Source organism: Streptomyces sp. SID13666, from assembly GCF_010548325.1.
Lineage (GTDB): Bacteria > Actinomycetota > Actinomycetes > Streptomycetales > Streptomycetaceae > Actinacidiphila > Actinacidiphila fildesensis.
Window position 1 is genome coordinate 1 of sequence record NZ_JAAGLX010000025.1, and the last position, 55,375, is coordinate 55,375.

Sequence of the window (55,375 nt, forward strand, 5' to 3'; positions counted from 1 at the left end):
CGCGGTGCGGCTGCTGCCGGTGCGGGTGCCGCCGCCGAGCGGCCGGCCCGCCGGCCCCGCCCGGCGAGCGACCAGCCCGACGCCCCGTGGCAGCAGGCCCCGGCGGAGAAACCCGCACCGGTGGCACCGCCGACGGAGAAACCCGCGCCTGTCGGGAAACCGGCTCCGGCTACGGAGACCGCTCCGCCTGCCGAACCCGCACCGCCCGTTCAACCCGCCCCGGCCACCCCGCCGGAGACCCCCGACACCGAGGGAGGACCGACCCCGTGAACGACATCCTCGATGTCGCGCTGCGGCTCGTCGCCGTTCTCGTCGTCTTCCTCACGTTCCCGCTCCTCGTCGGCCAGGCCGAGCACAAGGTGATGGCCCATATGCAGGGCCGGCTCGGCCCGATGTACGCGGGCGGCTTCCACGGGTGGGCCCAGCTGGTCGCCGACGGGGTGAAGTTCGCGCAGAAGGAGGACATCGTCCCGGCCGAGGCCGACCGGCGGATCTTCCAGCTGGCGCCGGCCGTCGCGCTGCTTCCCTATCTCCTGGTGCTCATCGCCATTCCGGTCGGCCCGAACGGTTTCGTGGGACAGGCCATCGACGCGGGGCTGTTCTTCGTGCTCGCGGTGATGGGCGTCGGGGTCCTGGGGTCGCTGATGGCCGGCTGGGCGTCGGCCAACAAGTTCTCGCTGCTCGGCGGGTTGCGTACGGCCGCGCAGCTGATGGCCTACGAACTGCCGATGCTGCTGGCGGCGGCCTCCGTCGCGATGGCGGCGGGCACGCTCTCGCTCCCCGGGATCGTCGACGCGTACCAGTGGTGGTGGACGCCGTGGCAGATCGTCGGCGCCCTCGTCTTCTTCATCGCGGGCCTGGCCGAACTGCAGCGCCCGCCGTTCGACATGCCGGTCGCCGACTCGGAGATCATCTTCGGTGCGTACACCGAGTACACGGGTCTGCGCTTCGCGCTGTTCCTGCTCGCGGAGTACGCGGGCATCGTCGTGCTGTGCGGGCTGACCACCGTTCTCTTCCTCGGCGGTTGGCACGGTCCGTGGGCCGACAGCGTCGGCTGGGTGTGGACGCTGCTCAAGACCGCGGTGCTCGCCTTCGTCGTCATCTGGCTCCGGGTCACGTATCCGCGGCTGCGTGAGGACCAGCTGCAGAAGCTCGCCTGGACCGTCCTCATTCCGCTCGCCCTGGCGCAGATCGCGCTCACCGGCGTCGTCAAGGTGGTGATCTCGTAGTGGCCCACCCGTCTCCCACCCCCGCCCTTCCAACGACTCCCTCCGGGAGCTCCTCTCGATTTCCCGGCCACGGCTTGGCCAAAGGCCTTGCCGTCACCCTCAAGGCGATGACGCGCCGTTCCGTCACCGCGCAGTACCCCGACGTGCAGCCCGATCTGCCGCCGCGCAGCCGCGGCGTCATCGCGCTGTTCGAGGAGAACTGCACGGTCTGCATGCTGTGCGCGCGCGAGTGCCCCGACTGGTGCATCTACATCGACTCCCACAAGGAGACGACGCCCGCCACCGCGCCCGGCGGGCGGGAGCGCAGCCGCAATGTGCTCGACCGCTTCGCCATCGACTTCTCGCTCTGCATGTACTGCGGGATCTGCATCGAGGTGTGCCCCTTCGACGCGCTGTTCTGGACGCCGGAGTTCGAGTACGCCGAGACCGACATCCTCGAACTGACCCATGAGCGCGACAAGCTCCGCGACTGGATGTGGACGGTGCCGGCCCCGCCCGCGCTCGACCCCGGTGCCGAGGAGCCCAAGGAGATCGCCGCCGCCCGCAAGGCGGCGGACAAGCTCATCGCCGCGCAGCAGGCGGAACAGGCGGCGCAGGCCCAGTCGGCCGGACAGGCCGGACAGGCCGGACAGGCCGGGCAGGCCGGGCAGGCACCACCGGAGAGCGGCGCATGAGCCTCGCAGCCGCCGCCGCGGCCCCTTCCGGATTCCTGTCCCCGACCGGGGTCGAGATCGCCTTCGTCCTCGTCGGTATCGCCACCCTCGGCGCCGCCCTGATCTCCGTCACCACCAAGCAGCTGGTGCACGCCGCGCTGTGGCTGGTGGTCGCGCTCGGCGGGCTCGCCGTCGAGTACCTGCTGCTGACGGCGGAGTTCATCGCCTGGGTGCAGGTGCTGATCTACGTCGGTTCCGTCGTGGTCCTGATCCTGTTCGGGCTGATGCTCACCCGGGCGCCCATCGGCCGCTCCCCGGACGCGGACTCCGACAACCGCTGGGTCGCGGTCACGGTGGCGGCCGCCTCCGCGATCACCCTGGTCTGGGTGGTCGTCGACGCGTTCCGCACCACGTGGATCGAGCTGGACGGTCCGGTCCAGGGCTCCACCAAGGTCACCGGGCAGACCCTCTTCCAGCACTGGGTGCTGCCGTTCGAGGCGCTGTCGGTGCTGCTGCTCGCCGCCCTGGTCGGTGCCATCGTGCTGTCCCGCAAGAACCAGGACCAGGACAAGGAGAGCTGATGCACCTCGCCTATCCCGCCGTGCTCGCGGTCCTCCTCTTCTCCATCGGGCTCTACGGCGTCCTCGGCCGCCGCAACGCGATCCTCGTCCTGATGTCCGTCGAGCTGATGCTGAACGCGGTCAACCTCAACCTCGTCGCGTTCGACGTCTGGCTCCGCGACACCCTGCACGCCGGCCAGGCCCTGACGCTCTTCACCATCACCATCGCCGCCGCCGAGATCGGCATCGGCCTGGCGATCGTGCTGCTCGTCTACCGCAACCGCGGCAGCTCCGACGTCGACAGGCTCACCGACCTCGCCGAGAACGGCCTCGCCGGAACCGGTCCGGCCGGCGCGGGCAGCACGCCGGACGCGGCGGCAGACGAGAAGGCAGAGGCCACCGCGTGACCCTCACGACCCTTGCCGCGCTGGTCCCCATCCTCCCGTTCCTCGGCGCGGCCGCCGGACTGCTGCTGGGCAGGCGGGCCCCCGGATTCGTCCGGCCGCTCGCCGTACTGCCGACCGCGGCGGCCTTCGTGCTGGCCGCGGTCGTCGCCGTGCGGCAGGGCAGCGGCGCGCCCACCGACGCCGCGACCCGGCTCACCCCGACCGGCTCGGTCCCCATCGACCTCGCCCTGCACCTGGACGGCTTCGCCGTCCTGATCGCGGTGCTCGTCGGCCTCGTGGCGACCTGCGTCCAGCTCTACTCGACGGCGTACCTGCGCGACGATCCCCGTTACCCCTCCTACGCCGCCCTGGTCTCCCTCTTCACCGCCGCCATGTTCCTGGTCGTCTACTCCGGCGACCTGATGGTGCTGCTGGTCGGCTGGGAGATCATGGGCATCTGCTCGTACTTCCTGGTCGGCCACTACTGGGAGACCGAGGTCGCCCGCGCGGCGTCCATGAAGGCGTTCCTCGTCACCAAGCTCGGCGACGTCCCCTTCATCATCGGCGTCTTCGCGCTCGCCACCGACGCGGGCACCTTCCGCATCAACGGGATCCTCACCGCCGCCACCCACGGCCAGCTCCAGCACCCGACGATCGTCGCGCTGCTGCTGCTCGCCGGAGTCGCGGGCAAGTCCGCCCAATTCCCGCTGCACACCTGGCTGCCCGACGCGATGGCCGGCCCGACGCCGGTCTCCGCGCTGATCCACGCCGCGACCATGGTCGCGGCCGGCATCTACCTCGTCGCCCGGCTGCTGCCCGTCTTCACCGCCAGCGCGGCCGCGCTCGTGGTCCTCGCCGTGATGGCCGCCGTCACCATGATCGGCTCGGGTCTCGCGGCCCTCGCCCAGGACGACATCAAACGGGTACTGGCCTATTCGACGATCGGCCAGCTCGGTTACATGGCCGGCGCGCTCGCCGTGGGCGACCGCAGCGCCGCCGTCTTCCACCTCCTGTCCCACGGCGCCTTCAAGGCGCTGCTCTTCCTCGGCGCGGGCGTGGTCATCCACGCGGCCGGCACCAACTCGCTCTCCGCGATGTCCCGTATGGGCGACCTCGGCAAGCGCGCCCCGGACGCCATGTGGACGATGGGCATCGCCCTGGCGGCGCTCGCCGCCCTGCCTCCCTTCTCCGGTTTCTTCTCCAAGGAATCGGTGCTGCGCGCCGCCGAGCACGCCTCCGGCGGCCACACCGACGGCGTGCCGTCGGCGGTCGGCTGGACCGTGCTGGCCGCCGGGCTGATCACCGCCGTGCTCACCGCCGGCTATGCCACCCGGCTCTTCCTGCTCGCCTTCCGGGGCAGCGGGCCGCGCGCCGCCGACCACGGCCGTGAGCCCGCGATCATGAACGCCGTCCTGTGGGTGCTCGCCGTCCCCAGCGTCGCGTTCGGCATGATCGCCCTCGTCCCGTCGGTCTTCGACCTCCCGAAGTGGTTCGACGGCACCGAGCTCACCCCGACCCTCCTCACCTCCGTCCTCGGCATCGGCCTCGCCCTCGTCGGCGTCCTCGTCACCTATGGCGCCTGGACGGCCGGTGCCGCCCGCCGGTCCGCCGCCCCGCTCGGCGCGATCGGCGCCGACTCGGGCGCCGAGCCTGCCGAGGCGGAAGCGACCGCCATCGCCGCGCACACCGCCGTCTACGGCGACATCGCGTCGTCCGACGACCCGGCCGACCCGGGCCGGCTGCTCCTCGGCCGCCTGCACCGCCACGCGGCGAGCGGCTTCCACCTCGACGCCGTCTACACGGCGCTCTTCGTCCGACCGGTGCTCGCCGCCGCGAACCTCGTCCGCTTCCTCGACCGCGAGGTCGTCGAGACCTACGTACGGGGAGCGGGCGCGGCGCCGCGCCTGCTCGGCGCCGCCGTCCGGCGCGCCCAGACCGGAAATGTCCAGACCTATCTCAGCGCGCTGCTGGCCGGTGCCGTCGTACTCGCCGTCCTCGTCGCCGTCGGAGCGTGAGCCGTGAACGACACCGCCCTCCAGTACGTGCTCGCAGGCATCGTGGTCCTGCCCCTGCTCGGTGCCGTCGGAGCCCTGCTCCCCGCGCCGCCCGGCCTCCGGGGACGCAACCCGGACCAGGCCGTGCTCCGCCACGGCGTCACGGTCACCGGCGCCGTACTGATCCTCGCGATCGTCCTCGCGGCCGGCTTCGACCACGACCACCCGGCGACGATGCAGGCCAGCACCGACCTCAAGTGGATCCCCGCCCTCAACATCCACATCCATCTCGGCGTCGACGGCATCTCGCTCCCCCTCCTCGTCCTGACCGCGCTGCTGACCTTCCTCTGCGCGCTCTACAGCTACTTCAAAAGGCCCGCGGGCCCGTCCCCCAAGGCCTTCGTCGCCCTGCTCCTCGTCCTCGAAGCGGGCACCCTCAGCACCTTCGCCGTGCTGGACCTGATGCTCTTCTTCCTGGCCTTCGAGACCGTCCTCATCCCGATGTACTTCCTCATCGCCCGCTGGGGCGGCGCCGGACGCGAGGCCGCCTCGCTGCGCTTCATCCTCTACACCCTCCTCGGCTCCGTGATCATGCTGCTCGGCCTGCTGCTCATCGGGGTGAAAGCGGGCACATTCGACATGGTGGCACTCGCCACTGACAACGGGTCGTCGCTCGGTCACTCCACGCAGTTGCTCGCCGTCCTCGCCATCGGCATCGGCTTCGCGATCAAGGCCCCGATGTGGCCGCTGCACAGCTGGCTCCCGGACGCCCACACCGCCGCGCCCACCGTCGGCTCCGTGCTGCTGGCCGGCGTCATGCTCAAGATGGGCACCTACGGATTCGTCCGTATCGCGCTGCCCGTCGCCCCGGACGGCATGCACACCTTCGCGCCCTACCTGGCCGCGTTCGCCGTCGTCGGCATCGTCTACGGGTCCCTCGCCTGCCTCGCACTGGCCCGCAAGGGAGCCGGTGGCGACCTGAAGCGCCTCATCGCCTACTCCTCCGTCGGCCACATGGGCTTCGTGCTGCTCGGCATCGCGACCCTCACCCCGACCGGTGTGAACGGGGCGCTCTTCGCGAACGTCGCCCACGGCCTCATCACCGGCCTGCTCTTCTTCCTGGTCGGCGCCATCAAGGACCGCTACGGAACGAGCGACCTCGACCGCCTCACCGGGGAGAACGGCGCGGCCCTGTACGGCAGGGCCCCCCGCCTCGGCGGCCTGCTCGCCTTCGCCGCCGTCGCCTCCCTCGGACTGCCGGGGCTGGCCGGCTTCTGGGGCGAGATGCTCGCCATGTTCGGCGCCTTCAAACCCGCCGACGGGCTCAGCCGCCCCACCTACCTGGTGTTCACGGCGGTCGCCGCGTTCGGCACCCTGCTCACCGCCGCGTACCTGCTGGCCGTCGTGCGCCGCGTCTGCATGGGGGACAAGGGCACCGCGGAGTCCGGGCAGCCGGTGCTGTCCGACGTCCACGGCTACGAGTTCGCCGCCTGGACCCCGCTCGCCGCCCTCACCGTCCTCGCCGGCCTGTGGCCCGCGGCCCTCCTCGGCCTCACCGACCCGGCCGTGCGCTCGCTCCTCGGAGGCAGCTGATGAGCATCCCCGTCACCGGCTCCCACGCCTCCTCCCACGCGACCGGAACGCTCGCGGCGGACGCCGTCGGCTCCCTCGTGCAGTCCGTGGACTGGATCGCCATCGCCCCGGCGGCGATCCCCGCGGCCGTCGCGCTCGTCGTCCTGGTGGCCGACCTCTTCCTCCCCAAGGAGAAGAAGGCCCTGCTGGGCTGGGTCACCATCGCCGGCCTCGCCCTGGCGGGGCTGGCCCTGGGCCCGCTCCGGGCCGGCCACCGCAAGACGTTCTGCCTCACCACCGACGCCGGCGAATGCTCCTACGCGGCCGACCACTTCACCGTCGTCATCCAGCTCCTCGTCATCGGCGGCGCGCTGCTGACGGCGCTGCTGTCGATGCACGACATGGAGAAGTACCCGGCCGGCGAGTACTGGTTCCTGCTGCTGTCCTCGGCCGCCGGAGCCGCGCTGCTGCCCGCCTCCCGGGACCTGGCGACCCTGGTCGTCGCCCTGGAGGTCACGACGCTGCCCGCCTTCGCGCTCGTCGGCATCAAACGCGGCGACCGGCTCTCGTCCGAGGCCGCGCTCAAGTTCTTCCTCTCCTCCGTGGCGGCGACCGCCGTCACGCTGCTCGGCGTCAGCTTCGTGTACGCCGCCACCGGCACCCTCCACGTGGCGTCGATCGCGGACGGTCTGGGCGACGTACAGCCGCAGCTGGCGACGCTCGCCAAGGTCGGCGCGGTCCTCACCCTCGTGGGCTTCGCCTTCAAGCTCGCCGCCGCGCCCTTCCACTTCTGGGTACCCGACACCTACGTGGGCGCGCCGCTGCCGATCGCCGCGTACCTCTCGGTCGTCGGAAAGGCCGCGGGCTTCTCCGGCCTCATCCTCATCACCGTGATCGCGTTCGAGCCGTACGCCGACGTCTGGGGCCCGGTCGTCGCCGTACTGGCCGCCCTGACGATGACGGTCGGCAACGTCGCCGCGCTGCGCCAGCGCGCCGGGTTCGCGCACAGCGCGGTCCGGCTGCTGGCCTGGTCCTCCATCGGCCAGGCGGGCTATCTGCTGGTGCCGATCGCGGCCGCCGCGTACTCCGACGACCCGCAGCACCAGATCGGCACCACCGTGGCGTACGCCCTGATGTACGCGGCCGTGAACCTCGGTGCCTTCGCGGTGGCCGCCCTCGTCGCCCGAAGGGCCCCCGCCAACCGCCTGACCGACTACCGGGGGCTCTACGCGAGCCGCCCGCTGACGGCTCTCGCGCTGGCGTTCTTCCTGCTATGCCTGGCCGGGCTGCCGCCGGGCGTCATCGGACTCTTCGCCAAGGTCGCGGTCTTCTCGTCGATCGTCGGTACGGGACCTGCCTGGCTGGCCGTCGTCATGGCCGTCAACGTGGTCATCGCGCTCGTCTACTACCTGCGCTGGACCGCGCTCCTGTTCGCGAAGCCGGCGGCCGGGCCGGCGCCGGACCCGGGCGCGGCGGAAGGCACCGGAACGGTCTCCGGAGCGGTTGCCGGTGCGGTCGCCGTGGCGGTGCCCGCCACCCGGACGCCCGCCCCGCTCACCGCCGCCATCGCCCTCACCGCGGTCGCCGGCATCGTGCTCTCCGGCGTCCCCCAGCTGGTCCTCCGCTACGCCTCGGGGGCGCTGCTCTGACCCCGCCCGGGGCGTGTGCACAAGGGAACTAGCGGCCTTCCGGTGGCGTTGACCAGTACAGGAGGTTCTCCTAAGAGGGGAGAAGGTTCCCCCGCCGCACACCTTGGAGGGCGCACCGTGCACCGCCGGCACAATGGGCTGAAGACCGCCGTACTCCTCGGCGGTCTGTCCGCACTCATCCTCGTCATCGGCAGCTTCTTCGGCCGGACGGGGCTCATCGTCGCGCTCGTCATCGCGATCGGCACCAACGCCTACGCGTACTGGAACAGCGACAAGCTGGCTCTACGCGCGATGCGTGCCCGCCCCGTCAGCGAGTTCGAGGCCCCCGCGCTCTACCGCATGGTCCGCGAACTCTCCACGGAGGCGCGCCAGCCCATGCCGCGGCTGTACATCTCACCCACCGAAGCGCCCAACGCCTTCGCCACCGGGCGCAATCCGCGCAACGCGGCGGTCTGCTGCACCGACGGCATCCTGCAGATCCTCGACGAACGCGAGCTGCGCGGCGTGATCGGCCACGAGCTGAGCCATGTCTACAACCGCGACATCCTCATCTCGTCGGTCGCCGGCGCGCTCGCCTCCGTCGTCATGTTCCTCGTCAACTTCGCCTGGCTGATCCCCGTCGGCCGGTCCAACGACGACGAGGGCCCCGGCATCCTCGGCATGCTGCTGCTGATGATCCTCGGCCCGCTGGCCGCCTCCGTCATCCAGCTCGCCGTCAGCCGCTCCCGCGAGTACGAGGCCGACGCCTCCGGCGCCCGCCTCACCGGCGACCCCCTCGCCCTCGCCAGCGCGCTGCGCAAGCTGGACGCGGGCACCAAGCAGCTGCCGCTGCCGCCTGAGCCGCGCCTCGAGACCGCCAGCCATATGATGATCGCGAACCCGTTCCGGCCCGGCACCACGTCGAAACTGTTCTCCACCCACCCCCCGATGGCCGAGCGCATCGCGCGCCTCGAACAGATGGCAGGACACCGCCCATGAAGACGATCCTGAACATCATCTGGCTCGTGCTCTGCGGTATCTGGATGGCGATGGCCTATGCCGTCGCCGGCCTGGTCTGCTGCATCCTCATCATCACGATCCCGTGGGGCGTGGCCTCCTTCCGGATCGCCAACTACGCCCTGTGGCCCTTCGGCCGCACCACCGTCGAACGGCACGACGCCGGTGCGGGCTCCCTCATCGGCAACATCATCTGGATCGTCTTCGCCGGCTGGTGGCTGGCGCTGGGCCACATCGTGACCGGGATCGCCCTGTGCCTGACGATCATCGGCATCCCGTTCGGCATCGCGAACTTCAAGATGATCCCGCTCTCGCTGGTCCCGCTCGGCCGGGAGATCGTCCCCACCGACCGGCCGTTCGCCACACGCTGAGCGATCGCCCCGGCCTCCTCGGTTTTCTCAGCCGTCCTGGCCGGCGGTGTCGACGAGCTTCTCGAAGAAGAACTCGTGCTTGAGGAACGAGGTGTCGTACTCGTGCCCGGGATACGGCGGGATCAGCTGCGCCGCCTGGAACAGCCGCCAGCCGTCGCACAGCGCGGCCACCCCCGTCCCGTACGGCGGTTCGTCGCTGTCCCCGGTCGTCGGCGACGTCGCGCCGGTCCCGTCGTAGGCGGACCACCCCACGACCTGGGAGTCCAGCGCCGACGTGGCCAGGTACAGCACCAGTACCCGCTGCCGCAGCGTGCTGGTGGCGCCCATGGTGGGGTCGAAGGTGGGGTCGAAGGTGGTGCTCATGCCTCGCTCCTCAAGTGCGCGGGGACGACGCGCTGCGGCCGGTTGGCGACCCGCGTCATCCAGTGGTCCAGGTCGTACGTGCTGTCGCCGGTCAGCGCCCGCCACAGCTTGATCCGGTTGTGGAACTCCAGCCGGGCGGCGGCCGCTTCGTACCAGGGGAAGCGCGTGCCCAGCTCGGCGGCGACCGCCGGGTCGGCGAGATCGCCGGTGTCCCACAGCCGCAGCTGCCGCACCGTCGGGTTGAACCGGATCTTGAACATGTAGCGCGCGGCGTCGCTGTCGTTGCGCCGTCCGCCGTGCCAGATGCCGTGGTGCAGGAACACCACGGTCCCGGCCGGGCACACCAGCCGCGTCTGCCCGCGGAGGTTCTGGTAGCGGCCGGTGTCGCTCTCGTTGGTGCGCCGCAGATGGCTGCCGGGCACGCTCAGCGTGCCGCCCATCTCCAGCGTCACCGGATGCGGGTAGTACATGAGCTGTACGTCGAACGCGTCCGGCCGTACGTCGATGATCGCGTCGGCGTGCAGCGGCTGCGCCTGCCCGTCCCGGGGCCGGCGGATGTGCACCGCGTGATGGTCGACGGTCGGCCCGGGGCCCACGAGGCTGCGCAACGCGTCGGCCACCACCGGGAGTTCGACGAGGTCGCGGGCGAAGGACCCGCGCTCGTACGCCTCCTCCAGCGGCGTCCCGTACGGCACCTCCGGTATTCCGGCCGCCAGGACGCCCATCGCCCGCTCGTTCATCTCCTCGGGTACGACCGCGTCCATGCGCAGCGAGCCGTGCGCCACGAAGTGCGCCATCTGGACGGAGCTCAACAGGCCCCTGTTCTCAGTGCTGGCTTCCGTGCTGGTTTCCATGCTGGCTTCCGTGCTGGTTTCCATGCGCCAACGGTAGGAAGGAAACCCCTGGCAGCGCGTGGGTCACACTCACCACTACTGGTACGTTTTCACCATGGATGCCGTCGCTCTCCACCTCGACGAGCCACCTCGGGTGGTGAACCTCGGAGTCGGTGTCCACGGCCCCGCCGGCCACACCGATGTCTTCCGGCTCCCCGACCTGTGGCAGCTGCACCTCTACCGCTACACGGCCGATCTCACCGTCGACGGCACCCCGCACGCCATCCGGCCCGGCCGCGTCAGCCTCGTCCCGCCCGGCGCGACCGTCAGATACCGCTACCGCGGCCGCTCCGAGCACCTCTACGCCCATCTGCGCATCCCGGAGGCGGGCGAGCCCCGCAGCGTCCCCGTCATCCAGGACGCGGGCGCACAACTGCCCATGCTCTCCGCCCTGATGCTGCAGGCCGTGGCCGCCCAGCCCGGCAGCCCCGCCAGGACGGCGGCCGAGATCTGGGCCGTCCTGTGGCGCGTCGCCCACCTCACGGCCCCCGCCGCGTCCGACGGCCCGCACCCCGCCGTGGCCGCCGCCATCGCGCACATCGAGTCGCACCTCGCCGACCCGCTGACGGTCCCCGGCGTCGCCCGCGCGGCCGGCGTCTCGCACAACCACCTCACCCGGCTGTTCCGCGCCGCGACCGGCGACACGGTCGTCACCTACATCCGGCGCCGCCGCCTGGAACGCGCCCGGCATCTGCTCGTGGAGTCGACGCTCTCCATCCCCGCCGTCGCCACCTCGGTCGGCATCGCGGACCTCCAGGCCTTCAACAAGGCCTGCCGCCGAGAACTCGGCGCCTCCCCCCGCGCCGTCCGGCAGGGCCCACCGGTGAACCGCGGCTCCGGAACGCGGTGAGGGCGGCAACCGGGGTTGTCCCGGCGGCCGCCCTCATCCACTTCACCACTCCACCGCTTCCCCCAACGGGTCAGCGGTAGTTCACGTACTGCAGAGCGAAGTCGAAGTCCTTGCCCTTCAGCAGCGCCTGAACGGCCTGCAGATCGTCCCGGCTCTTCGAGCTGACCCGCAGCTCGTCGCCCTGGACCTGCGCCTTGATGCCCTTCGGGCCCTCATCGCGGATGATCTTCGCGACCTTCTTGGCGTTGTCCTGCGAAATCCCCTCCTCGATCGAGGCGAAGATCTTGTACTCCTTGCCGGAGAGCTGCGGCTCGCCGGCGTCCAGCGACTTGAGCGAGATACCCCGCTTGACCAGCTTGGTCTCGAAAACGTCGAGGATCGCCTTGACGCGCTCCTCCGAGTTCGCCTGCATCAGAATCTTCTCGCCCGACCAGTCGATCGAGGCCCCGACGTTCTTGAAGTCGTAGCGCTGCGAGATTTCCTTCGCGGCCTGGTTGAGGGCGTTGTCGACCTCCTGCCGCTCGACCTTCGAGACGATGTCGAAACTGGAGTCGGCCATCTTGAGTTGGCTCCTTGGCTGTGATCCGTCAGTACCGCGACCCGTCCCCGGGCCGCCCTCCCAGCCTAGCCACCGCACCCGCCCCGAACACTGATCCATCAGGTGGCGAACCACCCCCGCGCATCAGGTATCGTTTACGTCGTTGCCACAGACCACCCTCAAAAGTGACCTGCGGCGGCTTCCCTGGCGGTGTGCCCGAGTGGCCAAAGGGAGCAGACTGTAAATCTGCCGGCTCAGCCTACCCAGGTTCGAACCCTGGCGCCGCCACGGTAAAGAAGGGTCCCCCGGACCGCGGAAACGCAGACCGGGGGACCCTTCTTCGTTGGGGTGGGTGAGGGTCGCCCGGGGTCAGTTGCCGGAGATGTCTTTTACCGCGACCGGGACCGGGGTGGGGCCCGAGATGACTTCCAGGGTGAGGCCGGCCGTGGACGGAGTGTCCAGGAGTTCGGCGAGGACGGCGGCCACGTCGTCGCGGGGGATGGGGCCGCGGCCGGTCTTGGCGGCCAGCTGGAGACGGCCGGTGCCGGCGTCGTCGGTGAGGGCGCCGGGGCGCAGGATCGTCCAGTCGAGGTCCTTGCGGGCGCTCAGGTCGACGTCGGCCGCTGTTTTGGCGCGCAGGTACTCGGCGAAGACGGGGTCGGTGCCGGGGGCCGGTTCGGCTCCCGCGCCCATCGACGAGACGATGATGTAGCGGCGGGCGCCGGCCCGCTCGGCCGCGTCGGCGAAGAGCACGGCCGCGGCGTGGTCGACGGAGTGCTTGCGCTCCGGGCCGCTGCCCGGCCCCGCGCCCGCCGCGAAGACGGCCGCGTCCGCACCGCGCAGGGCCGCCGCGACCTCGTCGACGGTGGCCGACTCCAGATCGCAGACGATCGGCTCGGCGCCGGCCGCCCGCAGGTCGTCGGCCTGCTCGGGTTTGCGGATGATGCCCGCCACGTCGTCTCCGCGGGCGGCGAGCAGTCGCTCCAGCCGCAACGCGATCTTTCCATGTCCACCTGCGATCACAATGCGCATGATTGCGACGCTACGCCCGCCGGGCGTCCCGCGCGCGTGCACGGCGTGAACGGATCACCATCGGGTGACGCCCGGAAGCGTCTGCCGCGCTCGCGACGGCGGCCTGCCCCGTGGGGCTGGCGCATCGTCAGAAGGCCTCAGGCGAGGCCGCCGTCGCTCCGTGACTGGCGGGGCAGGTCGAGGGCGGCGGTGGTCGCCGAGTCGCAGTACTCGCGGACGGCGCTGGTGCGGGAGACCACCCGGCCGCGGTGGATGACGATGCGGCTGTACGCGAGGGAGAGCACGCCCTCGATCCGTTCCCCGCGTACGGCGAGCAGTTCGGCGGGGAAGCCCGCCTCCACCCGGACCTCGGGCAGCCCCAGGACCGCCCGTGCCTGGCCGCTGACCGCGTCGTAGGCGTCCGCCGCGCCGCATTCGCCGTAGGAGGTGAGGAGGAAGGCGGCCTCCAGGGGGTCGCCGCGTCCGACGGGGTTGGCCAGGTCGCGCAGCGAGCCGCTGCCCGCCGCGACCCGTACGCCGGCCGCGCGCAGTTCGCGTACCGGGGCGAGCAGCCCCGCGGCGCCGCGCCGGGAGGACTCCAGCGCGCCGCAGCCGCCCTGCGGCAGGGCCACCACGGAGACGCCGGCCGCGGAGAGCTGGCCCGCGGCGCGGGCGGCGGCGGCCTGCGGGAGGCGGGCGAGGCCGTTGCAGGGGCCGATGACGACGCCGGGGCGCAGTCCGCCGGCCATGGCGGCGAGCCGGGCCAGCCGGGCCGGATCGTCACCCTGCGTGTGCAGGTCCACGGGGAGGCCGAATTCGGCCGCGACGGCGAGGACGGCCTCTGCATAGCCGCTCGGGTCCGGGTCGAGGTCGGGGCAGCCGCCGACGACGCCGGCGCCCATCTTGAGTGCGTCGCGCAGCGCGGAGAGCCCGTCGGCGCCGGCCACGCCGGTGAGGAGGCGGGGGACGGCGACGGCGTGCAGATCGACGAGCCCGCGCAGCGCGCGGCGGGCCTGGAGCACGGCGGCGAGGGTGCCGAGTCCCTGGATGTCGCCGATCCGGACGTGGGTGCGGATCGCCGTTGCGCCATGGCCGAGTTGGAGGAGCGCGGCCTCGGTGACGCGCCGCTGCACGTCCTCGGGTTCGTACGAGGGTGGCCCCGAGGCGACGCTCGCGTCGGCGGTGAGGGCGCCGTCGAGGTGGGCGTGCGGTTCGGCGGGTGCGGGCAGCAGGAGGTAGCCGCGCAGGTCGATGCGGGTTCCGTCGGCGTCGCTGTGGTCGGGGGCGGCGGTGAGACTGCCGGCGGTGCCGACGGCTTCGATACGGGTGCCGCTCAGCCGCACGTCGACCGTGCGGCCGTCGGTGAGATGCGCACCACACAGCAGCAGCGTGGTGGTCTCGGCGGCGGTGCCGCGCTGGTTCTCGGTCATCGCGCTCCTCCGGTACTGCGGCTCTCGGGTGGGAGGCAAGATCACGCAGGGACGGGGCGAGCCTATGGGGCAGCTCACGCAGGGTCCGGGAGGAGGCCAATAGTCGTACTGGCGTGGTCGATCGAGGCTGTCTCGCGGGGTCCTCGGGGGAGCCTCGTGGCGCGCTCGGAAGGGGTCGGAAGGTGCTCCGGACGGGCTCCTGAAGAGCGACGGAAGAGCCCGAAGTGTGTCGTGAGATATGGATTTCACCTTCGGCTGCGGACCGTGTAATGTCTTCCTCGCTCGCCCCAATAGCTCAGTCGGTAGAGCGTCTCCATGGTAAGGAGAAGGTCTGCGGTTCGATTCCGCATTGGGGCTCTGATGGATCGGCCATCCACCGCTTGGTGGGGGTCAGTTCATCGCAGCGGTGTAGCTCAGTTGGTAGAGCAAGCGGCTCATAATCGCTGTGTCACCGGTTCAAGTCCGGTCACCGCTACCCTGCGTAGTCGTAGTCGATTGTGGGTTTAGTCCTTCAATCGGCTACTCTCGTTGTGTTCATATACCCATCCGTTCGTCAAGGAGCACTCACGTGGCCGCCACCGACGTCCGCCCGAAGATCACGCTGGCCTGCGTGGAGTGCAAGGAGCGGAACTACATCACCAAGAAGAACCGGCGTAACGACCCGGACCGTCTTGAGATGAAGAAGCACTGCCCGCGCTGTAACGCGCACACCGCGCACCGCGAAACGCGCTAACAACAGGCCGTAACACACCACGAGGCCGTCCCCATTCTTGGGGGCGGCCTCGTGGCGTTGATCCGCCCGCCCGCAGGCGGCATGATCACCTCGAGCGTCAGCACCCTGATGTCAGCACGCCCCGAACGTCAGCACCCCGAACGTCAGTGTCGTCACCATGGCCGCCATGATGATGACCGCCACCCCGATCAGCATCCCGTAGCCGGAGGTACCGATGGCACTGGACCAGTCCTTCGTCGGGCGGAGCTATCCGCCCACCGCCCCCTATGAGGTGGGCCGGGAGAAGATTCGCGAGTTCGCCGAAGCGGTGGGCGACCTCAATCCCGCGTACACCGACCCCGACGCCGCCAGGGCCCTCGGGCACCCGGATGTGATCGCGCCGCCGACGTTCGCGTTCTCGATCACGTTCAAGGCGGCCGGCCTGGTCGTGCAGGACCCCGAGTTGGGGCTGGACTACAGCCGGGTGGTCCACGGCGACCAGCGGTTCGTCCACTCGCGCCCGGTGCGTGCCGGGGACCGGCTCACGGTCGTCTCGCACATCGATTCGATCAAGTCCCTCGCGGGGAACGACGTCCTGTCGGTCCGTGGTGAGGTGCACGACGAGAACGGTGAGCATGTCGTGACGGCGTACACGATGCTCGTGGCCCGCGCGCAGGAAGGGGTGTGATCCGGATGACAGCGAAGATCTCCTACGACGAGGTCGAGGTCGGCACCGAGCTCCCGGCGCAGACGTTTCCTGTGAGCCGCGCCACGCTCGTGCGGTACGCGGGTGCGTCCGGTGACTTCAACCCGATCCACTGGAACGAGCGGTTCGCGAAGGAGGTCGGACTGCCGGACGTCATCGCGCACGGCATGTTCACGATGGCCGCCGCGATCCGTGTGGTCACCGACTGGGTCGGCGACCCGGGTGCGGTCGCCGAGTACGGCGTCCGGTTCACCAAGCCCGTCGTTGTCCCGGACGACGACAAGGGCGCGGTGATCGAGGTCTCGGCCAAGGTCGCGGTCAAGCTGGACGACGAGGCCCGCACGGTCCGCGTTGACCTGGTGGCCACCGCCGCCGGCCAGAAGGTGCTGGGCCTGTCCCGCGCCGTCGTCCGACTGGCCTGAACACGCGCCGGAACGGGAGGGCTTCCTCGGAAAGGAAGTCCTCCCGTTTCCCGCTTGACGAAGTTAGTTAGTGGTCACTACCTTAGAGACATGGCGAAGACGAGCATGCGGATGAGCGCGGAGGACCGGCGCGAGAGTGTCACTCGCGCCGCGATGACCGAGTTCGCCAAGGGCGGTTATTTCGGAACGTCCACGGAAGCGATCGCCCGCCGGGTCGGGGTCTCGCAGCCGTATCTGTTCCGGCTGTTCCCCACCAAGGTGGATCTGTTCAAAGCCGCCGCGAACCGCTGCTTCGACCGCACCATCGCCACCTTCGAGCAGGCCGCGGAGGGCCTGGAGGGGGAGGGCGCGCTGGAGGCCATGGGGCAGGCCTACGGCGAGATGATCGAGGAGGACCGTGATGTCCTGCTCATGCAGATGCAGCTCTACGTCGCCGCCGCGGCGTCGGGCGACGGTGACGTGGCCGAGCTGGTCCGCCGCCGGTGGCTCGACATGTGGGACATGGTGCGCGCCCGCACCGGTCTCGACGACGAGTGGATGAACAAGTTCTTCTCGACGGGGATGCTGATCAACACGCTGGTGTCGCTGGGGATCCCCTCGGACGACCGCTGCTGGTTGGGCTTCCCGTTCGACGAGTCGACCGAGCAGGCGGAGTCGGCCGAGTCGAACAAGTCGGCAGGGCCGGCTGATCCGGCAGGGCCGGCCGCCTGACCCCTCTGGACCTCCTGGACCCCCGGGATCGCCGGACCCCCGGCGGACAGCAGAAGATCAGCGCAGATCGCCGCACACGTGTACCCACAGAAGTTAGTGACTGATAACTAATCCCCGGGAGGGGTCATGCAGGAGCAGGAGCACCAGCAGCAAGAGGCAGGACAGGAGAAGGGACCCCGGCGCGGTACCGCCGTATGGGCCCTGATCATCACCAGCCTCGCCGGCTTCATGGCGAGCCTCGACAACCTCGTTGTCACCACCGCGCTGCCCTCCATCCGCAAGGACCTCGGCGGGGCGCTCGAAGACCTCGAATGGACGGTGAGCGCCTACACCCTCACCTTCGCGGTCCTCCTGATGTTCGGCGCCGCCCTCGGCGACCGGTTCGGCCGCCGCCGGCTCTTCACCGTCGGCCTCGGGCTGTTCACCGCGGCCTCCGCCGCCGCCGCGCTCGCCCCCGGTATGGGCGAGCTGATCGCCGCCCGCGCCGCCCAGGGCGTCGGCGCCGCGATCATGATGCCGCTGACCCTCACCCTGCTCTCCGCCACCGTCGCACCGGAGCGCCGCGGTATGGCGTTCGGCATCTGGAGCGCGGTCAACGGTCTCGCCGTGGCCACCGGCCCGCTCATCGGCGGCACCCTCACCGAGCACTTCTCCTGGCAGTGGATCTTCTGGCTGAACGTGCCGATCGGGCTGCTCCTGCTGCCCCTCGCCCGGCTCCGCCTGAACGAGAGTCGCGGCCCGAACTCCCGGCTGGACGTCCCCGGCACCGCGCTCGCCAGCGCCGGCCTCTTCGGCATCGTCTACGCCCTCATCCGCGGCAACGCCGACGGCTGGACCAGCCCCTCCGTCCTGACCGGGCTGATCGCTGGCGCCGCGCTCATAGTCGCCTTCGTCGCCTACGAGAACCGTGCCGCGCACCCCATCCTGCCGATGCGGCTCTTCCGCAACCGCGCCTTCAGCGCGGTGAACGCGGCCAGCCTGCTGATGTTCCTGGGCATGTTCGGCTCGATCTTCCTGCTCAGCCAGTTCATGCAGAACGTGTCCGGCTACTCGCCGATGGAAGCCGGCGTCCGGATGCTCCCCTGGACGGCCATGCCGATGATCGTCTCGCCCATCGCGGGCATCCTCTCCGACCGCATCGGCGGCCGCCCGATCATCGCCGCCGGGCTGGCGCTCCAGGCCGTGGGCCTCGCGCTCTTCGCCCTCGTGGTCACGACGGACGTCTCCTACACGGCCCAGCTGCCCGCGCTGATCATCAGCGGTATCGGGATGGCGATGTACTTCGGCCCCACCGCCAACGTCGTGATGTCCAGCGTCCGCCCCGAGGAACAGGGCATCGCCTCCGGCGCCAACAACGCCTTCCGTGAGCTCGGCGGCGCCCTCGGCGTCGCGATCCTCGCCTCCGTCTTCTCCTCCCAGGGCGGCTACGAGTCCGCCGGCCGCTACGTGGACGGCCTGGTGCCCGCACTGTGGGTCGGCGCGGTCGCGGTCGGCCTCGCGGCGGTCGCCGCGGTGCTCATCCCGAGGCGGCGCAAGGCGACGGCCACCCCGGCCGACGCCCAGCCGCAGCGCACCCTGGAGCCGGTCGCCTGACCGGCGGGGAGCACGCGGAGAGAACACCCCCTGGGGACCGGCCGACCGGTCACCGGGGGGTGTCCCCGTAGGGTGGACGGCGTGCACGTAACCCACGACACCCCCCTCGCCCCCCTGACGACCTTCCGGCTCGGCGGCCCCGCGGCCCGCCTCGTGACGGCCACCACCGACGCCGAAGTCGTCGAGGTGGTCCGCGCGGCGGACCGCGCCGGCACGCCGCTCCTGGTGATCGGCGGCGGCAGCAACCTCGTCATCGGGGACGCCGGATTCGACGGCACCGCGCTGCGCATCGCCACCACCGGCTTCACCCTCGACGGCACCGCGCTGGAACTGGCGGCCGGCGAGGTGTGGAGCGACGCGGTCGCCCGGACCGTCGAGGCCGGCCTGGCCGGTGTCGAGTGCCTGGCGGGCATCCCCGGATCCGCCGGGGCGACGCCGATCCAGAACGTGGGGGCGTACGGGCAGGACGTCTCGGCGACCGTCACCGAGGTCGTCGCGTACGACCGCCGCAGGGGCGAGACGGTGACGATCCCCGCCGCCGACTGCGGCTTCGCCTACCGCGACAGCCGCTTCAAGGCCGACCCTGAGCGGTACGTCGTGCTGCGGGTGCGCTTCGGCCTGGAGGACGCCGGCGGGCTGTCGGCGCCGGTGAAGTACGCGGAAGTGGCCCGCGCCCTGGGCGTCGAGGCCGGCGACCGGGTCCCGGTGGCCACCGCCAGGACGACGGTGCTGGCGCTCCGCGCCGGCAAGGGGATGGTGCTGGACGCGGCCGACCACGACACCTGGTCGGCGGGTTCGTTCTTCACCAATCCGATCCTGACGGACCGGGAGTTCGCGGAGTTCGTGAGCCGGGTGCACGACCGGCTCGGCGCGGACACCGAACCGCCCGCCTACCCCGCGGGGGACGGCCTGCGGAAGACGTCGGCTGCCTGGCTGATCGACCGCGCCGGGTTCGCCAAGGGGTACGGGGACGGCCCGGCCCGCATCTCCGGGAAGCACACCCTGGCGCTGACCAACCGCGGCCAGGCCAAGACCGAGGACCTGCTGGCCCTCGCCCGTGAGGTCCGTGACGGAGTGCGATCCGCCTTCGGAGTCACGCTCGTCAATGAACCGGTCATGGTCGGAACCCGTCTGTGAAGCAGGGAAGAGTCTCGAAGAGACCTCCCGGCGGTTTCCGCGCGGGCTGGTGACGAGGTCCGAGAGAGGGAATTGCCGCCCCGGCGAACGCAGTTGACGGAAGCTGACGGTAGGGGCGGAATGTGCGCAGGGCGGGGACGACCAGGGCCGCGACCGGAGCCACCGACGGGGTGGCGGCGTGGTTCGGCCGGTGGCCCGTCCGGCGGCACACCGTGGCCCTCACGCTCTGGACCGTCTGCTGGTTCGTGGTCACGTCCCGCAACGGCGGCGTCTCCTGGCACTACCTGAGGACCGGTGGCCGGCTGCTGACCGGCGGCGGCCCGGGCGGCGGGCTCGCGATCTACCAGAACCACCCGGAGCTGCAGATCGGCCCGGTCAGCTTTCTGACCGCCGCGCTCTTCGAGCCCTTCCCGCCGGGAGTGGGGGAGCGGCTGGCCGAGGCGTTCATGTCGGGCCTGGGCCTGTACATGCTGGTCGTGGTGGGCCGCACGGCCGCGGACTTCTACGCCGGCACCGGCATCAACCACCGCAGGCTGCAGCAGCGGGTGCTCATAGCCGGGCTGGCCTTCATCCCGATGTGGGTGGAGGTCTCGGTGCGGTTCGCGCACCTGGACGACGTACTGGCGCTGTTCTTCACCGCCCTGGCGGTGCGCGCCCTGGTCCGCGGCCGGCCGGCCGCCGTCGGCATCCTGCTGGCGCTGGCCGTGGACTCCAAGCCCTGGGCGCTGTCCTTCCTCCCGCTGCTGCTGGCGATGCCGCGCGCGCACTGGCGCCGCGCCGCCTGCTGGCTGGTGGCCCTCGTCGCGGTGGCCTGGCTGCCGTTCTACGTCACCCACCTCGGCTCGGCCGCCGCCGCGCGGTTCGCGATCCCCAACCAGCCCGCGTCCGCGCTGCGCTGGTTCGGGGTGGCCGACGCCGTCACCCCCGGCTGGGACCGTCCCGCGCAGGCCCTGCTGGGCCTCGCGCTCGGCACGGTGGCGGTGCTGCGCGGCCGCTGGCCGGCCGTCGTGCTGCTCGGCGCGGACGCCAGGATCGCCCTCGACCCGAGCGTCTACACGTACTACAGCGCGTCGGTCCTGCTCGGGACGCTGCTGTGGGACGCGGTCGGGCAGCGCCGTCTGGTGCCCTGGTGGAGCTGGATCGCGCTGCTCTCGCTGTACGGGAGCGCGCTGCTGGTCCCGTCGGAGTCGGCGCAGGGGCTGATCCGGCTCTCGTTCGCGGCCGTGTCGGCGGCGTACGTCCTGCTGTGGCCCATGAAGAAGCGGACGAGACCCCGGGCGGGCGGCCGGCGCGCCGCCGCTACAAGGAGCCGGCGCGGCGCACCCGCTCCCATTCGAGGACGTTGAGGGCGACGATGAGCAGCGCGAGCAGCCCGAGCGCGCCCACCGCGGGCAGCCGCGCCGCGAGCGGCAGCACGGCGAGGACGACGGCGAAGGCCGCCAGCCGGGTCGTGGACCACAGGCGGAACATCCGCCACCGGGTGTAGCCGAAGACGGCCAGGAAGAGCGCACAGCCCCCGAAGAGCAGCCCGGCCACGCCCGTGCCGAGCCGGGCCGCCGGGTGCGCGACCGCGTCGTGCATGCCGACCGCCACCGCGATCACCCCGCCGAGGAATCCGACGTGGGCGTAGGACAGCACCTCGCGGATGGTGTCGGTCTGCCGGTCGGAGGTGGCCAGGGCGTGCTGGATGGCGCTCGCCGCGAACGCGAAGTACACCCACCACAGGCCGGCCGCGAGGGTGAAGGCCGCCGCGACGGCGGTGAGCTCGGCCGCGTCCAGGTGCGCGGCAGCGGACGCCGGGGCGCCGATCGCCACGATCGACTCACCGAGCGCCACGATCAGGAACAGCCCGAAACGTTCCGGCAGATGCCCGGGGTGGAACCGCACCCGGGACAGCCGGCGGCGCAGCAGGAACGGCATCGACAGGTCGATCAGCGCGGCCGACCCCCACAGGGCGGTGCGCGCCGGGCCGTCGAGGAAGCCGCCCGCCAGCAGCATCGGTCCGGTGAGGCAGGCGCCGACGGCGAAGGCGCTGAGCCGTACGTCCTGCCAGCGCAGCACCAGCGCCCAGAGCACCAGCCGGGCCGCCCAGTACGAGGCCCCGTAGAGCACTCCGCGCCCGTCGTAGGCCAGCGGCAGCGCCAGCCCCATGAACAGCGCGCTGAGTCCGACGGCGAAGATCCCGATCCGGTCCAGCGGATTGTCGACGTCCTGCCGGTTGGCGTGCAGGGACATCCCCACCCAGGCCCAGTACGGCGGCACGAACACGATGAGCGCCCGCCCGACGCCCGCCCAGGAGTGGTCCTCGTGCAGCAGCGCGCTCACCTGCGTGATCGCGAACACGAACACCAGGTCGAAGAACAACTCCGCCCAGGTGACCCGCTTTTCGGCCTCGTCCATCCCCGCCCCCGTAACACTCACCGCCCCGACGGCGCACGACTGTACTGCGGGGGCCGGGCCGTCGAGGAAGCCGTCCGGCGGGCGGTCAGGCCGGCAGCGCCAGCCAGTCCTCGATGCCGGCCAGCAGCCGCTCCCGTACCTCCGGCGGCGCCGCCGAGCCCCGTACCGACTGCCGGGCCAGCTCCGCCAGCTCCTCGTCCGTGAAGGCGTGCGAGTCCCGGGCGATCTCGTACTGCGCGGCGAGCCGGGAACCGAAGAGCAGCGGGTCGTCGGCGCCCAGCGCCATCGGTACGCCCGCGTCGAAGAGCGTGCGCAGCGGCACGTCCTCCGGCTTCTCGTAGACGCCCAGCGCCACGTTGGACGCCGGGCAGACCTCGCAGGTGATCTGCCGCTCGGCGAGCCGTCTCAGCAGCCGCGGGTCCTCGGCGGCCCGTACGCCGTGCCCCACGCGCCCCGCGTGCAGGTCGTCGAGGCAGTCGCGGACGCTGCTGGGCCCGGCGAGCTCACCGCCGTGCGGGGCGGCGAGCAGCCCGCCGTCCCGGGCGATGGCGAAGGCGCGGTCGAAGTCGCGGGCGAGCCCGCGGCGCTCGTCGTTGGAGAGACCGAAGCCGACGACGCCCCGGTCGGCGTAGCGCACCGCGAGCCGGGCGAGGGTGCGGGCGTCGAGCGGGTGCTTCATGCGGTTGGCGGCGACGATGACGGCCATCCCGACGCCGGTGTCCCGGGAGGCGGTCGCCACCGCGTCCAGGATGATCTCCATGGTCGGGATGAGGCCGCCCAGCCGGGGTGCGTAGGACGTCGGGTCGACCTGGATCTCCAGCCACCCGGAGCCGTCCCTGGCGTCCTCCTCGGCGGCCTCATGGACCAGCCGCTGGATGTCCTCGGCGGTGCGCAGACACGAGCGCGCGCTGTCGTAGAGCCGCTGGAAGCGGAACCAGCCCCGCTCGTCGGTGGCCCGCAGTTTCGGGGGTTCGCCCGAGGTCAGCGCCTCGGGGAGGTGCACACCGTGCTGGTCCGCGAGGTCCAGCAGGGTCTCGGACCGCATGGAGCCGGTGAAGTGCAGATGGAGATGGGCCTTGGGGAGCAGACGGACATCACGTGCCATCCGAAGATCCTGCCGTACGGGTGACGCTGTCCGGTACCGGTTTCACCGAACGGGGGCTTGCCCGAAAACAGAAACGGGCCCCCGGCAGCAGCCGGGGGCCCGTCGAAGGGAGAGCCGTCAGTCGCGGGCCTCGCCGAGCAGCTTCTGGATCCGGGAGACGCCCTCGACCAGGTCCTCGTCACCCAGTGCGTAGGAAAGCCGCAGGTAGCCGGGGGTGCCGAAGGCCTCACCCGGGACCACGGCGACCTCGACCTCGTCCAGGATGAGGGCCGCCAGCTCGACCGAGGACGCCGGGCGCTTGCCGCGGATCTCCTTGCCGAGCAGCTCCTTCACCGAGGGGTAGACGTAGAACGCGCCTTCGGGAGTGGGGCACACCACACCGTCGATCTCGTTCAGCATCCGCACGATGGTCTGCCGCCGCCGGTCGAAGGCGGTGCGCATCTCGGCGACCGCGTCCAGGTTCCCGGAGACCGCGGCCAGCGCGGCGATCTGCGCGACGTTGCTGACGTTGGAGGTGGCGTGCGACTGCAGGTTCGTCGCGGCCTTGATGACGTCCTTGGGGGCGATCATCCACCCGACGCGCCAGCCGGTCATGGCGTACGTCTTGGCGACGCCGTTCACCACGATGCACTTGTCGCGCAGCTCGGGGAGGACCGCCGGCAGCGAGGTGAAGGTCGCGTCCCCGTAGACGAGGTGCTCGTAGATCTCGTCGGTGAGCACCCACAGGCCGTGCTCGACGGCCCAGCGGCCGATCGCCTCGGCGTCGGCCGCGCTGTAGACGGCGCCGGTCGGGTTGGACGGCGAGACGAACAGAACGACCTTGGTCCGCGGGGTGCGGGCCGCCTCCAGCTGCTCGACCGTCACCCGGTAGCCGGTCGTCTCGTCCGCGACGACGTCGACGGGCACGCCGCCCGCGAGCCGGATCGACTCGGGGTAGGTGGTCCAGTACGGCGCCGGGACGATGACCTCGTCGCCCGGGTCGAGGATCGCGGCGAAGGCCTCGTAGATGGCCTGCTTGCCGCCGTTGGTGACCAGCACCTGGGAGGCGTCGACCTCGTAGCCCGAGTCGCGCAGCGTCTTGGCGGCGATGGCGGCCTTGAGCTCCGGCAGCCCGCCGGCCGGGGTGTAGCGGTGGAACTTCGGGTTGCGGCACGCCTCCACCGCGGCCTCGACGATGTAGTCGGGGGTCGGGAAGTCGGGCTCGCCGGCACCGAAGCCGATGACCGGACGCCCGGCGGCCTTGAGGGCCTTCGCCTTGGCGTCCACAGCGAGTGTCGCGGACTCGGAGATCGACCCGACGCGGGCCGACACCCGACGGTCGGAGGGGGACTGTACGGGGGGAGTGGCAGCGGTCATGAGTGCATGCTCCCAGACGGCGTACCGCCCCGGCACCGCGGTTTGCGGAGTGGACGGCGGGGCCTGCGGCGGAGCCGTTCGACGACCGGCCTGTGAACACGTACACTCATCCGTCGATGGCCCTCTCGCGAACTGCGGTACGTTGAGGGGCGTCTTCAAAGGGTCGTAGCTCAATTGGTAGAGCACTGGTCTCCAAAACCAGCGGTTGGGGGTTCAAGTCCCTCCGGCCCTGCTACACGCGTCCTCACCAGGATGCGGGCAGGTAATTGCACTCGCCGTACCGCGCGACGGGCGCGGTATGGCCACGACCCGGAGTCAGGTGAAGACGAGTGACTGAAATCACGGACTCCATCGAGGTCCCTGAGCCTGACGCATCCCAGGACAAGAAGGCCCGCCGCGGAGGTAAGCGCGGAAAGAAGGGCCCCCTGGCCCGTCTCGGCCTCTTCTACCGGCAGATCGTCGCCGAGCTCCGCAAGGTCGTCTGGCCTTCGCGTCACGACCTCACGACGTACACGAGCGTCGTAATTGTCTTCGTTGTCGTCGTCATCGGGCTTGTGTCCGTGATTGACTTTGGCTTCGCGAAGCTCGTCTCGTACGTCTTCGGATGATCCTGCGGACGACGCCCCTGCGGCGCCTTTCCGCATGTTCCACCCCTTGAAGTCAGGAAGAAGCAGTCACCGTGTCTGACCCGAACGTGTACGACGCCGACGAGTCCGTCGAGGGCGACGACACTGCGCTCGACATCGTCGAGGCAGCCGACGGCGACATCGACCAGGCCGAAGCTGCCGATGAAGCCGCGGGCGAAGCCGCCGAGCAGGCCGCCGTCCACGTCATCGACGAGACCGGTGCGGCAGTCGCCGAGGACGCCCAGGACGAGACCGAGGCGGCCGTCGACGAAGAGGCCGACGCCGTGCTTGCCGAGGCCGACGCCGAGCTGGCCGAGGACGCCGAGCCCGTCGAGGAGCCGGAGCCGGTCGACCCCGTCGCCGCCTTCCGCGAGGAACTCCGCACTCTGCCCGGCGAGTGGTACGTCATCCACACGTACGCCGGCTACGAGAACCGCGTGAAGTCCAACCTGGAGCAGCGCGCCGTCTCGCTGAACGTCGAGGACTACATCTACCAGGCAGAAGTGCCCCAGGAAGAAGTAGCCCAGATCAAGAACGGCGAGCGGAAGACGGTCAAGCAGAACAAGCTTCCCGGCTATGTGCTCGTCCGCATGGACCTGACGAACGAGTCGTGGGGCGTCGTCCGCAACACGCCGGGCGTCACCGGCTTCGTGGGCAACGCGTACGACCCGTACCCGCTGACCCTGGACGAGATCCTCAAGATGCTCGCTCCCGAGGTCGAGGCGGCCGACGACGGCGCCGCCGCCGCGGACGGCACGGGTCCGGCCCGCAAGATCGAGGTCCAGGTGCTGGACTTCGAGGTCGGCGACTCGGTCACCGTCACCGACGGCCCGTTCGCGACGCTGCAGGCGACGATCAACGAGATCAACCCGGATTCGAAGAAGATCAAGGGCCTCGTCGAGATCTTCGGCCGCGAGACCCCGGTCGAGCTCAGCTTCGACCAGATCCAGAAGAACTGAGTTTTTTACACGTCCGACCAGGTCAGACCGGATTTCATCGCCGGTCTGGCCTGTTTGGTTTCAGGCCACGCCGCGATACCCGTTATCGTGGTGCGGTATGCCTGCTAGCAGGCGAAACAACTCTCACTAGGACCCGGAGAGAGCAATGCCTCCCAAGAAGAAGAAGATCACGGGGCTTATCAAGCTCCAGATCAACGCGGGCGCGGCCAACCCCGCCCCGCCCGTCGGCCCCGCACTGGGCCAGCACGGCGTCAACATCATGGAGTTCTGCAAGGCCTACAACGCCGCGACCGAGTCGCAGCGTGGCATGGTCGTGCCGGTGGAGATCACGGTCTACGACGACCGCTCCTTCACCTTCATCACCAAGACTCCGCCGGCCGCGAAGCTGATCCTCAAGGCCGCGGGCGTGGAGAAGGGCTCCGGCGAGCCGCACGTCAAGAAGGTCGCGAAGCTCACCGCCGCTCAGGTGCGTGACATCGCCACCGTCAAGATGCCGGACCTGAACGCCAACGACCTGGACGCCGCGTCGAAGATCATCGCCGGCACCGCCCGTTCCATGGGCATCACGGTCGAGGGCTGACACCCACCCCGAAGCACGTCTGTGGAAGGGCCGCGCGCGGTCCGTACCACGACTCCACTCACCATTGAGGAGCAGCAGTGAAGCGCAGCAAGACTCTCCGCGCTGCGGACGCGAAGATCGACCGGGACAAGCTCTACGCCCCGCTCGAGGCCGTCCGTCTCGCCAAGGAGACCGCAGCGACGAAGTTCGACTCGACCGTCGAGGTCGCCATGTGCCTGGGTGTCGACCCGCGCAAGGCCGACCAGATGGTCCGCGGCACCGTCAACCTCCCCCACGGCACCGGCAAGACCGCCCGGGTCCTGGTCTTCGCGACCGGTGACCGTGCCGAGGCCGCGCGTGCCGCCGGCGCCGACATCGTCGGCTCCGACGAGCTCATCGAAGAGGTGGCCAAGGGCCGCCTCGACTTCGACGCCGTCGTCGCCACCCCGGACCTCATGGGCAAGGTCGGCCGCCTCGGCCGCGTGCTCGGTCCCCGTGGCCTGATGCCGAACCCGAAGACCGGCACCGTGACCCCGGACGTGGCCAAGGCCGTGACCGAGATCAAGGGCGGCAAGATCGAGTTCCGCGTCGACAAGCACTCGAACATGCACTTCATCATCGGCAAGGTGTCGTTCGATGACGCGCAGCTGGTCGAGAACTACGGCGCGGCCCTGGACGAGCTCCTTCGTCTGAAGCCGTCCGCCTCCAAGGGCCGGTACATCAAGAAGGCCGTCATCAGCACCACGATGGGCCCCGGTATCCCGGTGGACCAGAGTCGTACCCGCAACCTCCTCGTCGAAGAGGACCCGGCCGCCGTCTGATTCTGACGACGCCGCCGCGTACGCGACTCGGGCCGGGCCTCGCTCCTCTCCGGAGCGGGGCCCGGCCTGTCAGCTGTCCCGGCCCTGTACGCCCCTGTCCCGCCCGGACGGGGGCGCCGGCGCCCCCACGGGCGTCCCGGCCCGAATGCGGCCGCTGAGCGGCCCGTTGAGGCGATTTGCCGGATCGCGACCCGTTCGCGTACGCTATCGAAGAAGCCAAAGACCGCTGGTCGCTGCTGTGCCCTCGTTGAGGAGCGCGGCGGCCGAAGGATCCGCTAGCTGCGGACGACCCGCTCAGGTTGCTGTGGAAGAACTCCTGGAATTCATTCTGGTTGAGTAACGCCCCGTGCGCCTGCGCCGGGGCGTTCGTGTTGCCCAGCCCCTTCCGTGCGGTCCGAATCACCCGGAAGGAGGCCGAGACTCATGGCGAGGCCCGATAAGGCTGCTGCGGTTGCCGAGCTGACGGACAAGTTCCGCAGCTCCAATGCCGCAATGCTGACCGAGTACCGCGGTCTCACCGTGGCGCAGCTCAAGACGCTGCGCCGTTCGCTCGGTGAGAACGCTCAGTACGCCGTGGTGAAGAACACGCTGACCAAGATCGCGGCCAACGAGGCCGGGATCAGCACGCTGGACGACCTGTTCGCAGGTCCGACGGCGGTTGCCTTCGTCACCGGTGACCCGGTGGAGTCGGCGAAGAGTCTGCGTGACTTCGCCAAGGACAACCCCAACCTCATCATCAAGGGCGGTGTCCTTGACGGTAAGGCGCTGACCGCTGATGAGATCAAGAAGCTCGCGGACCTCGAGTCCCGCGAGGTTCTGCTCGCCAAGGTGGCCGGTGGCATCAAGGCGTCGATGGCCAAGGCCGCGGCGACTTTCCAGGCCCCGCTCACGGAGTTCGTCCGCACTGCGGACGCGCTTCGCGCCAAGGTCGAGCAGGGCGGTGCCGGTACGCCGGCTCCCGCCGAGGCCGAGGTGGCGGAGTAACCCTCCGCCCCTGGTCGCAGCGGGCGCCTCACGCCCGCCTTCATGTACACCCGGCACCTGCCGAATAGTGGAAGGACGCCATCATGGCGAAGCTGTCCCAGGAAGAGCTGCTCGCGCAGTTCGAGACCCTGACCCTCATCGAGCTCTCCGAGTTCGTCAAGGCGTTCGAAGAGAAGTTCGACGTCAAGGCTGCCGCCCCGGTCGCCATCCAGGGTGGCCCGGCCGGCCCCGCCGCCGAGGTCGCTGAGGAGCAGGACGAGTTCGACGTCATCCTCACCGGTGCCGGCGAGAAGAAGATCCAGGTCATCAAGGTTGTGCGTGAGCTCACCTCGCTGGGTCTGAAGGAGGCCAAGGACCTCGTCGACGGCGCTCCGAAGCCGGTCCTCGAGAAGGTCGCCAAGGAGGCCGCCGAGAAGGCTGCCGAGTCCCTCAAGGCCGCTGGCGCGTCCGTCGAGGTCAAGTAACTCCCAGCCCCTCCACAAGGGGCTGAACAGCCGCAGGGCGGCCACCCGAAAGGGTGGCCGCCCTCGGTCGTTCCCGGGGTCCTCCAGGGGGCCTGTAGCCGCCCGGGGGTAAGGTGATCATCCCCGCCGGGCCAGGGGGGCCGTGCGGATCTCCGGGGGGCTGAGGCCTTGACGAACCGCACGCGGCGCGCAATTCTCAGGACGCGTCGTAAGTTCGATCCGGGGTCCGAGGCATGGATCGAGCGCGATGCGGGAATGCCTAGCGTCAAGCACAGATCCGGTGCCGAGACCGGGTCGACAACAGTGGCGAGGGGGCAATGATTCGGTACTCCGAATCTCTGCCTGGACATCAGTGTGCCGAGTGGCTACACTGACCCTTTGCGCTGCCTGTTAGCTGTAGCCTGGCCCGTCACCAGGGACAGCCCCAAGCCTGAGCACGGAATGAAGAGATGTCCCGTCTGTGGACATCCCCGTGTGCTCGGGGGCGGACACCGGTATGCGCGTAGTGAGTCCGAGCCCTCGGAAGGACCCCCTCTTGGCCGCCTCGCGCAACGCCTCGACTGCCAATACGAACAACGGTGCCAGCACTTCACCGCTGCGCATCTCTTTTGCGAAGATCAAGGAACCCCTCGAGGTACCGAACCTCCTCGCGCTGCAGACCGAGAGCTTTGACTGGCTGCTCGGCAACGCCGCGTGGAAGGCTCGTGTCGAGGCGGCTCTGGAAAGTGGCCAGGACGTCCCCAGGAAGTCGGGTCTGGAAGAGATCTTCGAGGAGATCTCTCCGATCGAAGACTTCTCCGGGTCGATGTCGCTCACCTTCCGCGACCACCGTTTTGAGCCTCCGAAGAACTCGATCGACGAGTGCAAGGAGCGCGACTTCACGTACGGCGCTCCGCTCTTCGTCACCGCCGAGTTCACCAACAACGAGACCGGCGAGATCAAGTCGCAGACGGTCTTCATGGGCGACTTCCCGCTCATGACCAACAAGGGCACCTTCTGCATCAACGGCACCGAGCGTGTCGTCGTGTCGCAGCTGGTCCGCTCGCCCGGCGTCTACTTCGACTCCTCGATCGACAAGACGTCCGACAAGGACATCTTCTCGGCGAAGGTCATCCCGTCCCGCGGTGCCTGGCTCGAGCTCGAGATCGACAAGCGCGACATGGTCGGTGTCCGCATCGACCGCAAGCGCAAGCAGTCGGTCACCGTGCTCCTCAAGGCTCTCGGTTGGACGACCGAGCAGATCCTCGAGGAGTTCGGCGAGTACGAGTCCATGCGCGCCACCCTGGAGAAGGACCACACCCAGGGCCAGGACGACGCGCTGCTCGACATCTACCGCAAGCTGCGTCCGGGCGAACCGCCGACCCGCGAGGCCGCGCAGACGCTGCTCGAGAACCTCTACTTCAACCCGAAGCGCTACGACCTCGCGAAGGTCGGCCGCTACAAGGTGAACAAGAAGCTCGGCAGCGACAAGCCGCTCGACGCCGGCGTGCTGACCACGGCCGACGTTCTCGCGACCATCAAGTACCTGGTCAAGCTGCACGCCGGTGAGACCGAGACCGTGGGCGAGGACGGCCGCAACATCGTCGTCGAGACCGACGACATCGACCACTTCGGCAACCGTCGTCTGCGCAACGTCGGCGAGCTCATCCAGAACCAGGTCCGTACCGGCCTGGCTCGTATGGAGCGCGTCGTCCGCGAGCGGATGACCACCCAGGACGTCGAGGCGATCACGCCGCAGACCCTGATCAACATCCGGCCGGTCGTCGCCTCCATCAAGGAGTTCTTCGGCACCAGCCAGCTGTCCCAGTTCATGGACCAGACGAACCCGCTGTCGGGCCTGACCCACAAGCGTCGTCTGTCCGCGCTGGGCCCGGGTGGTCTGTCCCGTGAGCGCGCCGGCTTCGAGGTCCGTGACGTTCACCCGTCGCACTACGGCCGCATGTGTCCGATCGAGACCCCGGAAGGCCCGAACATCGGCCTGATCGGCTCGCTCGCCTCCTACGGCCGGGTCAACGCCTTCGGCTTCGTGGAGACCCCGTACCGCAAGGTCGTCGAGGGCATCGTCACCGATGACGTCGACTACCTGACGGCCGACGAGGAGGACCGCTTCGTCATCGCGCAGGCCAACGCGCCGCTGACGGACGACAACCACTTCGAAGAGGCCCGCGTCCTGGTCCGCCGCCGTGGCGGCGAGATCGACTACATCCCCGGCGCCGACGTCGACTACATGGACGTCTCGCCGCGCCAGATGGTGTCGGTCGCGACCGCGATGATCCCGTTCCTCGAGCACGACGACGCCAACCGCGCGCTCATGGGATCGAACATGATGCGCCAGGCGGTGCCGCTCATCAAGAGCGAGGCCCCGCTGGTCGGCACCGGCATGGAGTACCGCTGCGCGGTCGACGCCGGTGACGTCATCAAGGCCGAGAAGGACGGTGTGGTCCAGGAGGTCTCCGCGGATTACGTCACGGTCGCCAACGACGACGGCACCTACACCACGTACCGGGTGGCGAAGTTCAGCCGCTCGAACCAGGGCACGTCCTTCAACCAGAAGGTCGTCGTCGACGAGGGCGCTCGCGTCGTCGCCAACCAGGTCCTGGCCGACGGCCCCTCCACCGACGAGGGCGAGATGGCCCTCGGCAAGAACCTCCTCGTGGCATTCATGCCGTGGGAAGGCCACAACTACGAAGACGCGATCATCCTCAGCCAGCGGCTGGTCCAGGACGACGTCCTCTCCTCGATCCACATCGAGGAGCACGAGGTCGACGCCCGTGACACCAAGCTCGGCCCGGAGGAGATCACCCGGGACATCCCGAACGTCTCCGAGGAGGTCCTCGCGGACCTCGACGAGCGCGGGATCATCCGCATCGGTGCCGACGTCGTCGCCGGCGACATCCTGGTCGGAAAGGTCACGCCGAAGGGCGAGACCGAGCTGACCCCGGAGGAGCGCCTGCTCCGCGCGATCTTCGGCGAGAAGGCGCGCGAAGTGCGCGACACCTCGCTGAAGGTGCCGCACGGCGAGACCGGCAAGGTCATCGGCGTCCGCGTCTTCGACCGCGAAGAGGGCGACGAGCTGCCGCCGGGCGTGAACCAGCTGGTCCGCGTCTACGTCGCACAGAAGCGCAAGATCAACAACGGTGACAAGCTTGCCGGCCGTCACGGCAACAAGGGCGTCATCTCGAAGATCCTGCCGGTCGAGGACATGCCGTTCCTGGAGGACGGCACCCCGGTCGACATCATCCTCAACCCGCTGGGTGTCCCGTCCCGAATGAACCCGGGACAGGTCCTGGAGATCCACCTCGGCTGGCTCGCCCAGCAGGGTTGGGACACCTCCGGGATCAGCACCGAGTGGGCCCGCCGGCTGGAGTCCATCGGAGCCGACAAGGTGCCCGCGGGCTCCAACGTCGCCACCCCGGTGTTCGACGGTGCGCGCGAGGACGAGATCACCGGCCTCTTCGAGGCCACGATCCCGAACCGCGACGGCGACCGGATGGTGCTGCCCTCGGGTAAGGCCCGGATGTTCGACGGCCGCTCCGGCGAGCCGTTCCCGGACCCGATCTCGGTCGGCTACATGTACATCCTGAAGCTCCACCACCTGGTGGACGACAAGCTCCACGCCCGCTCCACCGGCCCGTACTCCATGATCACGCAGCAGCCGCTGGGTGGTAAGGCGCAGTTCGGTGGCCAGCGATTCGGTGAAATGGAGGTGTGGGCACTTGAGGCATACGGTGCCGCCTACGCCCTCCAGGAGCTGCTGACGATCAAGTCTGACGACGTGCTCGGCCGCGTGAAGGTGTACGAGGCGATCGTCAAGGGCGAGAACATCCCCGAACCCGGCATTCCCGAGTCCTTCAAGGTGCTCATCAAGGAAATGCAGTCGCTGTGCCTCAACGTGGAGGTGCTGTCCTCGGACGGTATGTCCATCGAGATGCGCGACACGGATGAGGATGTCTTCCGCGCTGCGGAAGAGCTCGGTATCGACCTGTCCCGGCGTGAGCCGAGCAGCGTCGAAGAGGTCTGACGGGCCTGGTCGGGACTCCCTCACCGGAGTCCCGGCCGCCCCGGACCGTTCAGACCATGTTTGACACTCGACCCTGAAAGAGGGATTGACGACAAGTGCTCGACGTCAACTTCTTCGACGAGCTGCGGATCGGCCTCGCCACCGCGGACGACATCCGGACCTGGTCGCACGGCGAAGTAAAGAAGCCGGAGACCATCAACTACCGCACGCTCAAGCCGGAAAAGGACGGGCTCTTCTGCGAGAAGATCTTCGGTCCGACCCGGGACTGGGAGTGCTACTGCGGTAAGTACAAGCGTGTCCGCTTCAAGGGCATCATCTGCGAGCGCTGCGGCGTCGAGGTAACTCGCGCCAAGGTGCGTCGTGAGCGGATGGGCCACATTGAGCTGGCCGCTCCCGTGACCCACATCTGGTACTTCAAGGGCGTTCCGTCGCGGCTGGGCTACCTGCTCGACCTCGCCCCGAAGGACCTCGAGAAGGTCATCTACTTCGCCGCCTACATGATCACGTGGGTCGACGACGAGCGCCGTACGCGCGATCTGCCCTCCCTCGAGGCGCAGGTCTCCGTCGAGCGCCAGCAGGTCGAGAACCGCCGGGATTCCGATGTCGAGAACCGGCAGAAGAAGCTCGAGGCGGACCTCGGCGAGCTGGAGGCCGAGGGCGCCAAGGCCGACGTGCGCCGCAAGGTGCGCGAAGGTGCCGAGCGTGAGATGAAGCAGCTCCGTGACCGCGCCCAGCGCGAGATCGACCGCCTCGACGAGGTGTGGGCCCGCTTCAAGAACCTCAAGGTCCAGGACCTCGAGGGCGACGAGCTGCTCTACCGCGAGCTGCGCGAGCGCTTCGGTACGTACTTCTCCGGTTCGATGGGTGCCGCGGCGCTGCAGAAGCGCCTCGAGACCTTCGACCTCGAGGAGGAGGCCGAGCGTCTCCGCGAGATCATCCGTACCGGCAAGGGCCAGAAGAAGACCCGTGCGCTCAAGCGCCTCAAGGTCGTCTCGGCGTTCCTGCAGACCACCAACAAGCCCAACGGCATGGTGCTGGACTGCGTCCCGGTCATCCCGCCGGACCTGCGTCCGATGGTGCAGCTGGACGGTGGCCGCTTTGCGACCTCCGACCTGAACGACCTGTACCGCCGCGTGATCAACCGCAACAACCGCCTCAAGCGTCTCCTTGACCTCGGTGCCCCCGAGATCATCGTGAACAACGAGAAGCGGATGCTGCAGGAGGCCGTCGACGCGCTGTTCGACAACGGCCGCCGTGGTCGCCCGGTCACCGGTCCCGGTAACCGCCCGCTGAAGTCCCTGAGCGACATGCTCAAGGGCAAGCAGGGTCGTTTCCGTCAGAACCTGCTCGGCAAGCGAGTCGACTACTCGGCCCGTTCGGTCATCGTCGTCGGCCCGCAGCTCAAGCTGCACCAGTGCGGTCTGCCGAAGGCCATGGCGCTGGAGCTCTTCAAGCCGTTCGTGATGAAGCGCCTGGTGGACCTGAACCACGCGCAGAACATCAAGTCGGCCAAGCGCATGGTCGAGCGCGGCCGCACCGTCGTCTACGACGTCCTCGAAGAGGTCATCGCAGAGCACCCGGTGCTGCTGAACCGTGCACCGACCCTGCACCGCCTCGGCATCCAGGCCTTCGAGCCCCAGCTGGTCGAGGGCAAGGCCATCCAGATCCACCCGCTCGTCTGCACCGCGTTCAACGCGGACTTCGACGGTGACCAGATGGCCGTGCACCTGCCGCTGTCGGCAGAGGCGCAGGCCGAGGCCCGCATCCTGATGCTGTCCTCGAACAACATCCTGAAGCCGGCCGACGGTCGTCCCGTCACCATGCCGACCCAGGACATGGTGCTGGGTCTGTTCTTCCTCACCACCGAGCCGGAAGAGCGCGTGCTCATCGGCGAGGGCCGGGCGTTCGGTTCCACCGCCGAAGCGATCATGGCGTTCGACAACCGCGAGCTCTCGCTGCAGTCGAAGGTCGACATCCGCTTCCCGGTCGGCACCGTCCCGCCGCGTGGCTGGACCCCGCCCGCCCAGGAAGAGGGCGAGCAGGGTTACCAGGTCGGCGACACGTTCCGGCTGCGGACGTCCCTGGGACGCGCGCTCTTCAACGAGCTGCTGCCCGAGGACTACCCGTTCGTCGACTACGCGGTCGGCAAGAAGCAGCTCTCCGAGATCGTCAACGACCTCGCCGAGCGGTACCCGAAGGTCATCGTGGCGGCGACGCTCGACAACCTGAAGGCGGCCGGCTTCCACTGGGCCACCCGTTCCGGCGTCACCGTGGCCGTCACGGACATCGTCGTCCCCGAGGCCAAGAAGGCCATCGTCAAGGGGTACGAGGAGCAGGACGAGAAGGTCCAGAAGCAGTACGAGCGCGGCCTGATCACCAAGGACGAGCGCACGCAGGAGCTCATCGCGATCTGGACCAAGGCGACCAACGAGGTTGCCGAGGCGATGAACGCGAACTTCCCCAAGACGAACCCCATCTTCATGATGGTTGACTCGGGTGCCCGAGGAAACATGATGCAGATGCGTCAGATCGCCGGTATGCGTGGTCTGGTGTCGAACGCGAAGAACGAGACCATCCCGCGTCCCATCAAGGCCTCGTTCCGTGAGGGCCTGTCCGTGCTGGAGTACTTCATCTCCACCCACGGTGCCCGTAAGGGTCTCGCGGACACCGCCCTGCGTACCGCCGACTCGGGTTACCTGACCCGTCGTCTGGTGGACGTCTCGCAGGACGTCATCATCCGCGAGGAGGACTGCGGTACCGAGCGCGGCCTCAAGCTGCAGATCGGTGCGCGCGGCGAGGACGGCGTCCTTCGTAAGACGGACGACGTCGAGACCAGCGTCTACGCCCGCATGCTCGCCGAGGACGTCGTCATCGACGGCAAGGTGATCGCGCCGGCCAACGTGGACCTGGGCGACGTGCTCATCGACCAGCTGATCCAGCACGGTGTCGAGCAGGTCAAGACCCGCTCGATCCTCACCTGCGAGTCCACGGTCGGCACCTGTGCCTTCTGCTACGGACGCTCGCTGGCCACCGGCAAGCTGGTGGACATCGGTGAGGCCGTCGGTATCATCGCGGCCCAGTCGATCGGTGAGCCCGGTACCCAGCTGACGATGCGTACCTTCCACACCGGTGGTGTGGCGGGTGACGACATCACGCAGGGTCTGCCGCGTGTCGTCGAGCTCTTCGAGGCCCGTGTCCCCAAGGGTGTCGCCCCGATCTCCGAGGCTGTCGGTCGGGTCCGCATCGAGGAGACCGAGAAGACGAAGAAGCTCGTCGTCACCCCGGACGACGGCAGCGAGGAGATCGCTTACCCGATCTCCAAGCGGTCCCGTCTGCTGGTGGGCGAGGGCGACCACGTCGAGGTCGGCCAGAAGCTGACCGTGGGTGCCACCAACCCGCACGACGTGCTGCGTATCCTCGGCCAGCGCCAGGTTCAGATCCACCTGGTGGCCGAAGTGCAGAAGGTCTACAACAACCAGGGCGTGTCGATCCACGACAAGCACATCGAGATCATCATCCGGCAGATGCTCCGCCGTGTGACGATCATCGAGTCCGGCGACGCCGAGCTGCTGCCCGGTGAGCTGGTCGAGCGCGGCCGCTTCGAGACCGAGAACCGTCGTGTGGTCTCCGAGGGCGGTCACCCCGCCTCCGGTCGTCCGCAGCTGATGGGTATCACCAAGGCCTCGCTGGCGACCGAGTCCTGGCTGTCGGCCGCCTCCTTCCAGGAGACGACCCGAGTGCTGACCGACGCGGCGATCCACGCCAAGTCGGACTCGCTGCTCGGCCTGAAGGAGAACGTCATCATCGGTAAGCTCATCCCGGCCGGTACGGGTCTTGCCCGTTACCGGAACATCCGGGTGGAGCCCACCGAGGAGGCGAAGGCAGCGATGTACTCGGCCGTCGGTTACGACGACATCGACTACTCGCCCTTCGGCACCGGCTCCGGCCAGGCCGTTCCCCTGGAGGACTACGACTACGGCCCCTACAACGGCTGAGTCGTGTCCCACAGAGTCTGATCCGCAAGGCGGCCGTCCCCTCCCGGGATGGCCGCCTTGCGGCTTTTCGCGGAACTTCGCACGGTCGCCGTGCGTCCGTCAGTATGGAGAGACCATTCCAAGGCGGGGAGGTGTCGCGCGTGTCGCTCGATCCGTGGGGCAACGGGCGGCTGCCACAGTCCGGCCAGGTGCCCGGCATGCTGGCGGCCGACGCCGACCGTGAGCGCACGGTGGACGTGCTGAAGGCCGCGTTCGCGGAGGGGCGGCTGCAGCAGCAGGAGTACGAGCACCGGATGTCCACCGCCTACCAGGCGCGTACCTACGGTGAGTTGCAGCTGCTGGTGCGCGACCTCCCGCAGGGGCCGTCGCCGATGTCCGCCCAGATGTCCCCGCCGATGGGCTATGTGCCGCGGACCTTCCTGCCGGCCCCGCCGCGTACGAACACCTCTGCCATCGCCTCGTTCGTGTGCGGGCTGGCGGGCACCTTCACTCTCGTGACGGCGATCCCGGCGGTGATCCTCGGGCACAAGGCCCGCAAGGAGATCCGCAACAGCGGTGAGGCGGGGGACGGGTTCGCGGTCGCCGGCCTGGTGCTGGGCTGGATCGTGTCCGGCTTCCTGGGCCTGATCATGCTCTTCGTGATGATCGGAATGGTCTCCGGTTCCGGCTGAGAGTTCGAGCCGGAAGGGCGGCGTGTCCTGCGCTGATGCATTTGTTTTGACCGGAGCCGATGCGATAGGTACGATCTGACCTTGTGCCTGGGGTGTGCCCGGGTCCTTGCGCGTGCCCCCAGTCTCTGGCTGGGAGGTCACCGATATCGCACGGGGACACCGAGGCCGCGACACCCGACATACGTACGTTCCCTGCTCCACGGGGACGTGCGGGGTCCGCGACACACCCGACCGCGTGGGTCGGTGCCCCAGGTTAGTTTTATCGAGATCGGCACACAGAAACCGGAGAAACGGTGCCTACGATCCAGCAGCTGGTCCGGAACGGCCGGCAGGACAAGGTCAAGAAGAATATGACACCCGCGCTGAAGGGTTCCCCTCAGCGCCGCGGTGTTTGCACGCGTGTGTACACGACCACCCCGAAGAAGCCGAACTCGGCGCTTCGCAAGGTGGCCCGTGTGCGTCTGACCAGTGGGATTGAGGTCACCGCCTACATTCCGGGCGAGGGCCACAACCTCCAGGAGCACTCCATCGTGCTCGTGCGTGGCGGTCGTGTGAAGGACCTGCCGGGTGTTCGCTACAAGATCATCCGCGGCTCCCTGGACACCCAGGGCGTCAAGAACCGCAAGCAGGCCCGCAGCCGCTACGGCGCCAAGAAGGAGAAGTAAGCATGCCTCGTAAGGGTCCTGCCCCGAAGCGCCCGGTCATCATCGACCCGGTCTACGGATCTCCTCTGGTGACCTCGCTGGTCAACAAGATCCTCCTGCACGGCAAGCGTTCCACCGCCGAGCGGATCGTTTACGGCGCCCTCGAGGGCCTCAAGGAGAAGACCGGTACCGACCCGGTCATCACCCTGAAGCGCGCTCTTGAGAACATCAAGCCGACTCTGGAGGTCAAGTCCCGCCGCGTCGGCGGTGCGACCTACCAGGTGCCGGTCGAGGTTCGCCCCGCCCGTGCTTCCACGCTCGCGCTGCGCTGGCTCGTGGGTTACTCCCGCGCCCGCCGTGAGAAGACCATGACCGAGCGCCTGATGAACGAACTGCTGGACGCCAGCAACGGTCTCGGTGCCTCGGTCAAGCGTCGCGAGGACACCCACAAGATGGCCGAGTCGAACAAGGCCTTCGCGCACTACCGCTGGTAGTCACCACCCACATCGAGACCGAGAGAAGACTGAGCCTAATGGCCACCACTTCGCTTGACCTGGCCAAGGTCCGCAACATTGGGATCATGGCCCACATCGACGCGGGCAAGACGACGACCACCGAGCGGATCCTGTTCTACACCGGCGTCTCGTACAAGATCGGTGAAGTCCACGATGGCGCAGCCACCATGGACTGGATGGAGCAGGAGCAGGAGCGCGGCATCACGATCACGTCGGCCGCGACGACCTGCCACTGGCCGCTGAACGATGTCGATCACACGATCAACATCATCGACACCCCGGGGCACGTCGACTTCACGGTCGAGGTGGAGCGTTCGCTCCGCGTCCTCGACGGTGCCGTCACGGTGTTCGACGGTGTTGCCGGTGTTGAGCCGCAGTCCGAGACCGTTTGGCGTCAGGCGGACCGCTACGGCGTTCCGCGCATCTGCTTCGTCAACAAGCTCGACCGGACCGGTGCCGAGTTCCACCGCTGCGTCGACATGATCGTGGACCGCCTCGGTGCGGTTCCGCTGGTCATGCAGCTGCCCATCGGCACCGAGATGGACTTCAAGGGCGTCGTCGACCTCGTCGCCATGAAGGCCATGGTGTGGTCCGCCGAGGCCACCAAGGGCGAGATGTACGACACCGTCGACATCCCGAGCTCGCACGTCGAAGCCGCCCAGGAATGGCGCGGCAAGCTCCTCGAGACCATCGCGGAGCACGACGACGAGATGATGGAGCTGTTCCTCGAGGGCCAGGAGCCCAGCGAAGAGCAGCTGATGGCCGCGATCCGTCGCGCCACCATCGCCTCGACCGACTCGGAGCACCAGGGCAAGCCGACCTTCACGCCGGTGTTCTGTGGCAGCGCGTTCAAGAACAAGGGCGTTCAGCCCCTGCTCGACGCCGTTGTCCGTTACCTGCCGTCGCCCCTGGACATCGAGGCCATCGAAGGCCACGACGTCAAGGACCCGTCGGTCGTCGTGAAGCGCCAGCCCTCCGAGGACGAGCCGTTCTCGGGTCTTGCGTTCAAGATCATGAGCGACCCGCACCTCGGCAAGCTCACCTTCGTCCGGGTTTACTCGGGCCGCCTCGAGACCGGCACCTTTGTGCTGAACTCGGTGAAGGGCAAGAAGGAGCGCATCGGCAAGATCTACCGTATGCACGCGAACAAGCGTGAGGAGATCCCGATGGCGGGCGCCGGCGACATCATCGCCGTCATGGGCCTGAAGCAGACCACCACCGGTGAGACGCTGTGCGACGAGAAGCAGCCGGTCATCCTGGAGTCCATGGACTTCCCGGCCCCGGTCATCCAGGTCGCGATCGAGCCCAAGTCCAAGGGTGACCAGGAGCGTCTGGGTATCGCGATTCAGCGTCTCGCTGAGGAAGACCCCTCGTTCCAGGTTCACTCCGACGAGGAGACCGGCCAGACCATCATCGGTGGTATGGGCGAGCTCCACCTTGAGGTGCTGGTCGACCGCATGAGGCGCGAGTTCCGCGTCGAGGCGAACGTCGGCAAGCCCCAGGTCGCGTACCGCGAGACGATCCGCAAGACTGTTGACCGGATCGACTACACGCACAAGAAGCAGACTGGTGGTACCGGCCAGTTCGCGAAGGTACAGATCTCGATGGAGCCCATCGAGGGCGGCGACGCCTCGTACGAATTCGTGAACAAGGTCACCGGTGGCCGCATCCCCCGTGAGTACATCCCCTCGGTGGACGCCGGCGCCCAGGAAGCCATGAAGTTCGGCATCCTGGCCGGTTACGAGATGGTGGGTGTTCGCATCACCCTTCTCGACGGTGGCTACCACGAGGTCGACTCCTCGGAGCTGGCCTTCAAGATCGCCGGTTCGCAGGCGTTCAAGGAAGGTGCTCGCAGGGCCAGCCCCGTACTGCTCGAGCCGATGATGGCCGTTGAGGTCACCACGCCCGAGGACTACATGGGCGATGTCATCGGCGACCTGAACTCCCGCCGTGGCCAGATTCAGGCCATGGATGAGCGCAGCGGCGCCCGTGTCATCAAGGGTCTCGTGCCCCTGTCGGAGATGTTCGGCTACGTCGGAGACCTCCGCAGCAAGACCTCGGGTCGCGCAAGCTACTCGATGCAGTTCGACTCCTACGCCGAGGTTCCGCGGAACGTCGCTGAGGAGATCATCGCGAAGGCCAAGGGCGAGTAGCGCTCAATTTTCGCAGTGTGGCTCAACCCTTAGGCTTGACAGCAGGCATCGGGGCATTCGTCGCAATCCACAGGGCCTCGGCCCCGAGTAGCGTGGCGGATGCCCCGGCAGCCCGCATTCCAGCAAAGATCACCTGGCGCCGATGAAGCAAGGCGTACAGAACCACTCCCCAGGAGGACCCCAGTGGCGAAGGCGAAGTTCGAGCGGACTAAGCCGCACGTCAACATCGGCACCATCGGTCACATCGACCACGGTAAGACGACGCTGACCGCGGCGATTACCAAGGTGCTGCATGACGCGTACCCGGACCTGAACGAGGCCTCGGCCTTCGACCAGATCGACAAGGCTCCTGAGGAGCGCCAGCGCGGTATCACGATCTCGATCGCGCATGTCGAGTACCAGACGGAGTCGCGTCACTACGCGCACGTCGACTGCCCCGGTCACGCGGACTACATCAAGAACATGATCACGGGTGCGGCGCAGATGGACGGCGCCATCCTCGTTGTCGCCGCGACCGACGGCCCGATGCCGCAGACCAAGGAGCACGTGCTCCTGGCCCGCCAGGTCGGCGTGCCGTACATCGTCGTCGCCCTGAACAAGGCCGACATGGTGGACGACGAGGAGATCCTGGAGCTCGTCGAGCTCGAGGTCCGTGAGCTCCTCTCCGAGTACGAGTACGCGGGCGACGACCTTCCGGTCGTGCGCGTGTCGGCGCTCAAGGCTCTTGAGGGCGACAAGGAGTGGGGCGCGAAGCTCCTCGAGCTCATGGCGGCCGTCGACGAGGCGATCCCGACTCCGGCACGTGACGTCGAGAAGCCGTTCCTGATGCCGATCGAGGACGTCTTCACGATCACCGGTCGTGGCACCGTCGTCACCGGTCGTATCGAGCGTGGTGTCCTCAAGGTCAACGAGACTGTCGACATCATCGGCATCAAGGAGACCAAGACCACCACCACGGTCACGGGCATCGAGATGTTCCGCAAGCTGCTCGACGAGGGCCAGGCGGGCGAGAACGTCGGTCTGCTCCTCCGTGGCATCAAGCGCGAGGACGTCGAGCGCGGCCAGGTCATCATCAAGCCGGGTTCGGTCACGCCGCACACCGACTTCGAGGCCCAGGCCTACATCCTGTCGAAGGACGAGGGTGGCCGTCACACCCCCTTCTTCAACAACTACCGTCCGCAGTTCTACTTCCGGACGACCGACGTGACCGGCGTGGTGACCCTCCCCGAGGGCACCGAGATGGTCATGCCGGGCGACAACACCGCCATGACGGTCGCGCTGATCCAGCCGATCGCCATGGAAGAGGGCCTGAAGTTCGCCATCCGCGAGGGTGGCCGTACCGTGGGCGCCGGCCAGGTTGTCAAGATCACCAAGTGATCTGACGCTTAGGGCCTGCCCGGCCTAGGCTGGCCGGACAGGTCCTAGCGAGCATCACACCAAGGGCCCTGTCCCACCGTTCGCGGTGGGGCAGGGCCCTTGGCCTTTTTCCAGAAGGTTCCGGCGGGGAGGTCCCCCCGGGGGTTACGCCGTGGACTCTGTCTCGGCGCGCCACACCCACGGGGTCGCGGCGAAGTCCAGGCCGACCACGTACGCCCGGCCGTCGGCTCCGTGCAGCAGCGTGGGGGTGCCGACCGGGAGCGCGAAGGGCGGCGGCTTGAGCGGCCGGCCGGGCTGTGTGGTGTCCACGAGCTTGACGGTGCCGTCGAGCTCCTTGCCGAGCAGCAGCAGGCCGCGGTGCCCGCTGCGGGCCGGCGCGGCGCCGACCGCGACATCGGCGTAGCCGCCGTACCCGCTCAGTTGCGCGGGCGTCAGCACGCCGTCCCGTGACGCCGTGCCGTCGACCGTGCGCAGTACCAGCTCGCCGGTCACCGGCCGCCGGTAGGCGACCGTGAGAGAGCCGTCGGGGGCGAGCGCCGCGGACGGGGGCTCACCGGGCTGCGGCATGCCCTTCAGCGCCTGGAAGGCCATCGGCTGCCCGGGCGCGGGCTGCGTCCAGTGGTGGACGGTCTCGCGGCCGGCGGCGAAGACATGGATCCGCGCCTGGCCGTCGAGCACCACCGCCAGGCCGTCCTGCACCTCGTCGCCGCCGAGGTCACGCCAGTCGCCCCATTTCCCGCCGGGCTCCCTGACCTTGGTCCAGACGCCCTTGGCGGCGCTGCGGACGAAGAGGTGGACCCGCCCGTCGGGGGTGGATATCGCGACCGGGCAGCCGATCCGGCGGCCGTTGTCCTCGGTGCGCTCGGGGTTGCCCATGCCGGTCCAGGCCCGGAACGGGCCGTCGGGGGAGCTCTGTTCCAGCAGGACGATCTCGCGTGAGTTGTGCCCGCCCTGGCCCTGCAGGGAGGAGAACCGCAGGGCGAACAGCAGCCGGCGGCCCGTGCTGTCCTTCACGGCGGCCAGCGCGGGGGCCAGCGGCCCGCCGCCGAGGTCCTGGGGATCGCTCCACTGGCCGCTGCCGGGGGCGCTCTCCTGCCAGCGCACGGCCCGGGTGCCGAGGACGCTGAACGCCTCCAGCCGGCCGTCGGCGCCGGTGAACGTCGCGGGCCGGGCGCCGGGGTAGCGGTAGTGGGTGGAGCGGACCCAGCCCTTGGGGTTGGTCAGCGGGGTGTTCTGGCCGACGCCGTAGTCCCCGCAGCCGGCGGCGTTGCCGCAGTCCCACTCCGGATCTCCGCCGTACGGCAGGAGGTACTCGTTCTTCTCCCGGACCACGGACTGCGGGAGATTGCGGGGCCAGCGCTGGTTGTAGTAGCCGCGGTAGGAGGTGGTCACGAACCGCGGCACGTCACCGTCCGCCTTCGCGCTGTCGGCCACCCACTGGGCGAGGGCCTTCCAGGCGAAGAGCGCGGCGGGCGTGTGGTCGCGGTGGTCGGAGTAGCCGTTCTGGTCGCTGTTCTGGTGGTGGGCCGCGTCGTGCACCTGGATGTCGGGATCGGGGTCCAGGGTCTGCACGAGGGTCGGCTGGTAGCGCTCCAGCAGCGCGGCCAGCGAGTCCACCAGGGTCCGGTGGCTCACCTTGGTGGACCTTCCGACGGGGGAGCCGGTGGCCACCACGGTGTCCAGGGTGATGCCGGGGACCGCCCACAGATGGGGGAGTCCCATCAGGTTCGGGTTCCCCTCGCCCATCGACAGGTTCACGAAGACCAGATCGGCCCGGCGCTCACCGTTCGCCAGCTGGTCGAGCTCGACGGTGAGGCCGCCGGTGAGCCGCAGCGCGGAATGGCGCCACGGGGTGAACTTGTCGAGGCCGAGCATGGTCGCGTACGCCTGGCGCAGCCCCTGGTGACGGGCGGAGGAGTACGCCTGCCGGTTGGCCTTGGGCGTGGGGGTGCGCGGCGCGTGGTTCACTCCCACGGACTCGCCCGCCGTCACGTAGACCGAGACCACCGGGACGCCGCTGCGCACGGCGTGCAGGGTGTCGGGGTTCATGAAGTACAGGTCGTCGTCCGGGTGCGCGAGGACCTGGAGGAGCAGCGGCTTCGCGCCGGGCCGGTAGGCCTGGACCGCGCTCGGGTCGGAACCGGTGACCGGTTTCGCGTCGGACGGCGTGCTGGTGCAGCCGGCTGCCGCGGCCGCGGTTGCTATGGCTGTGGCGACAAGTAGTTCCCTGCGGGACAACCTTCGCCTCGTAGAGACGCTCACAACAGATAGGAGCGTTCGGACGGCTCCGAGGTTGCGTGCGAGAACCTGCACGCCGGCTGACCTAGGGTGGTCCGTCGGGTTACCAGGGCGTTAAGGGAGCGATGCGTGTATCTGTCGGAGACCCGGGCGAGCGACAAGGCCCGGTCCGAGGGCGAACGGCCGGGCCGCCGCCGGGGACTGCGCGGTCTGGTGTCGGCGAACGTCTTCGCGCTCGGGATGACGAGCCTGATCACCGACATCTCCTCGGAGATGGTCACCGCGGTCCTTCCCGTGTACCTGGTGACCGGACTCGGTCTGAGCATGCTGCAGTTCGGCTTCCTGGACGGCGTGTACTCGGGGTCGACGGCCCTGCTGCGGATCGTCGGCGGCTACCTCGCCGACAAGTTCACCGCACGCAAGGCCGTGGCGGGCTCCGGCTACCTCATGTCGGCGGTGACGAAGCTGGGATTCCCCCTGGTGGGCGCCTCGGTGCCGGGCATCGGGATGATGATGGCCGTCGACCGGGCGGGCAAGGGGATCAGAACCGCCCCGCGGGACGCGCTGATCTCGCTGTCCACCCCGCCGGAGTCGCAGGGCCGGGCGTTCGGCGTGCACCGGGCGATGGACACCGTCGGCGCCTTCATCGGCCCGGTCATCGCCTTCGCCCTGATGTCGATGATGAGCACCTCGCTGGGCACCGCGTACGACGCCGTGTTCGTGGTGAGCTTCTGCATCGGCGCGATCGGCGTGGTGGCCCTCGCGCTGTTCGTACGGGACCCGTTCACGCGGAAGAAGACCGCCCGGGTCGCGGTCTCGCTCCGCGCCGGGCTGGGGATGCTCGGCAACGCGGCGTTCCGGCGAGCCTGCATCGGCGCCTGCCTCCTCGGCCTGGCGACGGTCTCCGACGCGTTCATCTACCTGGCGCTGCAGAACCGCACCGACCTGGCGATCTCCTGGTTCCCGCTGCTCCCGCTGGGCACGACCGGGGTGTACCTGCTGGCGGCGGTGCCGCTGGGCGGGCTGGCCGACCGGATCGGCCGCTGGAAGATCTTCCTGGCCGGGCACGCCTGCCTGATCGGCGCCTATCTGTTGATCGGCGGCGTCCTGGACCTGCGGGGCACGGCCCTGATCCTCATCGTCCTGGCCCTGCACGGGCTGTTCTACGCGGCGACCGACGGCGTCCTGATGGCGCACGCCGGGCCGCTGATCCCCGAGGAACTGCGCACCAGCGGGCTGTCCGTGCTGCAGACCACCCAGACCCTGGGCCGTTCCGTCTCCTCCGTGGCGTTCGGCGCCGCCTGGATGCGCTGGGGCCCGGAGAACACCATCCAAGGATTCACCGTCGCTCTGACGGCCGCCGTGCTGCTGTGCATGGTGCTGCTGCGGCCGGGTGCCGCCCACGGTCCCGAGGTGGCCGACGTATGAAGAACCGGATCATAGTTTTCGCGGTGTGCGTGGCCGTGCTGGCCTCGGTGGCCATCGGGTACACGGTGTACGCCCTGCAGCGCGACAAGGCCCGCGCCGCGGGCGGTGAGGGAGTGCGCCCGGTCGCCGGCGCCGTCGACCTCACCCCGGGCGGCAGCGCCCGGCTGATCTTCCGCGACACCGCCAAGGGCCCCGGCTTCGGCCGGCTGGCCGAGGTGCGGGTGGGCAGCCCCGGCGGCGGCCGGAAGGTCGACACGCAGGCCTGCGAGCGCAGCTACGCGGCGGCCGGCCGGCTGCTCTGCCTGGCCGGCCAGAACGGCCTGGTGGTGCACCACTACGCGGAGCTGCGCGACAGCCGGATGAAGCTGCTCAAGCGGATCCAGCTGCCCGGCCTGCCCAGCCGGGCCCGGCTCTCCGCCGACGGCCGGATGGCGGCCTGGACGGCGTTCGTCTACGGGGACTCGTACACCTCGGCCGGCTTCTCCACCCGCACCGGCATCTACGACTCGCGCACCGACACGGTGGTGCCGACCCTGGAGACGTTCGAGGTCCGGCGGAACGGCAAGGACTTCACACCGCCGGACCGGAACTTCTGGGGGGTGTCGTTCCTGAAGGACGACAACACCTTCTACGCGACGCTGGGCAGCTCCTCCAGCGGCGGAACGTTCCTGGTCCGCGGCGACTTCGCGGCCCGCACCATGACCGTGCTGCGGGAGAACGTGGAGTGCCCGTCGCTCTCCCCCGACGGCACCCGGCTGGTCTTCAAGAAGAAGATCTCCGACGACCCGTCCAAGCCGTGGCGGCTGTACGTGCTGGACCTGGCGACCCTGCGGGAGACGGCGCTCGCCGAGACCCGCAGCGTGGACGACCAGGGCGACTGGCTGGACGACCGCACCATCGCCTACTCCCTGCCGACCGGCAGCAGCGCCTTCGACGTGTGGAAGCAGCCCGCGGACGGTTCCGGCCGGCCGGAGCTGATGGTGTCGGGCGCCTACGGGCCGAGTGTGGTGCGCTGAGCGCCCACAGGCCCTCAGTGCGCGAAGGACATCCTGCTGGGCGGTGAGACGTACCGGGCGTAGTTGTCCTGCGCCGGGTACGTACGGCCGGCCGGTCCGGCGGCGAAGACCCGCAGGATGTTCTCGGTGACCTGGCGGGCGAACTCCCCGGACGCCTCGGGCACCCGTTGCTCGCCGGCCTGGTCCCGGCAGCCGGTGTTGCCGTACACGCTGCAGGCCCAGCTCATGGTGCCGGTGGCGAAGACCCCGGCGCCCGAAGGCACCGTGTAGTAGGCGGCGTTGGCCCGGGTCTTCGCGCCGCGGCAGGTCAGCGGGGAGTCCCCGACGACCTGGATCGGGCGCGGCACCGGGACACCGGCCATCAGCCGGTCCGACTCCACGCCGACCAGCCCGATGTACTTGCTGCCGGCCCTGGCACCGGTGCCGCGGAACATCCACGCGTCCGGGTCGGTGACGACGAACGGCGCGTAGACCGGGTTGCACTCGTACAGCACGCCGGTGAGGACGCTCTCCGGGCGCGGGTCGGGCGGCAGCCGCCACTGCTGGGTGGCCTGGCTGGGGTCCTTGAGGATCATCGGGTCCTCGGCGGGGTCCTTGTAGACCACCACCACGCGGTCCTTGCCCAGCGAGCTCGGCTCCAGCCGTATGTGCCGGTAGGCGGCGTTGGAGGAGAAGAAGGCGATGTTCACGCCCGCGTCGCGGATCGCGAGGGTGTTGTCGCGCATGCCCGCCGACCAGTACTCGTCGTGCCCGGGGAAGATCACCGCACGGGCGCCGCGGAACAGCTCCGCCGAGTTGTCGAGGTCGGTGTCGGTCTCGTAGGCGAGCGGTATGCCCATCCGCTCCGCGATGCTGAGCATCGGCAGCTCGTACCAGTTGAAGGGCGAGCCCTTGCCGTCGTACGGCCGGTCGAAGCCGGCCTTGCGCGAGCGCTTGTCGTAGCCGGGTCCCGTGGTGCCGCGGGAGTCGCCGTAGACATTGGTGCCGCCGCCCCACTTGTTGTACGCGGCCCAGGTGGTGACCGCGTTCACGAACACGGTGCGGCCGACGGTGGAGGTGGAGCGGATCGTCAGCGTCACCCAGCGGTCGTGGCCCTGGCTGGAGACGAGCTTCAGCAGATAGCTGCCCTGCGGCCAGTTCCTGGTGCTCACCGTCAGGGACGGCTTCCAGGGCGCGCTGATCAGGTATATGCCGGGCACCGTCTTCGGGCCCGCCTGCCGCTCACCGGGCTGTGACGCCGACGACCAGACCTTGCGGCCCTGCTTCCCCTGGTACCAGCCCATCCGGTACGCCTCGACGCGGAAGCTCCTGGCTGTGGTGGAGACGAACAGCCGAAACGATTCTCCTGAGGTGACGCTGACGTGGTCGGCGAAGCCCTCGATCGCGTCGGACGGCCCTGGGTCGCGCAGCCGCCAGGCGGTACTGCCGGGCCGCCGGTTCTCCTCCGTCACCGACCAGTTGTCCATGTCGAGCGGCGGGGCGGCCTGGGGAGTCCTGGCGGGCGGGGTCAGCGCGCCGGTGCCGGGGGTGCCGCACGCGCCGGCGAACAGCGCGAGGACGACCGTGAGCAGTACCAGCCGGGGCAGCCTCTTCAACGAACACTCTTTCTCGTCCGACGTGTCCCCGCCATGTCAGGGAACTCCGCAGATGAGGACCGTCCGGGGGAGCCTTTGGTTGCTCCGCCTGCCCAGGTGGTAATGTCACCGGCTCGATTGGCGTGGAGTGTGCCCCATATGGCACACTAGCCAAGTTGCTCGGTCGAGCGCCGATGCTGCGCGCCTCCCGTCGGGAGGACCGGAAGCGAGTCCCACAGTACTCGTCGTCATGATCCGCCTCTTGGTGGCATGACGGACGTACGGGAATCTTCCGGGAAGCGTTAGTGCGGTTCCGGCCAGGCACCCGGTGGGAGTCTTCACCACATCCTGCGGTCAGAGCGCCGCGCTTCCTTCTCCGAGGGATTTCCGCTTGCGGAAATTTATGAGAAGGGGTGCGACACGCCCGACCGCGTGGGTCGGCGGAGAGTCACTACCGACCGGGTTCCAGAGCGTTACGAGACAAAGGACTACGGAGTAGCCATGGCGGGACAGAAGATCCGCATCCGGCTCAAGGCGTACGACCACGAGGTCATCGACTCCTCGGCGAAGAAGATCGTCGAGACGGTGACGCGTACTGGTGCGCACGTCGCAGGCCCGGTGCCGCTGCCCACTGAGAAGAACGTGTACTGCGTCATCAAGTCGCCGCACAAGTACAAGGATGCGCGCGAGCACTTCGAGATGCGCACCCACAAGCGGCTCATCGACATTCTCGACCCCACGCCGAAGACGGTTGACTCGCTGATGCGTCTCGACCTCCCGGCTGGCGTCGACATCGAGATCAAGCTCTGAGGTGACGCGCGAGATGGCTAAGAGCATTAAGGGCGTCCTGGGCGAGAAGCTCGGCATGACGCAGGTCTGGGACGAGAACAACCGCATTGTGCCGGTGACCGTCATCAAGGCCGGCCCGTGTGTCGTGACCCAGGTCCGCACCAACGACGTCGACGGCTACGAGTCGGTTCAGATCGCCTTCGGCGAGATTGACCCGCGCAAGGTGAACAAGCCCCTCAAGGGTCACTTCGCCAAGGCCGACGTAACCCCGCGCCGCCACCTGGTGGAGCTTCGTACGCCTGACGCCAGCGAGTACACGCTGGGCCAGGAGATCACCGCTGCGACCTTCGAGTCCGGTGTCAAGGTCGATGTGACCGGCACCAGCAAGGGCAAGGGTTTCGCCGGTGTCATGAAGCGTCACAACTTCAAGGGTCTCGGCGCCGGTCACGGCGTTCAGCGCAAGCACCGTTCCCCCGGCTCCATCGGTGGCTGTGCCACCCCGGGTCGTGTCTTCAAGGGCATGAAGATGGCCGGCCGGATGGGTGGAGAGCGTGTGACCACACAGAATCTGACCGTCCACGCCGTTGACGCGGAGAAGGGCCTGCTCCTCATCAAGGGAGCGGTACCTGGTCCGAACGGCGGCCTCATCCTGGTCCGTACCGCGGCCAAGGGGGCTTGAGGATATGAGCACCATTGACATCCTGTCGCCCGCGGGCGACAAGACCGGGAGCCTTGAGCTTCCCGCCGAGATCTTCGACGCCAAGGTCAGCATTCCGCTGATCCACCAGGTCGTCGTGGCGCAGCTCGCTGCCGCCCGTCAGGGCACGCACAGCACCAAGCGTCGCGGCGAGGTCCGCGGTGGTGGGCGCAAGCCTTACCGCCAGAAGGGCACCGGCCGCGCCCGCCAGGGTTCGACCCGCGCTCCGCAGTTCGCGGGCGGTGGCGTCGTCCACGGTCCGAAGCCGCGTGACTACTCCCAGCGGACGCCGAAGAAGATGATCCGGGCCGCCCTCCTCGGCGCCCTGACCGACCGGGCGCGTCACTCCCGCATTCACGTCGTTTCCGGCGTGATCGAGGGCACGACGCCTTCCACGAAGTCCGCCAAGACGCTGTTCGGCAAGATCTCGGAGCGTAAGAACGTGCTCCTGGTCGTCGAGCGCGCTGACGAGGCCGCGTGGCTGTCCGCCCGCAACCTGCCCCAGGTCCACATCCTGGAAGCCGGTCAGCTGAACACCTACGACGTGCTCGTCTCCGACGAAGTGGTCTTCACGAAGGATGCCTTCGAGCGTTTCGTGGCGGGTCCCGCCGCGTCCGCCAAGGCCGTTGCCTCCGAGGATGAGCTCGAAGGGAACGACGCCTGATGAGTGAGACCAAGACCGCCGCGGTCGTCACCAGCAAGACCTTCACGGACCCCCGTGACATCCTGGTCAAGCCGGTGGTTTCCGAGAAGAGCTACGCGCTCCTGGACGAGAACAAGTACACGTTCATCGTCGCGCCGGGCAGCAATAAGACCCAGATCAAGCAGGCCGTCGAGGCGGTCTTCTCGGTCAAGGTCACCGGGGTCAACACGATCAACCGGCAGGGTAAGCGCAAGCGCACCAAGACCGGTTTCGGCAAGCGCAAGGACACCAAGCGCGCCATCGTGACCCTCGCTGAGGGCGACCGAATCGACATCTTCGGCGGCCCGGTCTCCTAACGGAGTCCGTGTCGTCCGATATCGGACGAGGACTGAGAAATGGGTATCCGCAAGTACAAGCCGACGACGCCGGGCCGTCGTGGCTCCAGCGTCGCCGACTTCGTCGAGATCACGCGGTCCACGCCGGAGAAGTCGCTGGTCCGCCCCCTGCACAGCAAGGGCGGGCGTAACAGCTCGGGTCGCATCACTGTTCGCCACCAGGGTGGCGGTCACAAGCGTGCTTACCGAGTCATCGACTTCCGTCGTCATGACAAGGACGGCGTTCCGGCGAAGGTCGCTCACATCGAGTACGACCCGAACCGCACCGCACGCATCGCGCTGCTGCACTACGCAGACGGCGAGAAGCGCTACATCATTGCCCCGGCCAAGTTGAGCCAGGGCGACCGGGTTGAGAACGGCCCCACGGCCGACATCAAGCCGGGCAACAACCTCCCGCTGCGCAACATCCCGGTGGGTACGACCATCCACGCTATCGAGCTGCGTCCCGGCGGCGGCGCGAAGATCTCCCGTTCCGCGGGTGCTTCGGTCCAGCTGCTGGCGAAGGAGGGCTCCATGGCCACCCTTCGTATGCCGTCCGGTGAGGTCCGCCTGGTCGACGTCCGCTGCCGCGCCACTGTTGGCGAGGTCGGCAACGCCGAGCAGTCGAACATCAACTGGGGCAAGGCCGGCCGTATGCGCTGGAAGGGCGTCCGCCCGACCGTCCGCGGTGTCGCGATGAACCCTGTCGACCACCCGCACGGTGGTGGTGAGGGTAAGACCTCCGGTGGTCGCCACCCGGTCTCCCCGTGGGGTCAGAAGGAGGGTCGTACTCGCTCGCCGAAGAAGGCAAGCAGCAAGTACATCGTCCGCCGCCGCAAGACGAACAAGAAGCGCTAGGAGCAGGTTTAGATGCCGCGCAGTCTCAAGAAGGGGCCCTTCGTCGACGACCACCTCATCAAGAAGGTGGACGTACAGAACGAGGCAGGCACCCACAACGTCATCAAGACCTGGTCCCGCCGCTCCATGATCATTCCGGCGATGCTGGGCCACACGATCGCGGTGCACAACGGCAAGATCCACGTCCCGGTGTTCGTCACCGAGTCCATGGTCGGCCACAAGCTCGGCGAATTCTCGCCGACCCGCACGTTCCGCGGCCACGTCAAGGACGACCGCAAGACGAAGCGTCGCTGATCGGCGGAGTGCGAAGACTATGACTGACACCGAAGGGACAACCATGGAAGCCAGGGCCCAGGCGCGGTACATCCGCGTCACGCCCATGAAGGCCCGCCGCGTGGTGGACCTCATCCGTGGCATGAATGCCACGGAGGCTCAGGCGGTCCTGCGTTTCGCCCCGCAGGCCGCGAGCGTGCCGGTGGGCAAGGTGCTTGACAGCGCCATTGCCAACGCCGCGCACAACTACGACCACTCCGATGCCGAGTCTCTCGTCATCACTGAGGCGTATGTCGACGAAGGTCCGACCCTGAAGCGGTTCCGTCCGCGTGCCCAGGGCCGTGCCTACCGGATCCGCAAGCGGACCAGCCACATCACCGTGGTCGTCAGCAGCAAGGAAGGGACCCGGTAATGGGCCAGAAGGTTAACCCGTACGGGTTCCGGCTCGGAATTACCACGGACTTCAAGTCTCGTTGGTACGCCGACAAGCTGTACAAGGACTACGTCAAGGAAGACGTCGCCATCCGCAAGATGATGACGCAGGGCATGGAGCGCGCCGGCATCTCGAAGGTTGAGATCGAGCGCACCCGTGACCGTGTGCGTGTGGACATCCACACCGCGCGTCCCGGCATCGTCATCGGCCGTCGTGGTGCCGAGGCCGACCGCATCCGCGGCGACCTGGAGAAGCTGACCGGCAAGCAGGTGCAGCTGAACATCCTCGAGGTCAAGAACCCCGAGATGGACGCTCAGCTGGTGGCCCAGGCCGTCGCCGAGCAGCTCTCCTCGCGTGTCTCCTTCCGTCGTGCCATGCGTAAGAGCATGCAGGGCACCATGAAGGCCGGCGCCAAGGGCATCAAGATCCAGTGCGGTGGCCGTCTCGGCGGCGCCGAGATGTCCCGCTCTGAGTTCTACCGCGAAGGCCGTGTGCCGCTGCACACCCTGCGCGCCAACGTGGACTACGGCTTCTTCGAGGCCAAGACCACCTTCGGCCGCATCGGTGTGAAGGTGTGGATCTACAAGGGCAACGTCAAGAACATCGCAGAGGTTCGCGCCGACAACGCCGCGGCCCGTGCGGGCAACCGCCCGTCGCGTGGTCCCGGCGCCGGTGGAACCGACCGTCCGCAGCGCCGCGGTGGCGAGCGCGGCGGCCGCGGCCGTAAGCCCCAGACGGACGGCGGTTCGGCTCCCAAGGCCGAGGCCCCCGCCGCTGTCGAGGCTCCGGCTGCGGACACTCCCGGAACGGAGGCCTGACCCAATGCTGATCCCCCGCAGGGTCAAGCACCGCAAGCAGCACCACCCGAAGCGCTCGGGCATGGCCAAGGGCGGCACCGAACTCGCGTTCGGTGAGTACGGCCTGCAGGCCGTCACCCCGGCCTATGTGACGAACCGGCAGATCGAGTCCGCTCGTATCTCCATCACCCGTCACATCAAGCGCGGCGGCAAGGTCTGGATCAACATCTACCCGGACCGTCCGCTGACCAAGAAGCCTGCTGAGACCCGCATGGGTTCCGGTAAGGGTTCGCCGGAGTGGTGGATCGCGAACGTCAAGCCCGGTCGGGTGATGTTCGAGCTGTCCTTCCCGAACGAGAAGGTTGCCAAGGAGGCGCTCACCCGCGCCGCCCACAAGCTTCCGATGAAGTGCCGCATTGTGCGGCGCGAGGCAGGTGAATCGTGATGGCGGCCGGCACCACTAAGGCCACCGAGCTGCGCACGCTGGGCGACGAGGAACTCCTCGCCAAGCTGAGCGAAGCCAAGGAGGAGCTGTTCAACCTCCGCTTCCAAGCGGCCACGGGACAGCTCGAGAACAACAACCGGCTCAAGGTCGTCCGCAAGGACATCGCCCGGATCTACACCTTGATGCGCGAGCGCGAGCTGGGCATCGAGACGGTGGAGAGCGCCTGATGAGCGAGAAGAATGTGACTGAGACCTCCGAGCAGCGCGGCTTCCGCAAGACCCGTGAGGGCCTTGTGGTCAGCGACAAGATGGACAAGACCGTAGTGGTCGCCGTCGAGGACCGTGTGAAGCACGCCCTGTACGGCAAGGTCATCCGGCGCACCAACAAGCTCAAGGCGCACGACGAGCAGAACGCTGCCGGCATCGGCGACCGTGTCCTCCTCATGGAGACCCGGCCGACCTCTGCCACCAAGCGCTGGCGCGTCGTGGAGATCCTCGAGAAGGCCAAGTAATCCCTGAGGGCTTTCCCTCAGGACCGTTCCGTCAGGCTCGGTAGGGGCGGGGCAACCCGCCCCTACCGGGAACCGACGCGACAAACAGGAGATAGACGTGATCCAGCAGGAGTCGCGACTGCGGATCGCCGACAACACAGGTGCGAAGGAAATCCTTTGCATCCGTGTTCTCGGTGGTTCGGGTCGCCGCTACGCGGGAATCGGTGACGTCATCGTTGCCACCGTCAAGGACGCGATCCCCGGTGGCAACGTGAAGAAGGGCGAGGTCGTCAAGGCGGTCATCGTCCGGACCGTCAAGGAGCGCCGTCGCGCAGACGGCTCGTACATCCGGTTCGACGAGAACGCCGCCGTCATTCTGAAGAACGACGGCGACCCCCGCGGCACCCGTATCTTCGGCCCGGTGGGCCGTGAGCTGCGCGAGAAGAAGTTCATGAAGATCGTTTCTCTCGCGCCGGAGGTGCTGTAACCGATGAAGATCAAGAAGGGCGACCTGGTCCAGGTCATCACCGGTAAGGACCGCGGCAAGCAGGGCAAGGTCATTGTGGCCTACCCCACTGAGAGCCGTGTCCTCGTCGAGGGTGTCAACCGGGTCAAGAAGCACACCAAGGCCGGCCAGTCCGACCGCGGTAGCAAGACCGGTGGGATCATCACGACCGAGGCCCCCATTCACATCAGCAATGTTCAGCTGATCGTGGAGAAGGACGGCAAGAAGGTCGTTACCCGCGTCGGTTACCGCTTCGACGACGAAGGCAACAAGATCCGCGTTGCCAAGCGGACGGGTGAGGACATCTGATGACTGCCACCACCACGCCGCGTCTGAAGACGCGCTACCGCGAGGAAATCTCGGGCAAGCTGCACGAGGAGTTCTCTTTC

General features: G+C 68.8%; 56 protein-coding genes, 4 tRNA genes and 1 pseudogene (1 of these 61 cut by a window edge). 51 read left to right on the plus strand and 10 right to left on the minus strand.

The annotated features are described in order from the left end of the window. From G3I60_RS46515 to G3I60_RS27135, 10 genes and pseudogenes are all read left to right on the plus strand, one after another. Positions 1 to 270: pseudogene (locus tag G3I60_RS46515) on the plus strand (2-oxoglutarate dehydrogenase, E2 component, dihydrolipoamide succinyltransferase); the annotation flags it as partial. Next, entirely contained in the window at positions 267 to 1,229 is a 963-nt protein-coding gene (gene nuoH / locus G3I60_RS27095; RefSeq protein WP_138352859.1) for an NADH-quinone oxidoreductase subunit NuoH, read from the plus strand. The pseudogene G3I60_RS46515 and the gene nuoH, both read left to right, overlap by 4 nt. A gap of 107 nt (positions 1,230 to 1,336) precedes the next feature. Further along, on the plus strand, positions 1,337 to 1,903 hold the full coding sequence (locus G3I60_RS27100; RefSeq protein ID WP_164297288.1) for a 4Fe-4S binding protein: 567 nt from the start codon (positions 1,337 to 1,339) through the stop codon (positions 1,901 to 1,903). After that, the gene (locus G3I60_RS27105) at positions 1,900 to 2,463 is read left to right on the plus strand and encodes an NADH-quinone oxidoreductase subunit J (protein ID WP_164297290.1); all 564 of its coding nucleotides are present in this window, start codon (positions 1,900 to 1,902) and stop codon (positions 2,461 to 2,463) included. Before G3I60_RS27100 ends, G3I60_RS27105 begins: the two co-directional genes overlap by 4 nt. Further along, complete coding sequence (gene nuoK / locus G3I60_RS27110; protein WP_138352862.1) at positions 2,463 to 2,849, plus strand: NADH-quinone oxidoreductase subunit NuoK; 387 nt, start codon at positions 2,463 to 2,465, stop codon at positions 2,847 to 2,849. The genes G3I60_RS27105 and nuoK overlap by 1 nt, the downstream gene beginning before the upstream one ends. Then, positions 2,846 to 4,843: an NADH-quinone oxidoreductase subunit L gene (locus G3I60_RS27115; protein WP_138352863.1), complete on the plus strand. Its 1,998-nt coding sequence runs from the start codon at positions 2,846 to 2,848 to the stop codon at positions 4,841 to 4,843. The genes nuoK and G3I60_RS27115 overlap by 4 nt, the downstream gene beginning before the upstream one ends. A gap of 3 nt (positions 4,844 to 4,846) precedes the next feature. Beyond that, positions 4,847 to 6,415 (plus strand): NADH-quinone oxidoreductase subunit M, encoded by a 1,569-nt coding sequence (locus G3I60_RS27120; protein WP_164607830.1) that lies wholly within the window; start codon positions 4,847 to 4,849, stop codon positions 6,413 to 6,415. Then, complete coding sequence (locus G3I60_RS27125; protein WP_164607832.1) at positions 6,415 to 8,043, plus strand: NADH-quinone oxidoreductase subunit N; 1,629 nt, start codon at positions 6,415 to 6,417, stop codon at positions 8,041 to 8,043. Before G3I60_RS27120 ends, G3I60_RS27125 begins: the two co-directional genes overlap by 1 nt. Positions 8,044 to 8,160: 117 nt before the next feature. Beyond that, positions 8,161 to 9,021 (plus strand): zinc metalloprotease HtpX, encoded by an 861-nt coding sequence (htpX, locus tag G3I60_RS27130; protein WP_138352866.1) that lies wholly within the window; start codon positions 8,161 to 8,163, stop codon positions 9,019 to 9,021. Continuing rightward, a complete protein-coding gene (locus G3I60_RS27135) occupies positions 9,018 to 9,410 on the plus strand; it encodes a YccF domain-containing protein (protein WP_164297295.1) in 393 nt (130 codons plus the stop codon). Before htpX ends, G3I60_RS27135 begins: the two co-directional genes overlap by 4 nt. Before the next feature lie 27 nt (positions 9,411 to 9,437). Here the strand turns inward: G3I60_RS27135 and G3I60_RS27140 are convergent, their stop codons facing one another. Together G3I60_RS27140 and G3I60_RS27145 are read right to left on the minus strand one after the other, a co-directional pair. Then, positions 9,438 to 9,737: a hypothetical protein gene (locus tag G3I60_RS27140; RefSeq protein ID WP_164297328.1), complete on the minus strand. Its 300-nt coding sequence runs from the start codon at positions 9,735 to 9,737 to the stop codon at positions 9,438 to 9,440. 32 nt (positions 9,738 to 9,769) lie between these two features. Then, positions 9,770 to 10,627, minus strand: coding sequence for a phytanoyl-CoA dioxygenase family protein (locus G3I60_RS27145; protein WP_203673974.1), 858 nt, complete (start codon positions 10,625 to 10,627; stop codon positions 9,770 to 9,772). A 94-nt stretch (positions 10,628 to 10,721) separates the two neighbouring features. Between G3I60_RS27145 and G3I60_RS27150 the strand changes: the two genes are divergently transcribed. Further along, entirely contained in the window at positions 10,722 to 11,516 is a 795-nt protein-coding gene (locus G3I60_RS27150) for an AraC family transcriptional regulator (protein WP_138352868.1), read from the plus strand. 70 nt (positions 11,517 to 11,586) lie between these two features. On the opposite strand, the gene G3I60_RS27155 is transcribed toward G3I60_RS27150, so the two are convergent. Further along, positions 11,587 to 12,075: a YajQ family cyclic di-GMP-binding protein gene (locus tag G3I60_RS27155; protein WP_138352869.1), complete on the minus strand. Its 489-nt coding sequence runs from the start codon at positions 12,073 to 12,075 to the stop codon at positions 11,587 to 11,589. A 185-nt stretch (positions 12,076 to 12,260) separates the two neighbouring features. Here G3I60_RS27155 and G3I60_RS27160 point away from each other — a divergent pair. Then, positions 12,261 to 12,342: transfer RNA gene (locus tag G3I60_RS27160), tRNA-Tyr, on the plus strand. Positions 12,343 to 12,423: 81 nt separating this feature from the next. Here G3I60_RS27160 and G3I60_RS27165 read toward each other — a convergent pair. Then, positions 12,424 to 13,086, minus strand: a complete 663-nt coding sequence (locus G3I60_RS27165) for an NAD(P)H-binding protein (protein WP_164607834.1) — start codon at positions 13,084 to 13,086, stop codon at positions 12,424 to 12,426. Between the two features lie 137 nt (positions 13,087 to 13,223). Continuing rightward, positions 13,224 to 14,495, minus strand: a complete 1,272-nt coding sequence (locus G3I60_RS27170; protein ID WP_164297299.1) for an amidohydrolase family protein — start codon at positions 14,493 to 14,495, stop codon at positions 13,224 to 13,226. 284 nt (positions 14,496 to 14,779) lie between these two features. Between G3I60_RS27170 and G3I60_RS27175 the strand changes: the two genes are divergently transcribed. The 9 genes from G3I60_RS27175 to G3I60_RS27215 all read left to right on the plus strand — a co-directional run bounded on the left by G3I60_RS27175 (position 14,780) and on the right by G3I60_RS27215 (position 21,122). Continuing rightward, positions 14,780 to 14,852, plus strand: a tRNA-Thr gene (locus G3I60_RS27175). 45 nt (positions 14,853 to 14,897) lie between these two features. Then, positions 14,898 to 14,970: transfer RNA gene (locus G3I60_RS27180), tRNA-Met, on the plus strand. Positions 14,971 to 15,063: 93 nt separating this feature from the next. Beyond that, positions 15,064 to 15,228, plus strand: coding sequence for a 50S ribosomal protein L33 (gene rpmG, locus G3I60_RS27185; RefSeq protein ID WP_004571794.1), 165 nt, complete (start codon positions 15,064 to 15,066; stop codon positions 15,226 to 15,228). A gap of 214 nt (positions 15,229 to 15,442) precedes the next feature. Further along, positions 15,443 to 15,895 (plus strand): MaoC family dehydratase N-terminal domain-containing protein, encoded by a 453-nt coding sequence (locus G3I60_RS27190; protein ID WP_138352873.1) that lies wholly within the window; start codon positions 15,443 to 15,445, stop codon positions 15,893 to 15,895. A gap of 5 nt (positions 15,896 to 15,900) precedes the next feature. After that, positions 15,901 to 16,335: a MaoC family dehydratase gene (locus G3I60_RS27195; protein ID WP_138352874.1), complete on the plus strand. Its 435-nt coding sequence runs from the start codon at positions 15,901 to 15,903 to the stop codon at positions 16,333 to 16,335. Positions 16,336 to 16,425: 90 nt separating this feature from the next. Then, positions 16,426 to 17,046 (plus strand): TetR/AcrR family transcriptional regulator, encoded by a 621-nt coding sequence (locus G3I60_RS27200; protein WP_239070309.1) that lies wholly within the window; start codon positions 16,426 to 16,428, stop codon positions 17,044 to 17,046. A gap of 126 nt (positions 17,047 to 17,172) precedes the next feature. Next, entirely contained in the window at positions 17,173 to 18,639 is a 1,467-nt protein-coding gene (locus tag G3I60_RS27205; RefSeq protein WP_138352875.1) for an MFS transporter, read from the plus strand. Between the two features lie 81 nt (positions 18,640 to 18,720). Beyond that, positions 18,721 to 19,776, plus strand: a complete 1,056-nt coding sequence (locus tag G3I60_RS27210; RefSeq protein ID WP_164297301.1) for a UDP-N-acetylmuramate dehydrogenase — start codon at positions 18,721 to 18,723, stop codon at positions 19,774 to 19,776. 170 nt (positions 19,777 to 19,946) lie between these two features. After that, complete coding sequence (locus G3I60_RS27215; RefSeq protein WP_164297334.1) at positions 19,947 to 21,122, plus strand: hypothetical protein; 1,176 nt, start codon at positions 19,947 to 19,949, stop codon at positions 21,120 to 21,122. On the opposite strand, the gene G3I60_RS27220 is transcribed toward G3I60_RS27215, so the two are convergent. The 3 genes from G3I60_RS27220 to G3I60_RS27230 all read right to left on the minus strand — a co-directional run bounded on the left by G3I60_RS27220 (position 21,076) and on the right by G3I60_RS27230 (position 24,637). After that, positions 21,076 to 22,176: a low temperature requirement protein A gene (locus G3I60_RS27220; protein ID WP_164297303.1), complete on the minus strand. Its 1,101-nt coding sequence runs from the start codon at positions 22,174 to 22,176 to the stop codon at positions 21,076 to 21,078. The genes G3I60_RS27215 and G3I60_RS27220 overlap by 47 nt on opposite strands. A gap of 85 nt (positions 22,177 to 22,261) precedes the next feature. Next, positions 22,262 to 23,281, minus strand: a complete 1,020-nt coding sequence (locus G3I60_RS27225) for an adenosine deaminase (RefSeq protein ID WP_138352878.1) — start codon at positions 23,279 to 23,281, stop codon at positions 22,262 to 22,264. Between the two features lie 117 nt (positions 23,282 to 23,398). Beyond that, the gene (locus tag G3I60_RS27230; RefSeq protein WP_138352879.1) at positions 23,399 to 24,637 is read right to left on the minus strand and encodes a pyridoxal phosphate-dependent aminotransferase; all 1,239 of its coding nucleotides are present in this window, start codon (positions 24,635 to 24,637) and stop codon (positions 23,399 to 23,401) included. A 159-nt stretch (positions 24,638 to 24,796) separates the two neighbouring features. Here G3I60_RS27230 and G3I60_RS27235 point away from each other — a divergent pair. The 14 genes from G3I60_RS27235 (at position 24,797) to tuf (ending at position 42,426) form a co-directional block, all read left to right on the plus strand. After that, positions 24,797 to 24,869, plus strand: a tRNA-Trp gene (locus G3I60_RS27235). A gap of 97 nt (positions 24,870 to 24,966) precedes the next feature. Next, positions 24,967 to 25,245 (plus strand): preprotein translocase subunit SecE, encoded by a 279-nt coding sequence (gene secE, locus G3I60_RS27240; RefSeq protein WP_138352880.1) that lies wholly within the window; start codon positions 24,967 to 24,969, stop codon positions 25,243 to 25,245. Between the two features lie 71 nt (positions 25,246 to 25,316). Continuing rightward, a complete protein-coding gene (gene nusG, locus G3I60_RS27245) occupies positions 25,317 to 26,222 on the plus strand; it encodes a transcription termination/antitermination protein NusG (RefSeq protein WP_164607836.1) in 906 nt (301 codons plus the stop codon). A 145-nt stretch (positions 26,223 to 26,367) separates the two neighbouring features. After that, positions 26,368 to 26,802: a 50S ribosomal protein L11 gene (gene rplK / locus G3I60_RS27250; protein WP_138352882.1), complete on the plus strand. Its 435-nt coding sequence runs from the start codon at positions 26,368 to 26,370 to the stop codon at positions 26,800 to 26,802. Positions 26,803 to 26,879: 77 nt separating this feature from the next. Then, entirely contained in the window at positions 26,880 to 27,602 is a 723-nt protein-coding gene (rplA, locus tag G3I60_RS27255) for a 50S ribosomal protein L1 (protein ID WP_164297304.1), read from the plus strand. A gap of 423 nt (positions 27,603 to 28,025) precedes the next feature. Then, positions 28,026 to 28,586: a 50S ribosomal protein L10 gene (gene rplJ, locus G3I60_RS27260; protein ID WP_138352884.1), complete on the plus strand. Its 561-nt coding sequence runs from the start codon at positions 28,026 to 28,028 to the stop codon at positions 28,584 to 28,586. Between the two features lie 83 nt (positions 28,587 to 28,669). After that, entirely contained in the window at positions 28,670 to 29,050 is a 381-nt protein-coding gene (gene rplL / locus G3I60_RS27265; RefSeq protein WP_164297307.1) for a 50S ribosomal protein L7/L12, read from the plus strand. Positions 29,051 to 29,585: 535 nt separating this feature from the next. Beyond that, on the plus strand, positions 29,586 to 33,071 hold the full coding sequence (gene rpoB / locus G3I60_RS27270; protein WP_164297309.1) for a DNA-directed RNA polymerase subunit beta: 3,486 nt from the start codon (positions 29,586 to 29,588) through the stop codon (positions 33,069 to 33,071). Between the two features lie 95 nt (positions 33,072 to 33,166). Then, the gene (locus G3I60_RS27275; protein ID WP_138352887.1) at positions 33,167 to 37,066 is read left to right on the plus strand and encodes a DNA-directed RNA polymerase subunit beta'; all 3,900 of its coding nucleotides are present in this window, start codon (positions 33,167 to 33,169) and stop codon (positions 37,064 to 37,066) included. 197 nt (positions 37,067 to 37,263) lie between these two features. After that, positions 37,264 to 37,737: a DUF1707 and DUF4190 domain-containing protein gene (locus tag G3I60_RS27280; RefSeq protein ID WP_164297336.1), complete on the plus strand. Its 474-nt coding sequence runs from the start codon at positions 37,264 to 37,266 to the stop codon at positions 37,735 to 37,737. 293 nt (positions 37,738 to 38,030) lie between these two features. Then, positions 38,031 to 38,402, plus strand: a complete 372-nt coding sequence (gene rpsL / locus G3I60_RS27285; RefSeq protein ID WP_138352888.1) for a 30S ribosomal protein S12 — start codon at positions 38,031 to 38,033, stop codon at positions 38,400 to 38,402. A 2-nt stretch (positions 38,403 to 38,404) separates the two neighbouring features. Then, on the plus strand, positions 38,405 to 38,875 hold the full coding sequence (rpsG, locus tag G3I60_RS27290; protein ID WP_138352889.1) for a 30S ribosomal protein S7: 471 nt from the start codon (positions 38,405 to 38,407) through the stop codon (positions 38,873 to 38,875). A gap of 38 nt (positions 38,876 to 38,913) precedes the next feature. After that, positions 38,914 to 41,049: an elongation factor G gene (fusA, locus tag G3I60_RS27295; protein ID WP_164297311.1), complete on the plus strand. Its 2,136-nt coding sequence runs from the start codon at positions 38,914 to 38,916 to the stop codon at positions 41,047 to 41,049. 183 nt (positions 41,050 to 41,232) lie between these two features. Then, the gene (gene tuf, locus G3I60_RS27300) at positions 41,233 to 42,426 is read left to right on the plus strand and encodes an elongation factor Tu (RefSeq protein ID WP_164297313.1); all 1,194 of its coding nucleotides are present in this window, start codon (positions 41,233 to 41,235) and stop codon (positions 42,424 to 42,426) included. A 144-nt stretch (positions 42,427 to 42,570) separates the two neighbouring features. On the opposite strand, the gene G3I60_RS27305 is transcribed toward tuf, so the two are convergent. Continuing rightward, entirely contained in the window at positions 42,571 to 44,664 is a 2,094-nt protein-coding gene (locus G3I60_RS27305) for a PIG-L family deacetylase (protein ID WP_164297315.1), read from the minus strand. A 129-nt stretch (positions 44,665 to 44,793) separates the two neighbouring features. Between G3I60_RS27305 and G3I60_RS27310 the strand changes: the two genes are divergently transcribed. Together G3I60_RS27310 and G3I60_RS27315 are read left to right on the plus strand one after the other, a co-directional pair. Then, positions 44,794 to 46,092 carry an MFS transporter gene (locus tag G3I60_RS27310; protein ID WP_198357082.1) on the plus strand — a complete coding sequence of 433 codons (1,299 nt, stop codon included), beginning with the start codon at positions 44,794 to 44,796 and terminating at the stop codon, positions 46,090 to 46,092. After that, positions 46,089 to 47,108 (plus strand): PD40 domain-containing protein, encoded by a 1,020-nt coding sequence (locus G3I60_RS27315; RefSeq protein ID WP_164297317.1) that lies wholly within the window; start codon positions 46,089 to 46,091, stop codon positions 47,106 to 47,108. Before G3I60_RS27310 ends, G3I60_RS27315 begins: the two co-directional genes overlap by 4 nt. A 14-nt stretch (positions 47,109 to 47,122) precedes the next feature. Here G3I60_RS27315 and G3I60_RS27320 read toward each other — a convergent pair whose 3' ends face one another. Continuing rightward, positions 47,123 to 48,703 carry a N,N-dimethylformamidase beta subunit family domain-containing protein gene (locus G3I60_RS27320; RefSeq protein WP_239070311.1) on the minus strand — a complete coding sequence of 527 codons (1,581 nt, stop codon included), beginning with the start codon at positions 48,701 to 48,703 and terminating at the stop codon, positions 47,123 to 47,125. Between the two features lie 480 nt (positions 48,704 to 49,183). Here G3I60_RS27320 and rpsJ point away from each other — a divergent pair, with 480 nt between their 5' ends. From rpsJ to rplE, 14 genes are all read left to right on the plus strand, one after another. Further along, positions 49,184 to 49,492, plus strand: a complete 309-nt coding sequence (rpsJ, locus tag G3I60_RS27325; protein WP_138352895.1) for a 30S ribosomal protein S10 — start codon at positions 49,184 to 49,186, stop codon at positions 49,490 to 49,492. A gap of 13 nt (positions 49,493 to 49,505) precedes the next feature. Further along, positions 49,506 to 50,150, plus strand: coding sequence for a 50S ribosomal protein L3 (gene rplC / locus G3I60_RS27330; protein ID WP_164297319.1), 645 nt, complete (start codon positions 49,506 to 49,508; stop codon positions 50,148 to 50,150). A gap of 4 nt (positions 50,151 to 50,154) precedes the next feature. Continuing rightward, complete coding sequence (gene rplD / locus G3I60_RS27335; RefSeq protein ID WP_138352897.1) at positions 50,155 to 50,832, plus strand: 50S ribosomal protein L4; 678 nt, start codon at positions 50,155 to 50,157, stop codon at positions 50,830 to 50,832. Further along, complete coding sequence (gene rplW / locus G3I60_RS27340; protein WP_138352898.1) at positions 50,832 to 51,167, plus strand: 50S ribosomal protein L23; 336 nt, start codon at positions 50,832 to 50,834, stop codon at positions 51,165 to 51,167. The genes rplD and rplW overlap by 1 nt, the downstream gene beginning before the upstream one ends. Before the next feature lie 39 nt (positions 51,168 to 51,206). After that, positions 51,207 to 52,043, plus strand: a complete 837-nt coding sequence (gene rplB / locus G3I60_RS27345) for a 50S ribosomal protein L2 (RefSeq protein WP_138352899.1) — start codon at positions 51,207 to 51,209, stop codon at positions 52,041 to 52,043. A gap of 12 nt (positions 52,044 to 52,055) precedes the next feature. Beyond that, positions 52,056 to 52,337: a 30S ribosomal protein S19 gene (rpsS, locus tag G3I60_RS27350; RefSeq protein WP_138352900.1), complete on the plus strand. Its 282-nt coding sequence runs from the start codon at positions 52,056 to 52,058 to the stop codon at positions 52,335 to 52,337. Between the two features lie 43 nt (positions 52,338 to 52,380). Next, on the plus strand, positions 52,381 to 52,728 hold the full coding sequence (gene rplV, locus G3I60_RS27355) for a 50S ribosomal protein L22 (RefSeq protein WP_138352992.1): 348 nt from the start codon (positions 52,381 to 52,383) through the stop codon (positions 52,726 to 52,728). After that, positions 52,728 to 53,567, plus strand: a complete 840-nt coding sequence (gene rpsC / locus G3I60_RS27360; RefSeq protein WP_138352901.1) for a 30S ribosomal protein S3 — start codon at positions 52,728 to 52,730, stop codon at positions 53,565 to 53,567. The genes rplV and rpsC overlap by 1 nt, the downstream gene beginning before the upstream one ends. Before the next feature lie 4 nt (positions 53,568 to 53,571). After that, entirely contained in the window at positions 53,572 to 53,991 is a 420-nt protein-coding gene (gene rplP, locus G3I60_RS27365) for a 50S ribosomal protein L16 (RefSeq protein WP_138352902.1), read from the plus strand. Then, positions 53,991 to 54,218, plus strand: a complete 228-nt coding sequence (rpmC, locus tag G3I60_RS27370) for a 50S ribosomal protein L29 (RefSeq protein WP_138352903.1) — start codon at positions 53,991 to 53,993, stop codon at positions 54,216 to 54,218. The genes rplP and rpmC overlap by 1 nt, the downstream gene beginning before the upstream one ends. Continuing rightward, on the plus strand, positions 54,218 to 54,502 hold the full coding sequence (rpsQ, locus tag G3I60_RS27375; RefSeq protein WP_138352904.1) for a 30S ribosomal protein S17: 285 nt from the start codon (positions 54,218 to 54,220) through the stop codon (positions 54,500 to 54,502). Before rpmC ends, rpsQ begins: the two co-directional genes overlap by 1 nt. 97 nt (positions 54,503 to 54,599) lie before the next feature. Further along, a complete protein-coding gene (gene rplN / locus G3I60_RS27380; RefSeq protein ID WP_073492414.1) occupies positions 54,600 to 54,968 on the plus strand; it encodes a 50S ribosomal protein L14 in 369 nt (122 codons plus the stop codon). A gap of 3 nt (positions 54,969 to 54,971) precedes the next feature. Continuing rightward, positions 54,972 to 55,295, plus strand: coding sequence for a 50S ribosomal protein L24 (gene rplX, locus G3I60_RS27385; protein WP_138352905.1), 324 nt, complete (start codon positions 54,972 to 54,974; stop codon positions 55,293 to 55,295). Continuing rightward, positions 55,295 to 55,375, plus strand: the 5' portion of a protein-coding gene (gene rplE / locus G3I60_RS27390) for a 50S ribosomal protein L5 (RefSeq protein WP_138352906.1). The gene runs 477 nt beyond the window's last position; only the first 81 of its 558 coding nucleotides appear in the window; it begins with the start codon at positions 55,295 to 55,297; its stop codon lies beyond the right edge, outside the window. The genes rplX and rplE overlap by 1 nt, the downstream gene beginning before the upstream one ends.

Bases quoted from the DNA above. Each gene is read 5' to 3' on its own strand.
- G3I60_RS27225 (WP_138352878.1), bottom strand. From the start codon at position 23,281: ATGGCACGTGATGTCCGTCTGCTCCCCAAGGCCCATCTCCATCTGCAC.
- G3I60_RS27125 (WP_164607832.1), top strand. From the start codon at position 6,415: ATGAGCATCCCCGTCACCGGCTCCCACGCCTCCTCCCACGCGACCGGA.
- G3I60_RS27220 (WP_164297303.1), bottom strand. From the start codon at position 22,176: ATGGACGAGGCCGAAAAGCGGGTCACCTGGGCGGAGTTGTTCTTCGAC.
- rpsJ (WP_138352895.1), top strand. From the start codon at position 49,184: ATGGCGGGACAGAAGATCCGCATCCGGCTCAAGGCGTACGACCACGAG.
- G3I60_RS27230 (WP_138352879.1), bottom strand. From the start codon at position 24,637: ATGACCGCTGCCACTCCCCCCGTACAGTCCCCCTCCGACCGTCGGGTG.
- G3I60_RS27190 (WP_138352873.1), top strand. From the start codon at position 15,443: ATGGCACTGGACCAGTCCTTCGTCGGGCGGAGCTATCCGCCCACCGCC.
- rplD (WP_138352897.1), top strand. From the start codon at position 50,155: ATGAGCACCATTGACATCCTGTCGCCCGCGGGCGACAAGACCGGGAGC.
- rplW (WP_138352898.1), top strand. From the start codon at position 50,832: ATGAGTGAGACCAAGACCGCCGCGGTCGTCACCAGCAAGACCTTCACG.
- G3I60_RS27105 (WP_164297290.1), top strand. From the start codon at position 1,900: ATGAGCCTCGCAGCCGCCGCCGCGGCCCCTTCCGGATTCCTGTCCCCG.
- rplC (WP_164297319.1), top strand. From the start codon at position 49,506: ATGGCTAAGAGCATTAAGGGCGTCCTGGGCGAGAAGCTCGGCATGACG.
- rpmC (WP_138352903.1), top strand. From the start codon at position 53,991: ATGGCGGCCGGCACCACTAAGGCCACCGAGCTGCGCACGCTGGGCGAC.
- G3I60_RS27200 (WP_239070309.1), top strand. From the start codon at position 16,426: ATGGCGAAGACGAGCATGCGGATGAGCGCGGAGGACCGGCGCGAGAGT.
- G3I60_RS27315 (WP_164297317.1), top strand. From the start codon at position 46,089: ATGAAGAACCGGATCATAGTTTTCGCGGTGTGCGTGGCCGTGCTGGCC.
- fusA (WP_164297311.1), top strand. From the start codon at position 38,914: ATGGCCACCACTTCGCTTGACCTGGCCAAGGTCCGCAACATTGGGATC.
- G3I60_RS27135 (WP_164297295.1), top strand. From the start codon at position 9,018: ATGAAGACGATCCTGAACATCATCTGGCTCGTGCTCTGCGGTATCTGG.
- rplB (WP_138352899.1), top strand. From the start codon at position 51,207: ATGGGTATCCGCAAGTACAAGCCGACGACGCCGGGCCGTCGTGGCTCC.
- rplJ (WP_138352884.1), top strand. From the start codon at position 28,026: ATGGCGAGGCCCGATAAGGCTGCTGCGGTTGCCGAGCTGACGGACAAG.
- rplV (WP_138352992.1), top strand. From the start codon at position 52,381: ATGGAAGCCAGGGCCCAGGCGCGGTACATCCGCGTCACGCCCATGAAG.
- rplK (WP_138352882.1), top strand. From the start codon at position 26,368: ATGCCTCCCAAGAAGAAGAAGATCACGGGGCTTATCAAGCTCCAGATC.
- G3I60_RS27170 (WP_164297299.1), bottom strand. From the start codon at position 14,495: ATGACCGAGAACCAGCGCGGCACCGCCGCCGAGACCACCACGCTGCTG.
- rpsS (WP_138352900.1), top strand. From the start codon at position 52,056: ATGCCGCGCAGTCTCAAGAAGGGGCCCTTCGTCGACGACCACCTCATC.
- G3I60_RS27140 (WP_164297328.1), bottom strand. From the start codon at position 9,737: ATGGGCGCCACCAGCACGCTGCGGCAGCGGGTACTGGTGCTGTACCTG.
- rpsQ (WP_138352904.1), top strand. From the start codon at position 54,218: ATGAGCGAGAAGAATGTGACTGAGACCTCCGAGCAGCGCGGCTTCCGC.
- rplP (WP_138352902.1), top strand. From the start codon at position 53,572: ATGCTGATCCCCCGCAGGGTCAAGCACCGCAAGCAGCACCACCCGAAG.
- rpsG (WP_138352889.1), top strand. From the start codon at position 38,405: ATGCCTCGTAAGGGTCCTGCCCCGAAGCGCCCGGTCATCATCGACCCG.
- G3I60_RS27145 (WP_203673974.1), bottom strand. From the start codon at position 10,627: ATGGAAACCAGCACGGAAGCCAGCACTGAGAACAGGGGCCTGTTGAGC.
- rplL (WP_164297307.1), top strand. From the start codon at position 28,670: ATGGCGAAGCTGTCCCAGGAAGAGCTGCTCGCGCAGTTCGAGACCCTG.
- G3I60_RS27280 (WP_164297336.1), top strand. From the start codon at position 37,264: ATGCTGGCGGCCGACGCCGACCGTGAGCGCACGGTGGACGTGCTGAAG.
- G3I60_RS27150 (WP_138352868.1), top strand. From the start codon at position 10,722: ATGGATGCCGTCGCTCTCCACCTCGACGAGCCACCTCGGGTGGTGAAC.
- G3I60_RS27155 (WP_138352869.1), bottom strand. From the start codon at position 12,075: ATGGCCGACTCCAGTTTCGACATCGTCTCGAAGGTCGAGCGGCAGGAG.
- rplX (WP_138352905.1), top strand. From the start codon at position 54,972: ATGAAGATCAAGAAGGGCGACCTGGTCCAGGTCATCACCGGTAAGGAC.
- G3I60_RS27205 (WP_138352875.1), top strand. From the start codon at position 17,173: ATGCAGGAGCAGGAGCACCAGCAGCAAGAGGCAGGACAGGAGAAGGGA.
- rpsC (WP_138352901.1), top strand. From the start codon at position 52,728: ATGGGCCAGAAGGTTAACCCGTACGGGTTCCGGCTCGGAATTACCACG.
- nuoK (WP_138352862.1), top strand. From the start codon at position 2,463: ATGCACCTCGCCTATCCCGCCGTGCTCGCGGTCCTCCTCTTCTCCATC.
- G3I60_RS27195 (WP_138352874.1), top strand. From the start codon at position 15,901: ATGACAGCGAAGATCTCCTACGACGAGGTCGAGGTCGGCACCGAGCTC.
- G3I60_RS27165 (WP_164607834.1), bottom strand. From the start codon at position 13,086: ATGCGCATTGTGATCGCAGGTGGACATGGAAAGATCGCGTTGCGGCTG.
- G3I60_RS27100 (WP_164297288.1), top strand. From the start codon at position 1,337: ATGACGCGCCGTTCCGTCACCGCGCAGTACCCCGACGTGCAGCCCGAT.